The sequence below is a fragment of the Rhodanobacter lycopersici genome, assembly GCF_040812335.1.
GTDB classification, from domain to species: domain Bacteria; phylum Pseudomonadota; class Gammaproteobacteria; order Xanthomonadales; family Rhodanobacteraceae; genus Rhodanobacter_A; species Rhodanobacter_A lycopersici.
In genome coordinates this window covers 1,390,294-1,447,964 of the sequence record NZ_JBFOHK010000001.1, presented here as the reverse complement: position 1 = coordinate 1,447,964, position 57,671 = coordinate 1,390,294, and the positions used below count along the sequence as shown (strand labels likewise).

Below are 57,671 nucleotides of genomic sequence, written 5' to 3'. Positions count from 1 at the left end.
GATGCCTTCGCCCTGGGCGTAGAACAGGCCGCCGCGCAGCTCGCCGTACCAGTTCGGGGTGAAGCTGTAGCGCAGATCCAGGCCGGCGGTGCTGCCGCGCAGCTTGGACTTGCTGTTGCCAGCGATCTGGTCGGCGTACTGGCTCTGGGCGGACAGGCGGCCCAGATACTGGTAGCCCACTTCCACGCCCAGCGAAGTCTCGGGGTTGATCGCGAAGCGGTAACCGCCCTTCACGCCGCCGGCAAACTTGCCGTCGTCATAGGGGCCCTTGCTGACGTTGGCGTAGCCGGCGTCGGCGCTGACATACCAGCCCTGCTGGGTAGCGGAGGGAGTCTGGTCCTGGGCGAAGGCGGCCGGCACGGCCACGAAGCCGGCGGCAGCCACGGTGAGAGCGAGCAAAGTCTTTTTCATGGGGAATTCCTCATTGTTCTGGTCAGTCCATGGCGCCTCGGGGAAAGGCCTTGCCATGGCTCGGCAACCGCTCGTGGGCGGTGCCGGACCATTAGATGGCGACCCGGCTGAAGGAATTCAATACCGACAAGTTCAGAATTAAGTGGAGGTTAATGTCAAGGCGTGTGGCGGATCAGTGGCGTCGGCAGCGCGACAGCTTTGACCGGATCGGCGACAATGCGCGTTTTTCGCCGCCGTCTGCCCGGAGAACGTCCATGACCACCCGTCGCCAACTCGCCAACGCCGTGCGTGCCCTCGCCATGGATGCTGTGCAGAAGGCCAATTCCGGCCATCCGGGCATGCCGATGGGCATGGCGGACATCGCCGAGGTGTTGTGGAACGACTTCCACCGCCACAACCCGGCCAACCCGCACTGGTTCAACCGCGACCGTTTCCTGCTCTCCAACGGCCACGGCTCGATGTTGCAGTACGCGCTGCTGCACCTCACCGGCTACGACCTGCCGATGAGCGAGTTGGAGCGTTTCCGGCAGTTGCACTCCAAGACCCCGGGCCACCCCGAGGCGCACGAGACGGTGGGCGTGGAAACCACCACCGGCCCGCTGGGCCAGGGCATCGCCAACGGCGTGGGCTTCGCATTGGCCGAGAAGGTGCTGGCCGAACGCTTCAACCGCCCCGGCTTCAACGTGGTCGACCACCACACCTGGGTGTTCTGCGGCGACGGCTGCCTCATGGAAGGCATCTCGCAGGAGGCGATCTCGCTGGCCGGCACCTGGAAGCTGGGCAAGCTCACCCTGGTCTACGACGACAACAACATCTCCATCGACGGCGAGGTGCCGGGCTGGTTCACCGACGACACCGCCGCCCGCTTCGAGGCCTGCGGCTGGCACGTGGTGCGCGACGTGGACGGCCACGACGCGGAGAAGGTCAAGGCCGCGCTGGTTGCCGCCAGGGCGGAGACCGGCAAGCCGAGTCTGGTGATGTGCAAGACCATCATCGGCTTCGGCGCGCCGCACAAGGAAGGCACCGAAGCCAGCCACGGCGCGGCACTGGGCAAGGACGAGGTCGCCGCCGCGCGCGACATGCTGGACTGGCGCTACCCCCCGTTCGAGATTCCCGACGAGATCTACGCCGGCTGGGACGCGAAGCAGGCCGGTGCGAAGCACGAGGCGGAGTGGAACGCGTTGTTCGCCGACTACGCCAAGGCGAATCCGGAGCTGGCCGCCGAGCTTGAGCGTCGCCTCGCCGCGAAGCTGCCGGAGAACTGGGCGGCCGCTTCGCAGGCCTGGGTCGACAAGCTGCAGGCCGAAGGCCCGGATGTGGCCAGCCGCAAGGCCTCGCAGATGACGCTGGATGCGTTCGGTCCGCTGCTGCCGGAGCTGATCGGCGGCTCGGCGGACCTCGCCGGCTCCAACCTCACGATCTGGAAGGGTTCGGTCAGCGTCACCGAGACCAGCCCGAACGCCAACTACATCCACTCCGGCGTGCGCGAATTCGGCATGACCGCGATCGGCAGCGGCCTGGCGCTGCACGGCGGCTTCATCCCCTACGACGCCACCTTCCTGGTGTTCTCCGACTACGCGCGCAACGCGGTGCGCATGAGCGCGCTGATCCCCGCGCACTCCATCCACGTCTACACCCACGATTCGATCGGCCTGGGCGAGGACGGTCCCACCCACCAGCCGGTGGAGCACCTGGCCAGCCTGCGCTACATCCCGAACAACCGTGTGTGGCGCCCGTGCGACGCGGTGGAGTCGGCGGTGTCGTGGAAGGCGGCGATCGAACGCAGGGACGGCCCGTCCTGCCTGGTGTTTTCGCGCCAGACGCTCAAGCACCAGCAGCGCAGCGCGCAGCAGGTGGCCGACATCACGCGCGGCGCCTATGTGCTGTCCGACCCGGCCGACACGAAGTTCAAGGCCATCCTGATCGCCACCGGTTCCGAGGTGGAGCTGGCGATGGAGGCCGCGCGCACGCTGGCGCAACAGGGTATGCCGGTGCGCGTGGTGTCGATGCCGTGCACCGAGATCTTCGATGCGCAGCCGCTGGAATACCGCGAAGGCGTGCTGCCAGGCTGGTGCCGGGCGCGCGTGGCGGTGGAAGCCGCCATCACCGACTTCTGGCGCAAGTACGTGGGCCTGGACGGCGAAGTGGTCGGCATGACCACGTTCGGCGCCTCGGCGCCGGCCGAGCAGTTGTTCGAGTACTTCGGCATCACCGTGGCGAACGTGGTCGATGCGGTGAAGCGCGTCGCTGGTTGATTGACGTTTCACCAAACAGGAACGCCGCGGAAACCCCGCGGCGTTCCTGTTTGGTGTAGGAGCGCACCCTGTGCGCGAATGCTCTTGGCTTCGATCAACACCAGAGCCATCGCGCACAGGGTGCGCTCCTACGGTGCGGCCGGTTACGCTGCCAGCAACTCGGCGAGATGCGCCGGATCGCTCGCCAACTCCTGCGCGCCGGCCAGCTCCAGTTCCTCGCGGCTGCCGAAGCCCCACAGGACGCCGATGCCGCGTACGCGGTTGGCCACCGCGCCTTCGATATCGAAATGGCGGTCGCCGATCATCGCGGTCTGCCCGGGCGAGGCGCCGAAATCGGCCAGTGCGGCAGCGATCATCGATGCCTTCTCGCTGTGCGGGCTGGATGGGTCGGGGCCGTACAGGCGCGTGAACGCGTCGCCGAACGGCAGGTGCTCGATGATTGGCCGCGCGTGGCGCTCGGGCTTGCTGGTAACCACGGCCAAGGTGTGTCCGGCCGCCTGCAACCGCTCGATGGTCGCCGCGATGCCGGGATAGATCGCGTGTTCGCGCCAACCCAGCGTGGCGAAGCGCTCGTGGTAGTAATCCACGGCGGCCTCGACGCGCTCGGCGTCATGATCCAGCAATGGCGCGAAGCCATGCCGCAGCGGCGGGCCGATCCAAGGGCGCAGGTCGGTGGGCGCCGGCACGCCCAGCTTGTCGAAGGCGTAGCGGATGCACGCGGTGATGCCCGGTTCGGAATCGATCAGCGTGCCATCGAGGTCGAACAGGCAGAGCGTCACTGACCGGCCCGCGCCTTCAGCGCGGCAACCGCAGGCAGTTCCTTGCCTTCGAGGAACTCCAGGAAGGCGCCACCGCCGGTGGAGATGTAGGAGACGTCGTGCTCGATGCCGTACTTCTCCACCGCGGCCAGGGTGTCGCCGCCGCCGGCGATGGAGAACGCGGGCGAAGCGGCGATCGCACGGGCCAGCGTCTCGGTGCCCTTGCCGAACGCGTCGAACTCGAACACGCCCACTGGACCGTTCCACACCACGGTGCCAGCCTTCGCGATCAATGCGGCATAGCTCTTTGCCGTCTCGGGGCCGATGTCGAGGATCATCTCGCCGTCGCGCACCTGGTCCACCGGCTTCACCGTGGCCGTGGCGTTGGCGGAGAACTCCGGCGCCACCACCACGTCGACCGGCAGCGGCACTTCGGCGCCGCGGCGCTTCGCATCGGCGAGCACCTTCTTCGCGGCGTCGACCAGGTCGGGTTCCACCAGCGAATTGCCCACCGAATGGCCCATGGCTGCGATGAAGGTGTTGGCGATGCCGCCGCCCACGATCAGCTGGTCGACCTTGCCGATCAGGTTCTCCAGCAGGGTGAGCTTGGTGGAGACCTTGGAGCCGGCCACGATGGCCAGCAGCGGGTGCGCGGGGTTCTCCAGCGCCTTGCCCAGAGCATCGAGCTCGGCCGAGAGCAGCGGACCGGCGGCGGCCACCGGGGCAAACCTGATCACGCCGTGGGTGGAGGCCTGGGCGCGGTGCGCGGTGCCGAAGGCGTCCATCACGAAGATGTCGCACAGCGCGGCGTACTTCTTCGACAGCGCCTCGTCGTCCTTGCCTTCGCCGATGTTCATGCGGCAGTTTTCCAGCACCACCACCTCGCCGGGCGCGACATCCACGCCGTCGAGGTAGTCGCGCACCAGGCGCACCGGCTTGCCGAGCTTGTCGCCCAGCCATGTGGCCACCGGCGCCAGCGAGGAGGCCTCGTCGAACTGGCCTTCCTTCGGTCGGCCCAGGTGCGAGAGCACCATCACCTTCGCGCCGGCATCGCGTGCGGCCTTGATCGTCGGCAGGGCGGCGTCGAGGCGCTGGGTGGAGGTGATACGGCCGTGGTCGTCGATCGGCACGTTCAGGTCTTCGCGGATCAGCACGCGCTGGCCGTGCAGGTCGAGATCGCTCATGCGGGTGACGGACACGTGGAAACTCCCGTGGTTCGGAAAGGACTGCCGGGCTGGCAGGAACCCCGTATTGTCCGGCCCGTCCCGGAGGGATGCAAATTACACTGCAGGTTTTCCGTCACCTGGAGTGGGACATGCCTTCCGGTCTCGTGCTGTACGGCTACTGGCGCTCCAGCGCCGCCTACCGCGTGCGCATCGCGCTGGCGCTGAAGGGCCTGGCCTGGGAAAGCCGCCCCGTGCACCTGGTGAAGGACGGCGGCGAGCAGCATGCCGCGGACTACGCCGCGATGAACCCGCAACAGCTGGTGCCCTGCCTGCGCGACGGCGAGCGGGTGCTGACGCAGTCGCTGGCGATCATGGAGTACCTCGATGAAACCCGCCCCGGGCCAGCGCTGTTGCCGGCCGATGCGGGCGGTCGTGCGCGGGTGCGGGCACTGGCGCAACTGGTCGCCTGCGACATCCATCCCCTGGGTAACCTGCGCGTGCTGCAGTACCTGGAGCGCGAGCTTGGGATCGGGGAAGCGCAGCGCGGCGCGTGGTCGCGGCACTGGATCGCCACCGGCTTCGCGGCGATGGAGGCGATGATGGCGGGTAACCCGGCCACCGGCCGCTACTGCCATGGCGATACGCCGGGATTGGCCGATGCCTGCCTGGTGCCGCAGGTGTACAACGCGGTGCGCTGGAAGCTGTCGCTGGATGATTACCCGACGATCCGGCGCATCCATGCGGCGTGTGGGGAGTTGGAGGCATTTCGTAATGCAGCGCCCGAGGTGCAGCCGGACGCGCCAGCGGCGTAACTTGAGCGGCGGCTGCTCCCTCGACTAGCAAAGAGCAACATCGTTGGCTGGATGTCGGGAAAGTGCATTCCTGCACTTTCCCGGCTCGCCAAATCCGGCATTCCGCCGGACTTGGCTCCGCCGATCAATCACTGGCGTGATTGATCGCGAGCGATCCATCATCCGTGGATCGCGTTCTGACAGGCCGCTTGCAGCGGCCTGTCAGAACCCCATGCCGTAGGGGTCGTTGCTGCCGCCCATCAATACGTTGCTGTCCGCGCCGTTGCCGCCACCTTCGGAAAGGCGGATCTTCAGCGCCAGGCCGTCGCGGGAGTCGGCCTTGTTGAGCGCCTCCTCCAGTTCGATGCGGCCTTCCTTGTAGAGCCGGTACAGCGACTGGTCGAAGGTCTGCATGCCGTCCTGCAGGCTGCGGTCCATCGCTTCCTTCACCTCGTGGATCTGGCCGCGGCGGATCATGTCGCGGATCAGCGGGGTGTTCAGCAGCACCTCGACGGCGGGCAGGCGGCGGCCGTCCTTACCCACCACCAGGCGCTGGCTGATCACCGCGCGCAGGTTCAGCGCGAGGTTCATCAGCACGTTCTTGTGCGCCGACTCCGGGAAGAAGTTGAGGATGCGCTCCAGCGTCTGGTCGGCGTTGTTGGAGTGCAGGGTGGCCAGGCACAGGTGGCCGGTCTCGGAGAACGAGATCGCCGCTTCCATGGTGTCGGTGTCGCGGATCTCGCCGATCATGATCACGTCCGGCGCCTCGCGCATCGCGTTCTTCAGCGCCTCGTGGTAGGTGTGCGTGTCCAGCCCCACCTCGCGCTGGTTGACGATCGACCGCTTGTGCCGGTGCAGGTATTCGATCGGATCCTCGATGGTGAGGATGTGGCCGGCCGAATGGGTGTTGCGGTGGTCGATCATCGAGGCCAGCGTGGTCGACTTGCCCGAGCCGGTGGCGCCCACCACCAGGATCAGCCCGCGCGGCTCCATGATCAGGTCGCGGAAGATCGATGGCAGCTGCAGCTGCTCGACGTTGGGGATCTCGCTCTTGATCGCGCGGATCACCATGCCCACTTCGCCGCGCTGCTTGAACACGTTGATGCGGAAGCGCCCGGCCTCCTTCACCGCCAGCGCCATGTTGAGCTCGAGGTCGCGCTCGAACTGCGGCACCTGGCCCTCGTCCATCAGGGAGTAGGCGATCTTCTTCACCATGCCACCCGGCAGTCCGGTGTTGCCGAGCGGGTAGAGCTTGCCCTCGACCTTGATGTTCACCGGGGCGCCGGTGGACAGGAACATGTCCGAGGCGCCCTTGTCGACCATCAGCTTGAGGAAGTAACCGATATCCACGCCAAATCCCCTGGTTGTGCTCGTTGCAATGAGCGATTGTGCACGCCCACAATACGCGTAGAAGCTTAATCAGGAATGCGTGATGGTGCACATCTCCCCTTCGTCGATCCGGCGCCCGGCGCTCCCGCGCAGGCCGGCACGACAGTCCGTACTGGCCGGCCTGCTGGTCGGTGGGCTGCTCCTGGCCGGCTGCGCCAGCGTGCCGCCGCCGAACGATGCGATGAACCTGGCGCAGTCGCAGCTGCAGGCGGCGCGCGACGCCGGCGCGGCCGACTATGACCCGGTGGACCTGGGGTTCGCCCAGGACAAGTTCCAGCAGGCCCAGGGGGCGATGGCCGATCGCAAGTACGACCTGGCGGCCGATCTGGCCGCCGAGTCGCGGGCCGACGCCGAGCTGGCACGGGTCAAGGCCAATCTTGGCGCGGCGCGGGCCCAGATCCAGTCCAAGATGAACGCGAACGCCGAGTTGCGCGAACAGGGGGCGCAGGCCGCCGCCGCGGCCGCCGCCGAGTTCGCCAAGCCGCTGCCGATGCCGGCCACCGCCGGTTCGGCTCCCGCCCCGGCCGGTTCGGGGGCGCTGCCGCCCGCTGCGCCGGTGGAAGACATGCCGGCGCCTTCGGCCTCAGTGCTGTCGGCGCCGCCATCGGGACAGGGCTTCCAGACCGTGCCCACGCAGACCCCGCCGTCGAACGGCCAGGATTCGAACGCAACGCAGGGCTTCCAGCCTGCGGGAGGCCAGCCATGAAGCGTGTTGCCACTCTGCTTGCGGCCGCCGCGATGGCGCTGGGCATCGTCGGCACCGCCCAGGCGAAGCGCGACGACATCGATGTCAGCCGGCTGACCAACAATCTCAACCAGCTCGCCAGCGACCCGGTGTTGGGCAACTACGCCCAGGCCGAGCAGTCGCTGGCCCGCAACGCGATCGCCCAGCTGGCGGAAGCCAGCTCGCACGACCGGCCGCATGCCCTGTACATGGCCGAACGGCGGGTGGATGTAGCCCGGGCGTCCGCCCAACTGCAGGACGCCCAGACCAAGCTGGCCCAGCTCGACCGCGAGCACGACCAGATCCAGCTGGAGAATACCCGCCGCGAGGCTGACACGGCCCGGCGCGAGCTGGAGCGGCAGCGCCTGCAGTACCAGATGGCCCAGGAAGAGGCGCAGCGCCTGCAGGAGCAGGGCGAGGCCTATTCGCAGGCTGCCGAGCAGGCCCAGGCCGAGGCGGCCAAGGCGAAGAAGCTGGCCGAGGCGCAGAGCCGGGTGGCCCGTTCCGCCAAGCGCGAGGCCGAGCTGGCGGCCAAGGCCGCCAAGGCGATGCGCGAGCAGATGCAGCAGCAGGACAGCGGCGGCAAGCCTTGACCTTGACCTTTGCGATCATCCCTGATCGCGAGAGTCACAAATGGGCAGCTATCCATGGCTGCACTTTTCATCAAAAGCCGCCACGGAAGAGGCCGCTTGGGTCCACTTGCAAACACGGCGTCGCGAGAGCGGCGCCGTGCTGTTTTGCGAGCGCGCCACCCTTGGTAATGTCCCTCGGGCTCATCGCTGGCGCGATGTCAGGAATCACTCTTGGCGATTTTTCAGGGCGGACGCAACAAGCTGTTTCGGCAGCTTTTATGCGGATTTCACAACGCCGTGGCGACTCGTCGGGATTCTCGTCGCGAAGGCTTGCGGCACTTTTCGGGGGGGAGTAGGGTCAACCCCATGGAGCCGTTCCGCTCCATGACCGCCGATTCGAGCCATGCACCACTTCCTCGCCAGTTTTCCGCCCGCCACCGGTTCGCCGGCGCGGGCGGGCGAGAGCGTGCGCGTGATCCGGTTCGGCGGACGGGCGCGCTCGTGCGCCCGCATGCTCACTCACGAGGAGGTTGGATCATGTTTGAAAACCAGCAGCGTGATGACGTCGAGGCATTGATGAAGGCTGACGCGGAATTCCGTCGTCTCTATCAGCACCATCGGGAACTCGACAGCAAGGTGCATGACGCCGAGATTGGCGTACTCCCGCTCGACGACATCACCCTCGCCTGCATGAAGAAGGAAAAGCTGCACGCCAAGACGCGCCTGGAGCGCATGTGGGAAGGTCGCCACCAGCTTTCCAGTTGAGCACTTCCTGAACCCCGCGATCACGACGGCCCCGGCAGCTTCCACCCAGGAAGATGGCCGGGGCCGCGACGTTTTCACTCGGTCCGTTTGCGGTGCTCGGCTATCATGGAGCCCTCTCCGGTGACGCTGACGCGTCATCGGCCCGCCACGCAACGGAGCCCCCATGACAGTCCAGCAGAGTGTCCTCGAACTGATCGGACATACCCCGATGCTGCGCGCGCAGCACCTCGACACCGGGCCGTGCGAGCTGTTCCTGAAGCTGGAGAGCGCGAACCCCGGCGGCTCGATCAAGGACCGCATCGGCCTGTCGATGATCGAGGGCGCGGAGAAGGCCGGCAAGATCAAGCCCGGCGCGATCCTGGTCGAGGGCACCGCCGGCAACACCGGCCTCGGCCTCGCGCTGGTGGCGCAGGCCAAGGGTTACCGGCTGATCCTCGTGGTGCCGGACAAGATGAGCCGCGAGAAGATCTTCAACCTCAAGGCGATGGGCGCCGAGGTGGTGCTCACGCGCTCCGACGTGGCCAAGGGCCATCCCGAGTACTACCAGGACATGGCCGAGCGCATCGCGCGCGAGACGCCCGGCGCCTATTTCATCAACCAGTTCGGCAACCCCGACAATCCGCGTGCGCACATCGAGAGCACCGGACCCGAGATCCTCGAGCAGATGGACGGCAGGATCGATGCCGTGGTGGTGGGTTGCGGCTCATCCGGCACCATGACCGGCCTGTCACAGTATTTCGCCAAGGCTTCGCCGCACACCGAGATCGTGCTGGCCGATCCGGTGGGATCCATCCTCGCCCAGTACATCAACGAGGGCACGCTCTCCACCAAGTCGTCGAGCTGGCTGGTGGAAGGCATCGGCGAGGACTTCCTGCCGACCATCAGCGACTTCTCGCGAGTGAAGAAGGCCTATGCGATCTCCGACAAGGAGAGCTTCCTCGCCGCGCGCGAACTGCTGGCAAAGGAAGGCGTGCTGGCGGGTTCCTCCACCGGCACCCTGCTGGCCGCGGCGCTGAAGTACTGCCGCGAGCAGACCGGTCCGAAGCGCGTGGTGACCCTGGTCTGCGACACCGGCAACAAGTACCTGTCCAAGCTCTACAACGACTACTGGATGCTGGACAACGGCTTCCTTGAGCGCGAACAGCATGGCGACCTGCGCGACCTGCTGCTGCGCCCGTTCGCCAAGCGCGACACCGTGGTGATCGGCCCGAACGAATTGCTGATCACCGCCTACACGCGCATGAAGCTGTACGACGTCTCGCAGCTGCCGGTGATGGACGGCAGCAAGCTGGTGGGCATCGTCGACGAGTCGGACGTGCTGCTGCACGTGCATGCCGACGAGACGCGTTTCCGCGATCCGGTGTCGGTGGCGATGATCGCGGACCTGCAGATGCTCGACGTGCGTGCGCCGATCGAATCGCTGCTGCCGGTGTTCGAGCGCGGCCACGTGGCGATCGTGATGGACGGCGAGCAGTTCCTCGGCCTGATCACCCGCATCGATCTGCTGAACTGGCTGCGCCGCAAGGTGAACTGAACGCGCGGTTGTGGTGCTGAAAGCCGGTTGAAACGCACGGGCGGCACAGTCGCCGCCTGCGTCGGCCCGGCCGGCATGCATCAACCAACAAGGAGCTTCCGTCATGTGTGGAATCGTCGCTGCCGCCGCCCAGCGTGACGTGGCTCCCTTGCTGATCGCCGGCCTGAAGGCACTGGAATACCGCGGTTACGATTCGGCCGGCCTGGCCGTGCTGGAAGGCGGCGAAATCCGCCGGGTACGCGCCAAGGGCAAGGTGCGCGAGATGGAGGCGGAGTACCTGGCCGCACCATTCCCGGGCGGCACCGGCATCGCGCACACGCGCTGGGCCACCCATGGCGTACCCAACGAGGCCAACGCGCACCCGCACATCGCCGGCCGCGTCGCCATCGTGCACAACGGCATCATCGAGAACTACGCCAGCCTGCGCGAGGAACTCAAGGCGCGCGGCCACGCGTTCACTTCCGAGACCGACACCGAGGTGATCGCGGCGCTGGTCGATGAGCGCCTTGCCGGCGGCCTCGGCCTGCGCGAGGCGGTGCTGGCCGTGGTGCGCGGCCTCGAAGGCGCCTATGCGATCGCCGTGATCAGCCGCGACGAACCCGGTCGCGTGATCGGCGCCCGCCGGGGTGCGCCGCTGCTGGTGGGCGTGGGCATCGGCGAGCACTTCCTGGGTTCGGATGCGCAGGCGCTGATCCAGGTCACCAACCGGATGATCTACCTCGACGAGGACGATGTCGTGGAGATCACCCGCGAGCGGGTGCAGGTGTTCGGCCTCGACGGCCGTCCGGTCGAGCGCGCGGTGCACGAGAGCGAGCTGTCCGCCGATGCGGTGGAACGCGGCGAATACCGTCACTACATGCAGAAGGAGATCTTCGAGCAGCCGCGTGCGGTGGCCGACACGCTGGAGTCGCGCCTGGGCGCGAACGGCGTGCTGCCGAACATCTTCGGCGTGGGCGGCGACGAGCTGCTGGCGAAGGTGCGCGGTGTGCACGTCATCGCCTGCGGCACCAGCTACCACGCCGGCATGGTGGCGAAATACTGGATCGAGGAATACGCGCGCCTGCCGGTGGCCGTCGAGGTGGCCAGCGAATACCGCTACCGCGAGGCGGTGGTGCCCGAGGGCACGCTGTTCGTGGCCATCTCGCAGTCCGGTGAAACCGCCGACACGCTGGCCGCGATGCGCGAGTCGCGTCGCCGCGGTTACCTCGGCACACTGGCGATCTGCAATGTGCCGGAATCCTCGGTGGTGCGCGAGGCCGACCTCAAGCTGATGACCCGCGCCGGCCCCGAGATCGGGGTGGCCTCCACCAAGGCTTTCACCACCCAGCTGGCCGCGCTGGCGCTGCTGTCCCTGCAGCTGGCGCGGCAGCGCGGGCTGGATGATGCGCGTTACGCGGAACTGTGCGCGCAGCTGCAGGCCCTGCCGCACGCGATCGAGCGGGCGCTGGCGCTGGAACCGCAGATCGTGGAGCTGGCCGCGCATTTCATCCCGCGCCACCACGCGCTGTTCCTGGGTCGCGGCGCGCAGTTCCCGGTGGCGCTGGAAGGCTCGCTCAAGCTCAAGGAAATCTCCTACATCCACGCCGAGGCCTATCCCGCAGGCGAGCTCAAGCACGGCCCGCTGGCGCTGGTGGACGAGGACATGCCGGTGGTGGCGGTGGCGCCGAACGGACCGCTGCTGGACAAGCTGAAGTCCAACCTGCAGGAAGTGCGTGCCCGCGGCGGCGAGCTGATCGTATTCGCAGACAATGCGGCCCCGATGGACGGCAACGCCGCGCGCGGCCACCTGCTGCGCATCGACGCCGGCGGCGACTTTATCGCCCCGGCGGTGTTCACCGTGCCGCTGCAGCTCCTCGCCTACCACGTGGCCGTGCTGCGCGGTACCGACGTGGATCAGCCGCGCAATCTCGCGAAGTCGGTAACGGTGGAGTAAACCGCCCGTATTGTGGAAGCGTGCGCTGCGCGCAATCAAGGAAGCGGTGAAGCCGGCAATTGCCGGCTTCACCTTGAAAAGTGCGGCCCTGGATGGCCGCACGTTTGATCCTCGCGATCAGGGATGATCGCAAAAATCACTCGCTGTGCTGGTACTGCGGCGACATCGGCATCATCAGGGCGTTTTCGTTGTACATCACCCAGATAGATGCGCCCAGCACGATCACGACCAGCACGATGGTGAAGATGAAGGCCAGCATGTTCCAGCCGCCTTCCGAGTGTGTGTCGAGGTGCAGGAAGTAGATGACATGCACGAGGATCTGCACGACGGCCAGGGCCAGCACGATAGTGATGGTCAGCCAGTGGCTGCTGAAAACGTGCCCCATCACCAGCCAGAACGGGATGATGGTCAGGATCGCCGCCAGCACGAAGCCGGTCAGGTAGCCGTGCAGGCTGCCCTGATGCACGTGCGGGGCATCGTCGTGGCCGGATGAAGATGGATGGTTCATCGCAACACTCCCGCCAGATAGACGAAGCTGAAGACGCCGACCCAGACCAGATCCAGGAAGTGCCAGAACATGCTCAGGCACTGCAGGCGCCGGACGTTGGCCTCGGTCAGCCCGAACCTGCCCAGCTGGACCATCAGCACGATCAGCCAGAGGATGCCCACGGACACGTGCAGGCCGTGCGTGCCGACCAGGGTGAAGAACGAGGACAGGAAGGCGCTGCGGCCGGGGCCGGCGCCTTCGGCGATCATGCCGAGGAACTCGTGGATCTCCAGCGTCACGAAGCCGACGGCCAGCAGGCCGGACACGGCCAGCCAGGCCAGCATGGCGCGCTGGTTCTTCCGGGCCATCTCCAGCATCGCGAAACCGAAGGTCACCGACGACACCAGCAGCAGGGCGGTGTTCACCGCCAGGCCGGGCAGGTCGAGCACCTCGGCGGCCGCCGGGCCGCCCGCGGTGCTGGTGCCAAGCACCGCGTAGCAGGCGAACAGCGAGGCGAAGATGAAGCAGTCGCTCATCAGGTAGAGCCAGAACCCGAGCAGGGTCCCGTTGGGCGCATGCGGCTCTTCGTGGCAGAGGAAGCGCGAGGGTGCGGTATCGGCAACCGTGGTGTTCATGCGCTTGCCCCCTTGGCATCAGGTTGCCAGTTGCCGCTGTGCTCGAACGCCCGCACCTCGTCCGCGGGGATGTGGTAGTCGCGGTGGTAATTGAAGGTGTGGACGATGGCGGCGACGATGATGCCCGCGAACGACGCCACGGCCAGCCACCAGATGTACCAGACCAGGCCGAAGCAGCAGGCGAAGGACAGTGCGCCGATGATCGCGCCGGCGGCCGTGTTCTTCGGCATGTGGATGGGGTGGAAGCCTTCCAGCGGGCGCTGGAAGCCGTGCTTCTTCATGTCCGTCCAGGCGTCGCGTGCGTGCACGTTCGGGACGAACGCGTAGTTGTAGTCCGGCGGCGGCGACGAGGTGGACCATTCCAGGGTGCGGCCGTTCCATGGATCGCCGCCCACGGCGTAGGCCTTGCGTCGAACCACGCTGACGTAGATCTGGATGATGAAGGCCAGGATGCCGAGCGCGATCAGGAAAGCGCCGAACGCGGCGACGATGAAATACGGCTGCAACGCCGGGTTGTCGAAGTGGCTCAGCCGGCGGGTCACGCCCATCAGGCCCATGATGTACAGCGGCGTGAACGCCACCCAGAAACCGACCAGCCAGAACCAGAAGCTGGCCTTGCCCCAGAACTCGTCGAGCTTGAAGCCGAACGCCTTGGGGAACCAGTAGTTGACCGCCGCGAACACGCCGAACACCACGCCGCCGATGATCACGTTGTGGAAGTGCGCGATCAGGAACAGGCTGTTGTGCAGCAGGAAATCCGCCGGCGCCACCGACAGCATCACGCCGGTCATGCCGCCGATGGTGAAGGTGAACAGGAAACCCATCGTCCACAGCATCGGCACGGTGAAACGCACGCGTCCGCGGTACATGGTGAACAGCCAGTTGAAGATCTTCACGCCGGTGGGGATCGAGATGATCATCGTGGTCAGCGAGAAGAACGAGTTGACGTCCGCGCCCGAGCCCATCGTGAAGAAGTGGTGCAGCCACACCAGGTACGACAGGATCATGATCGCGACGGTGGCGTACACCATCGACGAATAGCCGAACAGCGGCTTGCCCGAGAAGGTGGGCACGACTTCCGAGTACACGCCGAAGATCGGCAGGATCAGGATGTACACCTCCGGGTGTCCCCACACCCAGATCAGGTTGATGTACATCATCACGTTGCCGCCGAAGCCGGTGGTGAAGAAGTGGGTGCCGAGATAGCGGTCCAGCGAGAGCAGGAACAGCGTGGCGGTGAGCACCGGGAAGGTCGCCAGGATCAGGCCGCTGGTGCACAGCGCGGTCCAGCTGAACACCGGCATCTTCATCATCGACATGCCGGGCGCGCGCATCTTCAGGATGGTGGTCACGAAGTTGACGCCGGTCAGCAGCGTGCCCACGCCGGACAGCTGCAGGCCCCAGATGTAGTAGTCGACGCCGCTGCCCTGCTGCAGTTCCGAGACGGGCGGGTAGCCCAGCCAGCCGGCGGTCGAGAAGTCGCCGACGAACAGCGACACCATGAACAGGATCGCGCCCCAGAACGTGAACCAGAAGCTCAGGTTGTTGAGGAACGGGAACGCCACGTCGCGCGCGCCGATCTGCAGCGGCATGACGTAGTTCATGAGCCCCACGATGTAGGCCATGGCTACGAAGAAGATCATGATCGAGCCGTGCGCCGAGAAGATCTGGTCGTAGTGCTCGGGCGGCAGGTAACCCATCTGGGGACCGAAGGCGTAGGCCTGTTGCGCGCGCATCATGATCGCGTCGGAGAAGCCGCGCAGCAGCATCACCGTGCCGAGGATCATGTACATGATGCCGAGCTTCTTGTGGTCCACGCTGGTGAACCATTCGTGCCACAGGTAGCCCCACAGGCGCTTCCTGGTGATGAGGCCGAGGATGGCCAGCCCACCGATGGCCACCACGATGAGGGTGACGAGGACGATGCGGCCTTCGAGATCGGGTTTCAGGAAGGGCAGTGAATCGAGCGTCAGCCGCCCGAACAGGAAATTCCAGATGGGGGCGCGATGAGGCATGGCTTCGGGCATGGCTTGAATCTCCGCAAGCAGATCAGTGCGCCGCCGCAGCCTGCGCGGGAACCGGTTTTCCGGCATCCATCGGCGAGTCGGCGCCGGCGTGCGCAGGGTGGCCTTGCATGCCTTGCATGGCATCGTCGGCGGTGGCGCTGGCCGACATCATCGGCATCTGGCCCTTGCATTCCTGGCCGGGCCCGGCGCAGCGGTTGAGGATGCGCGTGTACAGGTCGGGTTCGAAGCTGGCGTAGGAGCGCACCGGCGCATCGCGCTCGGGCTGGCGCAGCAGCTCATAGGCCTGGAGGTCGAGCGTGCCGCCTGCGGCGTGTGCCTTGGCGACCCAGTCGTCGAAATCCTGCTGGCTCATGCCCTCGAACGTGAAGCGCATGTCGGTGAAGCCCGCGCCGCTGTAGTTGGCCGAGAAGCCAGGGTATTGCCCGGGCTTGTTGATGACCGCGTGCAGCATCGTCTGCATGCCGGGCATGGTGTAGACCATGCCGGCCAGTTCCGGCACGGAGAACGCATCCATCATGGCATCAGAGGTGAACTTGAACCGGATGGGCACGTTCACCGGTGCGGCCAACTGGTTCACCGTGGCGATGCCGTATTGCGGGTAGAGGAACAGCCATTTCCAGCGCAGCGACACGACATCCACCTCGAGCGGCTTGGTGCCTGCTGCAACGGGTTGCCCCTGGGCCACCCGGTCGAGCGGACGATACGGGTCGAGCTGGTGGGTGCCGATCCAGCTGATGGCGCCGACGGCGATGATGATCAGCAGCGGCGCAGCCCACACCACCAGTTCCAGCTGCGGCGAATGGTCCCACTCGGCATCGTAGTGGGCTTTCTCGTTGGAGGCCCGGTAGCGCCACGCGATGACGCCGATCGCAACCAGTACCGGCACGATGATCAGCGCGATGATCACCGTGGTGACGATCATGACATCGCTCTGCTGGCGGGCAACGTCGCCGGACGGGTCCAGCAACGCGAGGTGGCAACCACCAAGCAGGGCAAGCGGAGACAACAGCAAGCCGCGCAGACGTTTCACTGTCATGGGCATGTGTGCATCGGGCAACGAGGTGTTGCCTACACTACACTCCAAGGGCGGGTCTATACTACTCCCGCAAAGCGCGTTTCCCGACTGATCCGATATGCCCGAGGCTGGTCGAAGCTGCATAGGGAATATCGTGGTGGTCGCGTGAAACCGGCTGCCGCGTTGCGTGATACCACAGCGGGTCTGCCCAGCAACTTCTTGCATGATCGTCGCCAGGGAATTGCCATGCCAACCAGCAACACCCAGTCGATCCCCGGTTTGGCCGTCCATGCGCATGGCGGGAATTCCCATGCAGAGCAGCTGGCGCCGGGAGACCTTGCCGTCGGCGTACTGGTCGGGCGCGTCAGCCAGTCCTTCGACTTTTTCGTGTTCGGCATCGGCTGCGTGCTGGCGTTCCCCCAGGTGTTCTTTCCCTTCGCCAGCCAGATCGACGGGGTCTTCTACTCCTTCGCGATCTTCGCGCTGGCCTTCATCGCGCGGCCGCTGGGCTCCATGTTCTTCCTGGTGCTGCAACGTCATGTCGGCCTCCCCGCCAAGCTGACCATCGCGCTGTTCCTGCTCGGCATGGCGACCGCCGGCACGGCGTTCCTGCCCGGGTATGCGACATTGGGATGGGCCGCCATCCTGGCACTGGCGGTACTGCGCTTCGGGCAGGGTTTTGCGCTCGGGGGCAGCTGGAATGGCCTGGCTTCGCTGATGGCGCTCAAGGCGCCGAAGGAACGGCGCGGCTGGTACGCCATGCTGCCCCAGTTGAGCGACCCGATCGGGTTCATCATCGCGGCGGCGTTGTTCGCTTATATCTGGTCGAGCCTCTCGCACCAGGAATTCGTCGAATGGGGGTGGCGCTATCCCTTCTTCGCGGCATTCGCCATCAACGTAGTGGCGCTGTTTGCCCGGTTGCGCATGGTGGTCGCGCCTCGTTATGCGGAGCAGCTCAAGGAGCGTGATCTCGAGCCGTCGTCGATGCGCGAGCTGGTGCGTTCGCAGGGCAACAACATCGCGCTGGGTGCCTTCGCACCGCTGGCAAGCTACGCGATGTTCCACCTGGTGACCATCTTCGCGTTGTCATGGGCGCTGCTTTTCACACGGCAATCGGTGGGCAGCTTCCTCGTGGTGCAGATCGTCGGTGCTTTCGTGGCCTTGCCCTGCATGCTGCTGTCCGGCGTGGTGGCGAACCACTTCGGCCGCCGTACCACCCTGGCGGCGGGCGGCGTGCTGATCGCGATCTACAGCGGGTGGACCGCGCTGCTGCTCTCGGGCGGCGCCGTGAACAGTTTTCTTTTCATCATCTTCGGCTATGCCCTGCTCGGGTTCACGCACGCGCAGGCGGCCGGCGCGGTGAGCTCGAACTTCCGGCCGGAGTTCCGCTTCTGCGGCGCCATGATCACCTCGGACCTGGGCTGGCTGATCGGCGCGGGCTTCGCGCCGCTGGTGGCGCTGGCGCTCGCCAGGTATGCAGGCGTACCGTACGTGGGCCTGTACCTGCTTTCGGGAGCGATCGGCACGCTTGCCGCCTTGTGGATCAGCCGGCGTTCCGGCGGCCTTCCCAACGACTGACGTGTTCGCCCATGGCGGCCAACGACCAGGCCCGCATCATGCGGGCCTGGTCGTTTCTGCTGCGGATGCGCGGGCTCCCGCAACATGCTGGCAGTCGTTCCGCTTCCGTCATTCCATGCTTGGTGCGATCATGCGCGGCCATGCCAGACACAGACATTTCGCCGGACGAGAATGAGCGCAACGTGCGTGGCCCGCTGGCGCTGAGCCTGCTGGCCCTGCTGGGACTGGCGCTGTTTGCCGGCTTCGTGGCGCTGGGTACCTGGCAGGTGCATCGACTGGCGTGGAAGACGGCGCTGATCGCGCATGTCGACGAGCGCGTGCATGCGTCGCCGGTGCCGGCCCCGGCGCAGGCGGACTGGGCGGACGTCACCGCGGCCAACGCCGAGTATCGCCATGTGCGGCTCTCCGGCACCTGGCTCAGCAATCGCCAGGCACGGGTATGGACGGCGACCGATGCCGGCAGCGGCTACTGGATACTCACGCCGCTGCGCCGCGACGACGGCAGCATCGTGCTGGTGAACCGCGGCTTCGCGCCGGATGGCTGGTGCGATCTCAGGGGACATTGTCCGGCCGCGCCGGGCGGCCAAGTCACGGTGACCGGCCTGCTGCGCATCAGCGAACCGTCCGCTCTGTTCCGCCACAACGATCCTGCCACCGACACCTGGTACACGCGCGACGTGGCGGCGATCGCCAAGGCGCGTGGCCTGCAGGATGTCGCGCCGTACTTCGTGGATGCCGATGCGATACCGGGCGCGGCGGCATCCGCCTGGCCGCGCGGCGGCATGACGGTGATCCAGTTTCCGAACCACCACCTCAACTACCTGATCACCTGGTACGTGCTGGCGCTGATGGTGTTGGGCGCGGCGGGCTATGTGGCGCGGGACGAGTACCGGCTGCGCAGGTGGCGACGCCGGAAGCCATGAACAACGCCAGCCGTTGCTGGCTGGCGTCACAATGGCCGAGGCCTCGTGCGCCGTTGTTCAGGCGCGACCGTACACGTCGTCGTAGCGCACGATGTCGTCTTCGCCAAGGTAGCTGCCGGACTGCACCTCGATCAGTTCCAGCGCCACCTTGCCGGGATTGCGCAGGCGGTGCTTGCTGCCCAGCGGGATGTAGGTGCTCTGGTTCTCGCCGAGCAGGAACACCTTGTCGTCGCAGGTGACCTCGGCGGTGCCGGAGACCACGATCCAGTGCTCGGCGCGGTGGTGGTGCTTCTGCAGGCTCAAGGCCGCGCCAGGCTTCACCACGATGCGCTTCACCTGGAAGCGCTCGCCGGCTTCCAGCGAGTCGTAGCTGCCCCAGGGGCGGTGCACCACGCGGTGGAAGGAGTGCTCGCTGCGGTCGGCAGCCTTGAGCTGCTCCACGACCTTCTTCACGTCCTGCGCCGCGTCGCGGTGGGCGACCAGGGTGGCGTCGGGCGTGGTCACCACCACCAGGTCGTCCACTCCCACGGTGGCGATGAGATGGCGATCGTGCGAGCGCAGCAGCGAGTTGCGCGTGTCGACGGCGAGCGTGTCGCCCTCGCGCAGGTTGCCCTCGGCATCGCGCTCGCCGGCCAGCCACAGCGCCGACCAGGAGCCGATGTCGCTCCAGCCGCAGCTCACCGGGATCACCGCGGCACGCGTGGTCTTTTCCATCACCGCGTAGTCGATGGAGTCTTCCGGCACCTTGGCGAAGAGCTCCCGGTCCACGCGCACGAAGTCGAGATCGGCATGGGCTGCGGCATGTGCGGCGCTCACGGCTGCCAGCATCGCTGGCGCGTGCATGCCCAGCTCTTCCAGGTAACGGTCGGCGCGGAACAGGAACATGCCGGAGTTCCAGTCGTAGCCGCCGTCGGCGAGATAAGTCTCGGCGGTGGCGAGGTCGGGCTTCTCCACGAAGCGCTCGACGCGGAACGCGCCCTCGCCGATCGGCGCGCCGCGGCGGATGTAGCCGAAGCCGGTCTCGGCACGGTCCGGACGGATGCCGAAGGTGACCAGCCAACCCTGCCGCGCGGCCGGCAGCGCGCACTCGACGGCGGCGGCGAAGGCGGCGGTATCGCCGATCAGATGGTCCGCAGGCAGTACCAGCAGCAATGCCTCGGGATCGCGCTTCAGCGCTTCCAGCGCACCCAGCGCGATTGCCGGCGCGGTATTGCGTGCCAGCGGCTCCAGCACCACGGCGCCGCCTTCGACACCGGCCTCACGCAGCTGCTCGGCAGCGAGGAAGCGGTGGTCTTCGCTGGCCACCACGATGGGCGCGGCCACCTCGGGGAGTGCATGCGTGCGTGCCACGGTCTGCTGGAACAGCGTGCCGTGTCCGGCGAGCGAGAGGAACTGCTTGGGCAGATTCTTGCGCGAGACGGGCCACAGGCGGGTACCGCTGCCGCCGCTGAGGATCAGGGGAATGAGCATGGTTCAGTGTGCCTGGCGGGTGAGCGCATCGAGCACGCCGTGCAAGCCGGCCTGCCAATCAGGCAGAGCATAGCCGAAGCGTTGCTGGAAGCCGCTGTTGTCCAGTACCGACCAGGCGGGACGTCTGGCCGGCGTGGGATAGTCGGCGGTGGTGATGGCGGCCACGTGCGGCTTGCGCGCCAGCAGACCGCATGCCTGCGCCTCGTCGAAGATCGTGCTGGCGAAACCCTGCCAGCTTGTGCGGCCGCTGGCGACCAGATGATGGGTACCCTGCAGCGCACGATGCTGCATGACGTCGGCGGCTTGCCAGGCATCCAGCGCGGCCAGTGTGCCGGCCACGATCAGCGCGGTGCTGGTGGGGGCACCGATCTGGTCGGCCACCACGCGCAACTCGTCGCGCTCGGCGCCCACGCGCAGCATGGTGCGCAGGAAGTTGTGGCCGTGCGGCGCGTACACCCAGCCGGTACGGAAGATGAAATGGGCGGCGCCGCTGTCGCGCAATGCCTGTTCGCCGGCCAGTTTGCTGCGGCCGTAGGCGCCCAGCGGGGCAGTGGGTGCATCGACGGGGTAGGGTGCGTTGGCCGCGCCATCGAACACGTAGTCGGTGGAGTAGTGGATCAACAGCGCGCCGTGTGCAGCGGCCCAGTGGCCCAGTACACCCACCGCCTCGGCGTTGACGCGGGTGGCCAACGGCTCTTCCTGCTCGGCGCGATCCACCGCCGTGTAGGCCGCGGTGTTGACGATGACGTCGGGGCGCAAGCGATCGAGCAAGGCAGGCAAAGCGCCCGGCACGGCGAGGTCGGCAGCCTCGACGGCGGTACCGTCGAAGCGTTGGCCATCGCGGCTGGCGGTGATCAATTCGCCGCGTGCAGCCAGGCCACCGTCCTCGATGAAGCTGCGCCCGAGCTGACCGTTGGCGCCCAGCAGCAGCACCCTCATGCTTCGTACACCGGCAGACGCCCGGCGGGCACATCGGCCAGCAGCGGGGTCTTGCCGTCCTTGTCCGACAGCAGCGGTTCGGCGACGGGCCAGTCGATGCCAAGCGCGGCATCGTTCCAGCGGATGCCGGCGTCGGCCCTGGGGTCGTACAGCGCGGTGCACTGGTAGGCGAAGGTGGCGAATTCGGAGACCACGCAGAAGCCGTGCGCGAAACCTTCCGGGACCCAGAAATGGCGATGGTTCTCCGCGGTGAGCATCACTCCCGCCCACTGGCCGAACGTGGGCGAGCCGCGACGGATGTCCACCGCCACGTCGTACACCTCGCCTTCCAGCACGCTGACCAGCTTGCCTTGCGGATTCGGCCACTGGTAGTGCAGGCCGCGCAGCACGCCACGCGCCGAGCGCGACACGTTGGATTGCACGAAGCGGCGGTCGATGCCGGCCTCGCGATACTTCGCCTCGTTGTAGCTTTCGTAGAAGAAGCCGCGGGCATCGCCGAACACCTGCGGTTCGATCACCACGGCGCCCGGCAGGCGCGTCTCGATCACCTTCATCGCGCCAGTCCCTGCCGGACCAGCTGCTGCAGGTACTGGCCGTAGCCGGTCTTGGCCAAGGGTGCAGCCAACTCCTGCAGCTGCCCGGCACTGATCCAGCCATTGAGGTAGGCGATTTCCTCGGGGCAGCACACCTTGAGGCCCTGGCGGTTCTCGATCGTCTCGATGTAGTTGCCCGCTTCCATCAGCGACTCGTGCGTGCCGGTGTCCAGCCAGGCGAAGCCGCGGCCGAGCTGTTCCAGGTGCAGCGAGCCGTCATCGAGGTAGCAGCGGTTGAGGTCGGTGATCTCCAGCTCGCCGCGCGGCGAAGGCTGCAGCGAGGCGGCGTAGTCGCATACGCGCGCGTCGTAGAAATACAGGCCGGTGACGGCGTAGTGCGACTTCGGCTGTGCGGGTTTTTCCTCGAGCCCGACCACTTTGCCTGTGGCATCGAACTCAGCCACGCCGTAACGCTCGGGGTCCTTCACCCAGTAGCCGAACACGGTGGCGCCGCGCTCGCGTGCCGCGGCACGTTTCAGGCGTTCGGTAAAGCCGTGGCCGTAGAAGATGTTGTCGCCCAACACCAGGCAGCTGGGCTGCTTGTCGATGAAGTCTCGACCGATGGTGAAGGCCTGCGCCAGGCCGTCGGGCGAGGGCTGCACCGCGTAGCGGATGTCGATGCCCCATTGCGAGCCGTCACCGAGCAGGCGCTGGAACATCGCCTGTTCGTGCGGGGTGTTGATCACCAGCACTTCGCGGATGCCGGCCAGCATCAGTGTGGCCAGCGGGTAGTAGACCATCGGCTTGTCGTACACCGGCAGCAGCTGCTTGCTCACCGCGCGGGTGATCGGGTGCAGCCGGGTGCCGGAACCGCCGGCGAGGATGATGCCCTTGGTGGTCATGCGCCCAGCCTCTCCATGCGGTAGCTGCCGTCGAGCACGCGCTGCACCCACGGCTGGTTGGCGAGGTACCAGTCCACCGTGGCCGCAATGCCGCTCTCGAAGGTCTGCGAGGGTTTCCAGCCCAGCTCGCGCTGCAGCTTGGACGAGTCGATCGCGTAGCGGCGATCGTGGCCGGGGCGATCCTTCACGTAGGTGATCAGCGACTCGCGGGCACGGCCGTCGGCCAGCGGCCGGCGCTGGTCGAGCAGGGCACAGATCGTCTTCACGACGGTGATGTTGGTGCGCTCGGCATTGCCGCCCACGTTGTAGGTTTCACCCACCCGGCCGGCCTCCAGCACGCGGCGGATGGCCGAGCAGTGGTCGCCCACGTACAGCCAGTCGCGGATGTTGAGGCCGTCGCCGTAGACCGGCAGCGGCTCGCCGGCCAGCGCCTTGGCGGTGACCAGCGGAATGAGCTTTTCGGGGAACTGGTACGGCCCGTAGTTGTTCGAGCAGTTGGTGGTGAGCGTGGGCAGGCCGTAGGTGTGGTGGAAGGCGCGCACGAGGTGGTCGGAGGCGGCCTTGGACGCGGAGTACGGCGAGTTCGGCGCGTACGGCGTGGTCTCGGTGAAGCTGCCCGTCTCGCCCAGCGAGCCGTACACCTCGTCGGTGGACACATGCAGGAAACGGAATGCCCCGCGCGACTTGTCTTCCAGGCCGCGCCAGTAGTCGCGGGCACATTCCAGCAGGCCCAGCGTGCCCACCACGTTGGTCTGCACGAACTCGGCGGGGCCGTCGATCGAGCGATCCACGTGCGACTCGGCGGCGAAGTTCACGATCGCATCGGGCTTGTGCTCGGCCAGCAGCTTGGCCACCAGTTCGCGGTCGCCGATGCTGCCTTGCACAAATACGTGATGCTTATTGCCTTCCAACGAAGCCAGGGTGTCCAGGTTGCCCGCGTAGGTGAGCTTGTCCAGGTTGATCACGCGCAGGCCGTCGGCTATCGCCTGCAGCACAAAGTTCGCGCCGATAAAGCCGGCGCCGCCGGTGACTAGAAGGGTTTCCATGAGGCACGTGATCCGTGGAGCGGCAAAGTCTCATTCTTGCATGGGCTACCCGCCGCTCAAATACGCAGGCGTGTGGCCGAAGGGCCTGGATGCTGGGATGGTTAAGGCAAACGCTGGTCGCACAGGTACAATGCACAATCCTTTCACGCGGCAACCGGTTACCGGCAGCTGCCGCCCAGCACGGTTGCCTGTCATGCCCCCAAAGACGCCTACCGCTAGCCTCGGACTCGGAACGCGTGCGATCCACGCCGGCCAGCATCCTGATCCCTCGACCGGCGCGATCATGACGCCGATCTACGCCACGTCCACCTACGTGCAGGAGAGCCCTGGCAAGCACAAGGGATACGAATATTCGCGTACGCAAAATCCTACGCGAATGGCCTACGAGCGCTGCGTGGCGGATCTGGAAGGCGGCGTGGCCGGTTTCGCGTTCGCCTCAGGCTTGGCAGCTGCGGCTACCACGCTGGATCTGCTGGACTCCGGCAGCCACGTGATCGCGATGGACGACCTCTATGGTGGCAGCTACCGCTTGTTCGAGCGTGTGCGCCGGCGTTCGGCCGGACTGGATTTCAGCTTCATCGATCTGAACGACATGGCGGCGCTGAAAGCGGTGCTGAAGCCCAACACCCGCATGATCTGGGCCGAGACGCCAACCAATCCGATGCTGAAGCTGGTCGACCTGGCCAAGGTGGCCGCGTTCGCGAAGAAGCATGGCCTGATCCTGGTGGTGGACAACACCTTCTGCTCGCCGATGGTGCAGCGTCCGCTGGAATTCGGCGCGGATCTCGTGCTGCACTCGGCCACCAAGTACCTCAACGGCCACTCCGACATGGTCGGTGGCATCGTGGTTGCCAACGGCAAGGGACTGGCCGAGAAGATGGGCTTCCTGCAGAACTCGGTGGGTGCGGTGGCCGGTCCGTTCGACGCCTTCCTCGCGATGCGCGGCCTGAAGACCCTGCACCTGCGCATGCGCCAGCATTGCGCCAGCGCGCTGGAACTGGCCGGCTGGCTGGAAAAGCATCCGAAGGTGGAGCGGGTGATCTATCCGGGCCTGAAGAGCCATCCACAACATGCGCTTGCCAAGCGCCAGATGCAGGGCTTCGGCGGCATCGTCACCATCGAGGTGAAGGGCGGCTTGAAGAAGGCGCGCCGCATGCTGGAGCGCTGCGAGCTGTTCGCGCTGGCCGAGTCGCTGGGCGGCGTGGAAAGCCTGATCGAGCACCCGGCCATCATGACCCACGCCTCGGTGCCGCCGGCCAATCGCAAGCGGCTGGGTATCAGTGACGGGCTGGTACGACTCAGTGTGGGTGTGGAGGACATCCACGATCTGCGTGACGAACTGACGGCGGCGCTGGCTTGATCGCAGCCCGCCCTGAACCAAGGGAATGAGGTTACCGAATTGGATTTTCCTACCGTCTCCATGTCACGCCAATCCGCATCCGGACCGTTCAGCGCACTCGTTGCGCACCGCTCGCTGACGCTGGAGCTGGCCAAGCGCGATGTGCTGGGTCGTTACCGCGGCGCCAGTTTCGGCTTGCTGTGGTCGTTGATCAGCCCGTTCCTGATGCTGATGGTCTATTCGTTCGCCTTCGGCTTCGTGATGAAGTCGCGCTGGTCGCAAACGGGCGGCGGTCATGCGCATTATTCGATCATCCTGTTCGTCGGCCTGATCGTGCATGGCTTCTTCGCCGAATGCCTCTATCGATCCCCGCTTCTGATCACCGGCAACGCCAATTTCGTCAAGCGGGTGATTTTCCCGCTGGAGATCCTGCCGTGGCCGATGGTGATGTCGGCACTGTTTCATACCTTCATGAATTTTCTGGTGTTCCTGGCATTGCATCTGATACTCGACCATACGATGACGTGGACGGTCGCCCTGTTGCCAGTAGTGATGTTGCCGTTGGTGCTGCTGACCCTGGGCGTGTCCTGGCTGCTGGCGGCACTCGGGGTCTATCTGCGCGACATCAGCCAGATTACCGGCGTGCTGGCGACCGCCATGCTGTTTCTGTCCACGGCGATGTTCCCGATCACGGCGTTGCCGCCGCAATATCGCTGGCTGCTGATCATGAATCCGTTGAGCTTCATCATCGATCAGGCGCGCGAAGTGGCCCTGTGGGGACACTATCCGGACTGGCTCGGGTTGGGCATTTACACCGTGTGCGCCTTGATCGTGCTTCATTTGGGTTATACGGCATTTCGTCTGACGCGACGGGGGTTTGCCGATGTCATCTGAGGTTGCCATCCGCGTCGAGCGACTGAGCAAATCGTTTCCCGTCTACGACAAGCCGATGCACCGGCTTTACCAGATGTTTTCCCCGCGCTCGGCCAAGCAGCGCTGGTACCGGGAGTTCCGGGCGCTCAGGGACATCGACCTCACGATCGGCAAGGGCGAGACTCTGGGTATCGTGGGGCGCAACGGCTCGGGCAAATCCACCCTGCTGCAGATCATCTGCGGCACGCTGGAGCCATCCGCCGGCAGCGTGCAGGTCAATGGACGCATTGCCGCCTTGCTGGAGCTGGGAGCCGGGTTCAATCCCGAATTTACCGGGCGCGAGAACGTGCTGCTGTATGGCACCGTGCTCGGGCTCACGCGGCAGCAGGTCGAGCAGCGTTTCGACGAGATCGCCGCGTTCGCGGACATCGGCGACTTCATGGATCAGCCGGTCAAGTGCTATTCGAGCGGCATGTACGTGCGTCTGGCGTTTGCTGTAGCGATCAACGTGACGCCGGATATCCTGGTGGTGGACGAGGCTCTGTCGGTGGGTGACGAGGCGTTCCAGCGCAAGTGCTTTGCGCGCATCAACCGCATCCGCGACGAGGGCGCAACGGTGCTGTTCGTGTCCCATTCGGCGGGCATCGTCACGCAGTTGTGCGATCGCGCCGTGCTGCTGGATCGCGGCGAACTGCTTTCGAGCGGGTCGCCCAAGTTCGTGGTGTCGCGTTACCACAAGATGCTGTACGTGCCGGTGGATCGTGCCGACGCCGTGCGCGAAGCGATCCGTGCCGAGCGTGAAGACGTGCAGCAGCCCGCCGAGATGCCGGATATGTCCGAGGCCGATCGCCAGGACGTCCACCTGGTGGCCTCGGTGGCGATCGAGCGAAGCTCTCCGGGCGCGGTCGCGGATTCCGATGCGCGAGGCTGGTTCGACGAAGGCCTCGTGCCGAAAAGCACGATGCGCTACGACACCCGTGGCGCACGGATTGCGATGCCGCACATCGAGACGCCGCAGGGACGCAAGGTCAACGTGCTGCATGCCGGCGACGATTACGTCTACGTGTACCGCGTGGAGTTTTCGGAAACGGCGGCCTCGGTGCGCTGCGGCATGCTGATCAAGACCCTGACCGGACTGGAACTGGGCGGCGGCGCCACCAGTTTGCCGCAGGACTCGATCCCGCTGGTGGAGGCCGGCCAGGCCGTCGAGGCGCGCTTTCGTTTCCGCTGCCTGCTGGACGCTGGCACCTATTTTCTCAATGCCGGGGTACTGGCGCGGGTCGCCGAGGAGGAGACCTACGTCGATCGCCTGATCGATGCGGCGATGTTCCGCGTAATGCCGCAGCCCGAGCGTCTTGCGACCGGATTTGTCGATTTTTGCATGACGTCGGAGGCGGCCGTGGTGGATTTCTGCAAGGTGCAGGCATGACCAGGGAACAACATGGCCGTCGACGGGCCCTGCTGGTCATCGGCATGCATCGCAGCGGCACCTCTGCGCTGACGCGGCTGATCAACCTGCATGGGGTCGCGCTGGGCCCGGATTTGCTGGAGGCCGCCTTCGACAACGAGGCCGGCTTCTGGGAGAACCGCAAAGTGGTGGAGTTCCACGAGTGCGTGCTGGCTGCGCTCGGTTCGAGCTGGGACGATCCTCGCGAGCTGCGTGCAGGCTGGCTCGAACAGATGCAGGCAACCGGCCTGTGCGACGAGTTGGCGGCACTGATCGTCGCCGAGTTCGGCGACGCGCCGATCTGGGCCGTGAAGGACCCCCGCCTGTGCCGACTGCTGCCGATGTGGTTGAAGGCGCTGGCGCGACTGGATATCGAGCCGAAGCTGATCTTCGCGATGCGCCATCCGGGCGAAGTGGTGGGTTCGCTGATGCGGCGCAACGACTTGTCCGCGGCGGCAGCTGCGCTGATCTGGTTGCGGCACCTCGTCGAGCCGGAGCAGGCATCGCGGGATACGGACCGCTGCATCACCGATTACAGTGCCGTGCTGGGCGACTGGCGTGCCTGCATGGCCCGGATCGCGGACGATCTCGGGGTGGTCTGGCCGGTGCCTTCATCCGACTGCGCGGATGAGGCCGACGCCAGTTTGCGGCATGATCTGCGGCACCAGCATTCGACGACGACGGAAACCCTGCTCCCTACTGTCTGGCGCGAATCCTTGCTGGATGTCTATGCGAACGGCTTGGCCGTGATGGAGCGGAAGGGCAGCTGGACCGGCTTCGAGGCGGGTCTGGACGCACTGATGGCACACTTCGAGTTCGCGCGGCCGTTGATGGCGGAGCTGCAGCCAAGATCTAACTTCGATCGACTGGCCGAAGCCGAGCGAGGCGTGGTGGCCTACCGGGCTGAAGCAGCGCGTCTGTTCGATGAATGCAGCGCGGCCCACAGGGAGGTGGCAACCGTCAAGGTGGAGATTGAACAGGCGAATCAGGAATTGATCGAGGTCCGCGGCGAGCTCGCCAAGCGCAATGCCCGTATTCGTGTACTGGAGCAGGTGCGCGACGAACTGGACGTGATCAAGGCCAGCCGTTCCTGGCGTTGGACGCGGCCGCTGCGCGTTGCCTTGCGCGTATTGCGCGGCGGCGGCCGCCTGGGCGATGCCGACCGCGAACAGCTGCGGCGACAGTTGAAGCGCGTGCGCGCACCGCAATTGGGATTGGCATCGAGTGAGCCTGCATCCCTCGCTGCACTGCCGGCGCGACCCACCGCATGGCTGGCGCCGCCACCGGACGATCGTCGCGACGTGTTCGTGTGGGCCGTGATCGACTGGCATTTCCGCATTCAGCGACCACAGCACCTGTCGCGTGAACTCGCTCGTGCGGGCCATCGCGTGTTCTACGTCTCCAACGACTTCATCGACCACGACGAACCTGGTTTTGCGGTCGAGTCGCTCGATGGCACTGGAAGGCTGTTCCGCATCCGGCTGCATCTGAAGGGATGCCCGGCGATTTACCACGCGGTGCCCACGCCCGACGTGCAGCAACAACTGCGCGCCGGGGTCGGCCAACTGCTGGCGTGGACGCGCAGCCGTGCGTGCCTGTCGCTGGTGCAGCACCCATACTGGCTGGAGACGGCCCGCATCCTGCCGAACAGGCGGCTCGCCTACGACTGCATGGACCATCACGGTGGCTTCGCCGACAACAGCCCCGACATGCTGGGGCGCGAGAACGAGTTGATGCGCACGGCCGACCTGCTGGTGGTCACCTCGGATTGGCTGTACGAAGAAGCGGGCAAGTACAACCCGCGTTGCCTGATGGTGCGCAATGCCTGCCAGTACGATCATTTCGCCACGCGGCCCGCGCGAGTCTTCCGCGACAAGCGGGGGCGCAAGGTGATCGGCTATTACGGCGCGATCGCCGAATGGTTCGATCTCGACTTGCTGGAGAAAGTGGCGCAGCGCCACGCCGATTGTCTGGTGCTGATGGTGGGTGCCGACACCGCTGGCGCGCAGCAGCGGCTGCGGCACCTGACCAACGTGGAGTTCACCGGCGAGGTGCCCTACGCGGAACTGCCGTACTACCTGCATGGCTTCGACGTGTGCCTGCTGCCGTTCCAGGTGATCCCGCTGACGCTGGCCACCAACCCGGTGAAGGTCTACGAGTATCTGAGCGCAGGCAAGGAAGTGGTATCGATCGCGCTGCCGGAGATCCGCCAGTTCGGCGATCTGGTACGCACGGGCGACGGCCATGCCGCGTTCCTCGCGGCGGTGGACGAAGCCTTGCGGGTTACGCCCGATCCGGACGCGATCGTACGGCGCCAGCGTTTCGCCGCCGGGCAGACCTGGGCGCACCGCGTGCACGACCTGATGCAGGGCGTCGGCGCCCTGCCCGAACCGAGGGTCAGCGTGGTCGTGGTCACCTACAACAACATCGACCTCACCAGGACCTGCCTGTACAGCCTGGAGCGCTACAGCGACTACGCCAATCTAGAAGTGATCGTGGTTGACAATGCCTCGGCCGACGATACTCCCGCGTACCTGACCGAGTGGGCCGCTGCCGGCAAGGACCGGCATCTCATCCTCAACCCGGACAATCGCGGCTTCGCCGCTGCCAACAACCAGGGCCTCGCCGCCGCCAGCGGCGATTATCTGGTGTTGCTCAACAACGACACCCACGTGACCCCGGGCTGGATCGCCACCCTCGTTGCGCATCTGCGCCAATCCAGGACGCTCGGCATGATCGGCCCGGTGACCAACAATATCGGCAACGAGGCGCGCATCGACATCAGCTACGACGACATGGACGGCATGCTGCACGCGGCGGCCGATTACACCACACGCCATGCCGGCCAGCTGACGCCGCTGCGCACCGCCGCGTTCTTCTGCGTGATGATGCCGCGTGCCGTCTACGAGAAGGTGGGGTCGCTGGACGAGGCCTTCGGCATCGGTTTCTTCGAGGACGACGACTACTGTCGTCGCGTGGAACAGGCCGGCTGGACCATCGCCTGCGCCGACGACGTGTTCGTGCACCACAATCTCTCCGCCTCGTTCAACAAGCTCAAACAGGAAAGGCGCCAGGCGCTGTTCGAGCAGAACAAGGCGATCTACGAAGCGAAGTGGGGTGCCTGGTCGCCGCACAAGTATCGAGGGCAAGGCGCGTGAGTACGCAAGACCAGCCCGGCGTGTCGCCGGTCGCGATCAAGGCGACGATGCCATATCGTACGCTCGTCTATGGTCTGGAAAGTCGTCGCGACAACTTCCTGCTGTTGCGCTTCATTGCTGCGAGCATGGTCATCTACGGACATGGCTTGGCGATTACGGGTGGCAAGGGATAACCGGGGCTGTTCACTCACATGGGCTGGGCATTTGGACATTGCCGGTCGGGTTCCGCATGTACCTGTGGGTAGCGCTGGTTGGTATGCGTGGTTTCGGGCATTCCGTGGATGAAGTCGCGTGCTTTGGCACGTAGGAATGCCACCTTGAAGAAGTGGCTGAATAACGCCGCCCGGGGCCGTGCTGACCGCACTTCCGGTGATTCTTGGGACGCAGTTCCTGTTGTCATGACCGAATTTCGATGTCGTCGTAGGGCTGCGCCATCCAGCATGCCTTGATGCGTGTTCGCTCTTGCTAGTGGCGGTATGCGCGCCTGGGAGAAACGACGGCCAAGCCGTTCATTGAACACAAGAACCTGGAGAGCCATGAAAGAAGCCAAACACATCCTCTGCATCGTCGGTACGCGCCCCGAGGGCATCAAGATGGCGCCGCTGATCCAGGCGCTGAAGCGCGAGCCGTGGGCGCGGGTGACGGTGCTGGCCACGGCGCAGCATCGCGCCCTGCTGGATCAGGTGCTGGCACTGTTCGGCATCGTGCCGGACGTGGACCTGGACATCATGCGGCCGAACCAGGCATTGCCCGAGCTCACCGCGCGGCTGATCACGGCGCTGGACGAGAAGTTCGGCGAGCTCGCACCTGACGTGGTGCTGGCGCAGGGTGACACCACGACGGTGATGACGGCGGCGCTGGTGGCGTTCTATCGGCGCATCCCGTTCGGGCATGTGGAGGCGGGACTGCGTACGCACGACCTGGACAACCCGTTCCCGGAGGAGATGAACCGGCTGGTGGCGGGGCACCTGGCGCGCTGGCATTTCGTGCCGACCGAGCGTTCGCGGCAAAACCTGCTGCGCGAAGGGATCGCCGACGCGGCGATTCATGTGACCGGCAACACGGTGATCGATGCGTTGCTGGAAGTCGCGGCGGCCGACTGGCCGCTGGACATCCAGCTGGATGCGGGCAAGCGGCTGGTGCTGGTTACCGCGCACAGGCGCGAAAACTTCGGCGAGCCGTTCCGTGCGGTGTGCTGCGCGATCCGGCAATTGGTGGACCGTTACCCGGATATCGAGGTGCTCTACCCGGTGCATCCGAATCCGAACGTGCGCGCGACGGCGCACGAGCTGCTCGGTGACCATCCCCGCATCCGCCTCTGCCCTCCGCTCGACTATGCGCCGTTCGTGGAGGCGCAGAAGCGCGCGCATCTGATCCTCACCGACTCGGGCGGCGTGCAGGAAGAGGCGCCCGCGCTTGGCAAGCCGGTGCTGGTGTTGCGCACGGAGACCGAGCGTCCGGAGGCCGTGGACGAGGGTGTGGTGCGGCTGGTTGGTACCGACGAGGCGCACATCGTGGCCGAGGCCTCGCGCCTGCTCGACAGCGAGGCGGCCTACCGCGAGATGGCGCGCGGTGTTTCGCCCTACGGCGACGGAATGGCAGCACGGCGCATCGTCGATGTATTGCGCGATGCCTTGTGCGCGGACACGGGCGGCTCCTGACGGCTCCCCGGACGCGAAATCTGCGGTGCACGGCAGGCTGCGACCACTTGCATTCCGCTCTCCTGTAAGCTCTGCGAAAGTTTTGGCGCGGGGGCGCAGATGACATCTCGATGGCGTGGGGCTCGCGCGGAGCGGGCGCGGGGAATTGTTGCCGTTGCGGCGCCGGCCGTCGTCATGGCGCTGGCGAGCGCTGCCCTGGTGTGGTGGCTGGATCCTACGTTGCGCTGGACCTTCGACGCGGCGTTGTTGTGGCGCAACGCATTGCCGGTTTTCCTGGTCATGCTGCTGATCTACGGCCTCAGCGGCCGTGCGCTGCTGGCGCTCGCGCTGGGCGGCGGCATCGCACGTCTCGTGTTTGAGGTGAATGCGATCAAGGAGCTCAATTTGAACGAGCCCTTGATGCCTGGCGATCTGGTGCTCTGGCATCAGGTACTGCACAACATGGGTTTCTTCGCACATTACACCGGTCACCGTCTCGTGCTGCTGTTGCTGGCGCTGCTGGTGGCCATCGCGGTGCTGTGGGCGATCTGGCGACTGGAAGGGCGTTGGCGGCGGCCGCACTGGGCGACTCGTGCGGCATGGGTAGTGCTGGCGCTGCTTGTCCTCGGCACCCTGTACCGTGGCATCGGCCCCTGGCGCGAGGCCTATGCGGACGAAGCAATGCCCGGTTTCCAGCTGTGGGATCCGATCGACAGTGTGCAGCACGTGGGCTTCATGGCCGGTCTGGTGCGGATGTCGCAGGAGGCGCGCTCGACGGTACCGCAGGCCGACGGGTCGCTCGTGCACGACTTCGCCGTGCGCCACGCCGCGGACCTGAAGGCGCGCATGACGCGCCAGCCGCCGGCCGAATTGCCGGACATCGTGGTTGTACAGAGTGAAGCGTTTTTCGACCCGGGTGTCCTGAAAGGCATCGACTACGGCGAATTCGTGCCGAACTTCGAGCGGCTGGCGGCGACTGGCATCACCGGCAGCCTGACCACGCCGACATATGGCGGCGGCACCATCCGGACGGAGTTCGAGACGTTGACCGGCTACCCCATGCAGGCGTTTCCGTCCGTCGTGTATCCGTACTACGGGCTGGTCAGCGCGTGGATGCCGAGCGTGCCGCGAAGGTTGGCGGCGCTCGGCTACTCGACCACGTTGTACCACCCGTTTAGCGGCGGTTTCTGGAACCGTCGGCAGACGATGCCGGAACTCGGGTTTCAGCATGCCTATTATCGGCAGTCCTTCGCCGGCGCCGAGCGCGCCGGCGAGTACATTTCCGATCGGGCCTTGTTCGATTACGTGCTGGCCCATCTCGACGACACCGGATCCGGTCCGCACTACGCGATGGTGATCACGATGGAGAATCATGGCCCGTGGGATTTCGACGCGGGCACGCTGGCCAATGTGCTGAATGGCCTTCCGTTGCCGCGCGGCATGTCGGCGGCAGGCACCCGGGAGATGACGTATTACCTCTCCCATCTGGTCAATGGTGATCAGGCGCTGGGCGATTTTGCGCGGCGACTGCTGGCGCGCCCTCGCTGGACCGTGCTGATGTTCTACGGCGATCACCTGCCGGCGCTGCCGCACGCGTTTGAGGATCTGGGCTTCGACGACGGCGGCGTGAACCTCCAGGAGCACACCCGTTACATGCTGGTGTCCAACCGTTCTCTACCGGCGCAGCAGCTTGATCTCAGTTCCTATGAGTTGCCGGGCCTGCTGTTCGACACCATCGGACTGCCCGAGGACGGCTATCTCGCGCTCGCATCAGCCATTCGGGAGGCTTGGGTACAGGATCACTACCAGCATGGTGCCGAGTATGGTCAGGTGCAGTTCAACGCCGCGGAACTGGAAGTGCACTGCCGGCACAAGTTGGATGCGACGGGAAGATGTCATGAGGGCCGAGCGGCTACGGCGCTTGGTGCGGGAAATTGATACCTGCACGGCGCGACACGCACCATGGCGTCATGCGATGATGTTATTTGCCTGCATCAAGGCGCGCTTGGTGGTGGAGAGGGCGGATGGAAGTATCGTTTGTGCTGGACGAGGAAAAAGCCGACCTGCGAATTGAACCAGTACAGGCGGTCGATGCCCAAGTAAGCACTGTTGTTGCAGGAACCGCACTTGAAGGCGGCATCGGGAATCTTGTGCGCCGGGCAGGCGCACACGCATGGCAATTCATCCACGGGTCGCCGGTGGATGTTGTTGCGCAGCGGAACGGACAGGTGCCGTCGGCGGATCGCTGGACCGAGTTCGCCCATTTTCCGCAACGCGAGCGCGGTCTGGTGCTGCGGGCGGGGGAGCGACTGCATCTTCCTATTGTGCATGCCGCAGCCGAGCCGATCCTGTGGATGCGTTGCTTGCGAGCGTTGCCGCGAATCAGCGATGACGGACTCGATGTGGAAGTATGGTGCGGATGCGACGATGATGCGGCGCGCATGCTGTTGTCGCAGCGGCTGGAGAATGCCCATGCGATGGCCAGCCTGCGCGAAGTGACGATTAACCTTCCGGTACCGGTGGGATGCGCGCTGCGCATCGAGATCCGTTGTGAGCCAGGTCCGCACGGCGATCCTTCAGCGGACTGGCTGGGTCTGCTGGGCCTGGTGGTCTGCGCGCGAGGCGAATTCGACCTGCTACGTGCGCGCAACCAGCATGCGTGGCGGTTGCAGAACGAGATCGCGCATTTCAGTCGCGTCTACTCGGACGACTTCTACCGCGATCGGCACACGGAGCGTCGTGCCAGTGGCGGCGGAAGTCCGCCACCGCGCGCCTTGCCGCCGCGCCCCGTCGACCGGGTCACCGTGACGGATATGCGCGCGGCCTTGCACGCGCATCTGCACGGTGTGATGCCGCGTATCGGTGAAAATGCGTTTGCCTATGCCAACAGGATGCTGGCCATGGCCATTCCGGCACGGCCCCCCAATTTTCCAGCGCGGCTGCGTGCTTTGTCCGCGCAGCATCCGGGACGCCCCTTGCGCATGCTTGCCCTATGCGCGGGCGAAGCGGCGATCGAAGGTGGCATTCTGGAGACGGCCGGTGTGCCGGTGGAGCTGTGCATCGTCGACGTCAACGCCAGCCTGCTCGATCAGGCGACGCAGCGCATGCCGCCGACGGTGACCGTGGATCGAGTGCTAGGCGATGCCAACGACATCGGCCCGCAACTGGGCCAGTTCGATGTGGTGAACATCACCTCGGGACTGCACCACCTGGTGGAACTGGAGCGGGTGCTGGCCGCGATCGCCGAAATCCTTTCACCCGGCGGCGAGTTCTGGCTGATCGGCGAGCAGGTGGGACGCAACGGCAACCGGCTGTGGCCTGAGGCTTTGGCACTGGCGGACAGGATCTTCACCGACTGGCCCGAGGCCAAGCGTCGGAACCACAACACCGGCAAGGTGGATGCGGCCATCCCGGATGTCGATTTTTCGGCCGGTTGCTTCGAGGGCATCCGCAGCCAGGACATCATCGGCCAGCTCGAACGCCACTTTCTGCCGGTCGACTGCTATCTGCGCAATGCCTTTCTGTGGCGCCTGGTGGACGTAGCGTATGCCGCCAACTTCGATCTCGACGATGAGGCGGACCGGAAGCTGCTGGAGCGTGCCGTGGTGGAAGAAGCCATGCATTGGGCGCAAGGCGGCCGAGGTACAGAGATGCATGCGGTGTACCGCAGCAAGTGGGCGGGTGTTCTCGAGCTGGTGACAGACAGCCGTGCAAGGGGCTCGTATCGCGACTAAGTTATCGCGTGACGCGTTATGAAGCATATGAAGACAGTGGAGTCGTGTTCGAGAATATCGGCGCTTGACGGAATGGCGCCATCGGACAGTAGGAATTTCATGAAGTCCATCCCATTGGCCGAAGTTCTGCGCTATGGCATTGCTGGCCTGATCAATACGGCACTTGGCTACGCTATTTTCCTAGGTGTTTTGGCCTGGACCAGGCTGTCGCCGCAGCAGGCCAATGCCATCGGCTATGGCGTTGGATTGAGTATGGCTTTCCTCCTGAATCGATATTTTGTATTTGCACATGCGAAATTGAGCTTCGAGGCGGCGCTGCGATTTGTGGTTTGTTTCATGATTGCCTTCGCGCTAAATCAGCTGGTACTCACGCTATTGCTGCGTGCGTGGCATATGCGTTCGGAAATTGCGCAACTGTTTGCCATGGCAACCTACATCATCATGTTTTACATGTTGAACAAGCATGTGGTGTGGGGAACTGGTTCGCGTAAAGATAGTGACTGATAGGCACGGGTGCTGAAACGCAGCGAGGCGGGGCAAGATTTGCAGCATTCGACGCGTGATCCGGCGCGCGTGTTCAACGAGATGACGCATAGTCCAAGCTTTGACAGGGTGGCATGGGATGGACAAGGGAAACACAGGCTCGACCAGTGCCGAAACGATCGTCCGCTTCGACGACGAGGCCGGTTGGCCACGTCATGCGCGGGTGCGTCTTACGCCGGAGAGTCTCGCGGCTGTATTGGCGCTGCTGATGGTGGCCATATCGTATTACCTATTGCTGGGCCTCAAGGTTTATGGGTACGACGAGGTTCATTACTACCCGAGCTTCACATTCAAGCTCAGCGAGGAGGGGCGCTGGATCAATTTCCTGCTGCATGACTTTCTGCGGCATATTCCGCTGCAGGTCCATGCAGCTTTATACGTGTCGCTCGCATGGCTGCTGTTGTTTCGGTTCGCGCGGAATCTCTCCTGCGACAGGCTCTATGCGACATTGGTGGCATCGGTCCTGCTCGTCAGTCCACCCTTTGTCTACCAGAGCCTATGGCCAGCCACGCTGTTGCCTTCGCTGATTGGCTTGCTTGGGATGGCATGGTTGGTAGACAAAGGTGTCTCCCATCGGGTGATATATCTGGTCAGCGGTATTCTGTTGTTCGGCGGCATGCAGAATTTCTATTTCTTGATGCCGCTGCTCTTTGTCGGTCAGATCGAGCAAGAACCATTTCCGTCGCGCGGATTTCTGCTGCGCATCTGGAGCCACGCGCTGTATTGGGTGGCCGGATCGGTCTTGGGATTTCTGGTGGCGCTACTCGCAGTCTATCTGCTGATTGGTCAGGTAGGAATTATGCCGGCACCTTGGAGGAGAACCATGCCCGTGCACGATCTTCATGATCTTGCGCGGAATGTTGGTTATGCGTTCGGATGCCTGAAACAGGAAATCCATACCCTTGCTGCACTGATGACGAGCAGGAATGTCGTATACGTGCTCGGCTTCGTCGTATTGGCTGCAGTTCGGATACGATACTGGCGTTCAGAATTGGGGCGCGCCATCGTTCTCGTCGCGGTCGGGGTGAGTTTCTTTGCCTTTTCCATCCCGTTGGCCCCCGTGATCCAGACGCGTAGCCTGGTGGCCATGTCGGTTGCGCTTATTCTCTTGGCGCTGGTGCCCGTTGATTCTCGCCGTGCTGCCCGGTGGGTCAGCATGACTCTGTTGATCTGGACTGGCTGGAACATGACCACTCATGCCTATGCCTTCATGGCTGAGCAGAAAGAACAGACTGAATTTGTCTTGAGCAAGATCGAGAATGTGTTGCCGCATGATCCGACTAGTTATAGTGCGGTCGCTATTTTCGGAAAAATGGATACGCATTCAGCAGATGCCGACATCGTAAATAGCCCTCCCCGCATGAGGGCTGTCGTTCTGGCCACGGGTGTTCCGGATTTTTGGGATTGCCAGACGAGCAGTCCAGTTTGCGACACACTCAGTACTAAACGCGATGTTTCATCGAAGTCGGCTGGCGAGGGTATTGAATATGATGGAACCTATGGCAATGTGGCAGTCATTTCGGTCGGTCCTTGATGAGTGCTTTCACGCATATGCGTGGACAACGTATTGTGCACCGAAAGGAATCCACTTCATGAGTGGTTCAAGTGGCCGCATAAAAGCAAGCGCATGCGGGAAAAAAACAATATAGCGAGCGCGAACTGTGGCGAAGTTGGCACCATAAGCCAGATTGATGAGCTCGCTTTTGGGGAGAAGGATTGCATCCTCGTCGAATGGGCAGTCTTTGACTGCTTTGACTGTCAGGGGGTTGAGAATATTATGTTCAAAAATGAAAGCCTTTCCGCCTGGTTTTAAAGCGCGTTTGATTTGATCCATCCAGTGGGCCCTTTTGTCTGGCTGGATGTGATGAAAGACACATGCGACCAATATAATATCGAAACTGTGATCCGCATAGGGAAGCGTCATGTCAGTAATGCTTTCGAACGCCGCGTCACGAGAATGGGACTCTTTGGCGATCCGAATGCTTTCACCCGAGGGGTCAGTGCCGTGGATTCGTGCGGCCGGAAATGCATTTCGCAGATGCGGAATAGAATTGCCGATGCCGCAGCCGAAGTCCAGTATGTCCAAAGGAGTATCTGTCGTCTGTGGTCCAAGCGCTGCAGCGATATATTTGGCTTTGTACGCAGAAAAATATGCGGGATCTTCACCGCTGGCATGAATGCTCGCGCGGTGAAGATCAGTATATTTCCCCGCGTACTGGTCGAACTCGGGTTTGACGTTGCGATTCATGCCTAGTACCTCATTTTGGCTTGCCTAAACGTTCGCTGATGATATACAGCGGCCTGTCTTTGCCCTGCATATAGGTGCGGCCGATGTACTCACCCAGGATGCCGGTGCAGATAAGTTGTACTCCGCCGAGAAAGAGCACGGCGATGATGGTCGCCGCCCATCCCTGAACCCATGTGTGACCAAATAATCGCACGCACAGCGCCCAGATGATTCCCGCGCAGGCCAATCCGGCGCAAAGGGTGCCGGCAAGCATGGCGATCCTCAGTGGCCTTACAGAGAATGAAATGATCCCATCCGAAGCGAATCGAAGCATTTTGCGCAGGGGGTATTTCGTAGTGCCTGCAAAACGTTCGGATCTGCGGTAAGGCAACGCGATTTGCCGAAAGCCGACCCAGCTGACGAGTCCACGGACAAAGCGATCGCGTTCCGTGAGCGTGCGTAGAACATTCACTACGCTGCGATCCATCAGGCGGAAGTCACCTGTATCGAGCGGAATTGGGGTATCCGAAAGGTAATTGAGAAGGCGGTAGAACAGGTGCGCTGTCCATAGTTTGAATGGGGACTCACCGGGGCGGTCGGACCGCACGCCGTAGACTACTTGATGGCCATCACGCCACAGGGTCAGCATTTCGGGAATCACTTCCGGCGGATCCTGGAGATCGGCGTCGATTAGGATCACGGCGTTACCGCTGGCCTCATCAATTCCGGCGGTCACGGCCAATTGATGGCCGAAGTTCCTCGAGAATGAAAGAACCAGGGTACGCTGGTCGTTGGCTGCGATCTCACGGAGGTGCTGTAGCGTGTTATCGCGGCTCCCATCGTCGACGAAAACAAACTCAAACTCACAATCAACCTGCGAATTTGCAAGCGCAGCCAGTCTTCGATAAGTCTCATCGATGACTTCTTCCTCATTGAAACAAGGAACGACAAGCGAGATGAGTTGCTTTTCCATAGGTGCCGATCTGTGAGGCTGCGTGGACAGAAGAGGAAGAACCAGGGGTGATGAGCCGAATTTGTTGCCGGTCTCGGTCTCTTCAAATGGTTGTCGCGACAAGGCTACGAAAGAGGGCAGGCACAACATTGTACATGTCTGTGAAATCCCCTACACCAGCCGGGCTAGGCTCTCCTCGCGTAGATTGTCCGATAGCTGTAGACCATTCCACTGATCCGGTTGGCATGATCCGAGTTTGACTTTGGCGTAGGGTATGATGCACGCCGGACTCGACGAAGCGGAGTGCGCATGAGGATTCTGGTTTGCGGCGGCGCAGGTTACATAGGCTCACACATGGTGGGCTATCTAACTGCGTTAGAGCACGAGGTGGTAGTGTATGACAACCTGTCCACCGGTCATCGGGCGGCGGTCGGAATGGTTCCAATGGTAGTGGGCGACCTGCTCGATCCGGCATCTCTCGCCGCGCTGTTCATGGCTCATCGTTTTGATGCAGTAATGCATTTCTGTGCTCGCTCGCTGGTTGGAGAGTCGGTGGACGACCCGTACACTTACTACCAGAATAATGTTGTAGGCACCTTGAATTTGTTGCGTGCGATGCATACGGCGGGCATAGACAAGTTGGTATTCTCATCGACCGCTGCTGTATATGGTGCCCCGCAGACAGGCGTGATAGACGAGACATGTCCTGTCGAGCCAATCAATCCCTACGGTGCCAGTAAACTGATGGTTGAGCGTATGCTGGCTGATGCGGCCAAAGCCTACGGATTGCGATCGGTTACATTACGCTATTTCAATGCGGCAGGGGCGGATCCTTCTGGCGAGATCGGCGAGTCGCACGAGCCGGAGACTCACCTCATTCCGAACGTGTTGCGAGCTGCACTGTGCAGTGATAGCGTGTTGAAAGTTTTTGGGGGTGATTACGCAACACGCGATGGCACCTGTGTGCGCGACTACGTGCATGTCAGCGATTTGGCCTCGGCTCATATGAAGGCGATCGAATTCATGGCCGGCCATGATGGGGCACATCTGTTCAACCTTGGTAACGGGAAGGGGTTTACCGTACTTGAAGTGATCGGCGCGGCGCGGCGTGTGACGGGTGTGAACATCGCTTTTGAGCTTGCGCCGAGGCGCATGGGCGATCCGCCGGTGCTGGTTGCTTCAAGTGCAAAGGCGCACGATTTGCTTTGCTGGACTCCGGCCTTCACTGAGGTTGACGCAATTATCGAGAGTGCATGGCGTTGGCATAAGCAGATGCGTTATTGACAATATTCGGATTAACTGTTGCAACATGGCATGGAAGATCTCAGGCACCTCGTCCGTCACTTTTCGGGTGCATGAGTTGTATCCTTTGACGCGATGCCATCAATATAGAGGTGTCGCAAAATCTTGCATATCTATTTTGTGGGAATACCAAGCGCATATCGTGCCATTTGACTGATATCATTTCGAAGCCACCTTGGTCAGGGTAGAGCGTTTGCAAGGTTTTCCATGTGTTTGTTGGACTAAGGAATCGAACTGTGGCTGTTATTTTAAGTTGGTGAGCGTCAGTGGTTATCGACTAGTGTGAAAAAAACATTTTCCGAATTGATTGTGCCACCGGTATCAATGCTACAGCTCAGCGGTCCCAATGAAGCGATCTCAATGAGATCGCGGTGGTGCTCGTATTTTTAACGGATTATTGATGATGATCATCACTCTTTTGGACAACCTTCAGTAGCCAGCAATGCGCATCCTGCTGATCGCCTATGACTACCCGCCGCTCGCTTCCCCGCAAGCCATTCGCTGGCATTACCTGACCCGCGAACTGGCCCGGCTGGGTGTCGATGTACATGTACTGGCGCCGCAGCTGCCCATCTCAGGCATTTCGATGCAAGTGCCCGAGGGCGTCATCGTCCATCGCTGCGGGGCGGGTGGTCTGGCGGGCTGGCTGGTGCGGCGGCAACGTGCGCGCCCCCCGGACGCCGCGCCACCATCTGCTGATGTGCAGGGGACCTTCGGGGCGGCACCGGCACGCGGCGCGAACTTGAACTGGAAAGGGCGCCTGCATCAGCGACTGGATCGGCTGATCGGCCTGTGGTGCTATCCGGACAGTCGCGGACAATGGCTCGCGCCGGCCTGTGCGGCATTGCCGGACTTGCTGGCAGAAATTCAGCCGGACGTCGTGATCAGCTCGCACGAGCCTGCGGTGAGCCTGGAGATTGGTCTGCAGGCGGCGGGCAAGGTCAGTACGTGGTTGGCGGACCTGGGCGACCCGGTGCTGGCACCGTACACGCCGCGACACTGGCGACGGCGTGCCGGCCGCCTCGAGGCGCGGGTCTGCGCGACGGCCGCGGCGATCAGCGTGACGACGAGTGGCACACGCGATCAGTTGATCGCCCGCCACGGCATGGCACCGGACAAGGTTTTTGTCCTCAGCCAGGGCTACGACGACCGTCAACGCCGCAATCCCTGGACACCCCGGCTGCAGAGTCTGGAAACCGGCGGAGACGCGCACCTGCTGTACACCGGGCGCTTCTACCCGTTCCGCGATCCGATGGCGTTGCTGGAAGCGGTGCTCGCGCAGCCGCGGGTGCGGCTGACCGTGGCGGCGCCCGAGGTCAAGCCGGAATGCCTGGCGATCGCGGCCCGCAGTGCGGGGCGCATCGTCTTCCTCGGTGAACAGTCGCACGATCGGGTGCTCGCCTTGCAGGCCGAGTGCGATGTGCTGGTGAACATCGGCAATGCGCTGGAGGCACAGACACCGGGAAAGCTGTACGAATATCTGGGCAGCGGCAAACCGATCCTGCATTGTCATGCGGTCGACGACGATCCGGCCAACGTACTGATCCGGGCATGGGGACGCGGCTGGGTATGTCGCAACGATCGCGCCAGCTTGCAGGCGTTTCTGGGAACGCTGGTGGATTCGCCGCAACAGCGTTGCGCGGAGCTGTCACGCGACGACAGTGGCATCGCGCAATACGGCTGGTCGGTACTGGCAGAACAATTGCTTCGGGAATGTCGGCAGAGCATGTGCAGGGGAATGCGGTGACAACACGGTTGCAACCGATGAAGATGTTGGGCAGGGAGTGGTTAGCACGCGCATTCGCGTGGATCATTGCCTGCGTGGCGTTGTTCAACACGCTTTTTTTCGTGCTGCGAACCGCCAACCCGGTCATACGATCCGATGACTGGTATTCCCTCGATGTGTTCGTGCGCAAGGCTATGGAGGGCAGTCTGGGATTTGCCGACTTCTTCACCCGGCGCTACGTGGACGATCACGCGCAGCCGTTGTTGAAGCTGGTGCAATTGATCGAGTGGCGCTGGTTTGATCTCGACTATTCCATCGGAGCCATCGTGGGCGTGATCGCTGCGGCCGTTTGTGCGCTGATCCTGTATCGCGTCGTCACGACAGCGGACGAGGGGAATCCGGTTGACGCGCACCGCTTCGTCGCCTGGGTCACCTTGACGGCTGTGCTGCTTTCCCTGAATAGCGCCGACATCTGGGCGTGGCCGTTGGTGGCTCTGGGTTATGTCACGCTGGTGCCGGTGTTGCTGTTCATGTGGGTGGTCTGGCATGCATGGCGGAGTCACCGCTACCTACTGTTGGTTGCCGGCACCCTCGTGTTGTGCGTGGTGGCCGACGATGTGGCGCTGATCACCGTGGTTTCCACGGTGGTGGCGTTGCTGTTTCTGGCATGGCGCGGTCCCGCGCAGCCGCGGCACTCGATCGGAAAAATGATCGCGGTAATGGTCGTCTGCACGGTGCTGGTGCGCGTCGCCTATGCCTTCGCTCCCCTGTTGGACGGCACACCGGCTGCCTCGCTGGCAACACGATTGGCGGCGTTGTACGGAGACCTGCGCAAGGGCGATGGCTGGCAGTGGGTGAGCGTCCCGTTTTCGCTGTCGGTGGCCTCGACCAACCCCTTCGAGCAGCTGCCGGCACAGGCGTGGGATATTGTCCAGATGCTCCTTGCAACATGCCTGCTGGTGGCGCATGGCGCGTTCTGGTGGCGAGCCTTGCACGGCAGGCACAACCTGCCGACGTTCATGGCGATGTGCCTGATGTTGTTTGCCTATGGCTTGCTGGCAGGCATCATCCTGGTTCGGGTGTCCCTCTTCGGTAGCAGTTATCTGGGCGAGGATCGCTACGTTGAGTTTTACCAGTTCAATCTGGTCGCCTTGTTGCTGATGTGGGCCGGGACGCGAATGCTTGCACCCTCGACCCCGGCATGGCGGCGTTGGGTGACGTTGCGCATTCCCATGCTGGGTTGTACGGCTTTGCTGTTGTTGCAGATCCCGCTGACGCACGCGGCATGGCAGCAACGGCGTTACGGGCTTCCCTACTATGCCCGGATGGCCACGCAGGTGGCCCAACTTGCAGGCGACGCGACGCAGACGAAGGATTGCCTGCCCGAACTGGTGGTGTGCCACTGGCCCTTGGCGCGTCGCCGCGCGGTCTTGCTGTTGTTGAGCCAGCACCGTCTCAACGTGCTTTCTCCAAAGGTGCAGGCGAGGCATGTTTTCCTGCCGCGCGTCAACGGTCCACTGGAATCGCCAGCATCCGCTGCCGCTTCGGAGGTGGTGCCGTGACGACGACCCAGATACGGCAGGGGGAACGATTTGCTCTTGCCGCCGTCGCACTGTTCGGCGTGGTTGCCTGCCTGCTGGGGTTTCTTGCGGAAGCGCACGTCGGCTTCAATCTGTGGGATGAAGGCTTTCTCTGGTACGGCGTGCAGCGTGTGCTGCATGGCGAGGTGCCCGTTCGGGATTTCATGTCCTACGACCCCGGGCGGTATTACTGGGTGGCAGGCTTGCTATGGCTGTTTCATGTGCATGGGATCATTGCCGTGCGGGCCGCTACGGCGGCGTTTGCGGCTGTGGGCGTGATTGGCGCAGGGTTGCTTGTTTTGCGTGGATCGACTGGTCGGATCGTTGCGCGCGTGGCCCTTTGCGTATTCGCGATGGTGTTGTGCCTGTTATGGATGCTGCCGTGGTGGAAAGGCTACGACGCGGCGATGTCTGTCATCCTGACAGCCAGCCTCGCAAGAGTGTTGGCCTACCCGTCGGCACGTCGGCTCCTTGTCCACGGTATCGTGGTCGGTTTGGCTGCCGTGCTGGGGCGCAATCATGGTCTCTACGGAGTGATCGCTTGCTTGCTGGCGACCCCGGTGCTGATGCTCTGCGCAGACAAACCCGTCTGGCATCGCTGTATTCGGGCATGGCTGGCTGGCGTTGTGCTGGGCTTTGCGCCAATTCTGCTGGGTTTGATCCTCAATCATCGTTTTGCGGTCATGTTCTGGGACAGCATCCGCTTCATGCTGTTCGAGTACAAAGGTACCAACTTGCCATTGCCTGTGCCGTGGCCGTGGACGGTTGCGGTTGCTCAGCAACCATTGTCGGCGCTGATCAGGCCGTGGCTGGTGGGATGCTTCTTCGTGGCATTGCCGCTGTTCTGCGTGTCGGGGGCCGCGCTGGTTCTACGGCGGACGCGGCACGACCGGATCATCGCGAATCCGGTTTTCGCGGCGAGCGTGCTGACGGCCGTCCCCTATCTCAACGTGGCCTTTTCTCGGGCCGATGTTGGGCATCTGGCTCAGGCGATACTCCCGTGCCTGGTTGGCTTTCTTGTCTTGCCTTGGCCGAAACAGGCCCGGGTGGTTGTGCAGTGGCTGGGTTGTTCCGTTCTCGCTTTCGCCACGCTATGGGTCGTGCTGCCTCTGCACGCGGGTTATGTAATGCGGACCCAGCCCGGTTGGGTGTCAGTCGATGTGCGGGGCGATCGTCTATGGATGAGCGCCGATACGGCTGTCACGGTGAAAGATATCGATGAATTGGCGAGCCGTTATGTCCACGCAGGCGGTACGATTCTGTCTGTGCCGGTGTGGCCGGGTGCTTATGCGTTGCTTGGCGTCAGATCTCCAGTCTATGAGACCTATCCGCTGCTGCCGCGCAATGATGCATTCCAGGACCAGGAGATTGCCCGTTTGCGGCAGGCGGTACCGCAACTGGTTCTTGCCAATGACGTCGCGGTGGATGGGCGCGATGACCTGCGCTACGCCAATACGCATCCGCGCATCTGGCGATACATCAGTACGCACTACCATCGGATTGGCTCCCCTGTCGGTGAACCGCAACTCGAGGTTTACCTTCCCGATGCGGAGAAGTGACATCGCATCACGATAGATGTCGCGATGCGATGGGTGCCGATTACCTACGACGATGTCGCAGCAGTAGAGGCAGTAGGCAGGCCAGTCCGACAAGGACGATCAGCGGTGTGAGCAGGCGCACCGCAATGGCCGTCGTATCCGCGTCGGTGACGGAAGCGCCCAGCCAGAGCATGATGCCGCGGCTACCCAGTTCCGACACGCCAAGGCCGCCCGGCGTCATACTGGCGACGATGGCGAGCATGACGCCGCCCAGCAGAAGGGTTGCCTGACCGAAACCCAGGTGCACATGCATGGATAAGGCAGCGATCCACCACAGGCCGGTGTAGAGCAGCCAGATGAGGATCGTCAGCAAGCTCGCGAAAACAATGCGCCGTACATGGTGCAGTGCTTCGGTGTAAGGCTGCAGACGCTTCGGCAGGCGCCGGACGTGAATGGACAGCAGGCTGAGGAAAAGGCCGCCAAGCAACGGAAGCAGCAACGCCAACGGGGCAAGCCAATTCCACGCAAAGTGCATCGCCAGGCCGCACAGCCCGATGCCGAACATGCCGCCGAGATCCAGTACGCGCTCGACGAAGAACCCAGAAACGCCTAGTCGCCAGGCGCTGCCGTGATGATCCGGGATCATCCGTATCTTGACGATTTCACCCAACTGGAAGGGCGTCAGCGACGCCAGTCCGGCTGCCGCGCCGTTGGCGCAGAACGAATGCCAGAAGCGGCGACGGTCCGGCTGGATCCCCAGCACGATCAACCAGCGCCAGCCGCGCAGTGCAAAGATGGCCAGCAGTATGGACAGTCCGCCACCGAGCAGGATGCCAGGGTCCATGTGTCGGATCGCGCGCGCCACGATGTGCCAGTCGAACAGCTTGACCGTTGCGTTCACGCAAATGATCAGAATCAGCAGGACCAGCAGGTATCTAAGGTGGCGGAGTTTCATGGTTCCAGACACATCCACGCATGGCATACGCTAGTCAGTCGATAGCGTCCGATGCCTGCGGTCGCCAGCTTGAGCGGAAGCATGGATCAGGGCTCAGGGCTCAGGAGACTGGCCGAGGATGTCCTGGGCCACCTGCATGACGTGATCCTGATGGTCCTCCAGACCAACCCACAGCGGCAGCCGGACGAGGCGATCACTGGTGGCATCCGTGTGGTGGAGCACGCCATGGGTGCGTCCATACCGCTGACCTGCTGGCGAACTGTGGAGCGGGATGTAGTGGAAGACCACGCCGATGCCGGAGGCTTTCATCGCCTCGATGAAACGGGTTCGCCCGGCAAGATCGCCCAGCAGCAGGTAATACATATGCGCGTTGTGAATGCAATCGACGGGAACGGTCGGGCGACGCAGCAGGCCGCCGGATTCCAGTGGCGCAGCCCAGTCGTGGTAGCGGTCCCAGATGGCCAGGCGCCGTGCCGTGATGGCGTCCGCCGCTTCGAACTGCGCGGCCAGGAATGCCGCGATCAGTTCGCTGGGTAGATAGGACGAACCGATATCCACCCACGTGTATTTGTCCACCTGTCCGCGGAAAAATTTGCTGCGATTGGTGCCCTTTTCGCGGATGATTTCCGCACGCTCGACCAGGGCTGGATCATTCACCAGCAGCGCACCGCCTTCGCCCGAGATCACGTTCTTGGTTTCGTGAAAGCTCAGTGCGGCCAGATTGCCAATGCTGCCCAGTGCCCGTCCCTTGTAGGTGGAGAAGATGCCTTGCGCGGCGTCTTCGATCACCTTCAGGCCATGCTTGGCGGCGATCGCCATGATGGTGTCCATTTCACACGCCACGCCAGCGTAGTGCACCACGCAGATGGCTCGAGTGCCTGGGGTGATGGCCTGCTCGATCAGTGACTCATCGATGTTCAGCGTGTCGGGTCGAATGTCCACGAACACCGGAATGGCTCCGCGCAGCACGAAGGCGTTGGCGGTCGAAACGAACGTAAACGAGGGCATGATCACTTCGTCGCCCGGCTGCAGGTCGAGCAGGATCGCAGCCATCTCCAGCGCCGCGGTGCAGGAGTGCGTAAGCAGGGCCTTGCGCGTCCCCGTACGCTGTTCTAGCCAGGCGTGGCAGCTTCGGGTAAACGCGCCGTCACCGGACAGATGACCGTTGGCATGAGCCTTGGCGATGTTGTCCAACTCGCGGCCGACAAGATAAGGGCGATTGAACGGGATGGTCATGCGTGTCCTGGATGAAAGCGGTGAAGCTCATGGTTGTAAGGATTCAGATGCTTTCTGGGTGCATCTCTGAGTGATGGCGAGCCGATATTCAAATCAGATGCGTGTTGCCCGGTAAATGCTGTTTGCGAGTCGCAAGCGTTCGGGATCGGCGTTAAACATGCAATTGATGTGGTACGTATCGAAGACTTTCGCGAGCTTGAAACCCTCGCGAGCCCATACGTGCTGGACCGTCAGGTTCGATACCTGGGTGGAGACTCGGAGCGTTCGGAAGCCCCTCGCTTTGAAGTATGCCTGGTTGTAACGAATAAGGTCCGTGTAGACGCCACCCTGGCCAAAGTCGGGGTGCACGCTACCCAATACGAAGTCGCAAGTGTCGTGTGCTTCGTCATATGCGCTGCAGGATATCCCGACGACGCGTTCATCGGCCTTGGTCACCCATATAATTTTATTCTGGTCAGACAGATGTCCAAGCGCCCATTCTTCGTAGCCGGCAAGGATGCTGCTCTTGCTCAATGCCGGATTGGAATTGTAGTGATTGGTGTAATGGTTGAAGGTGCTACGTATCAGTGCAGATATGCTTCTCGTGTCACTTTGGCTGGCCTCGACGATCGTCAATTGTGGATTGCGCAATGGGCGTGGTTCGCACTTATCAAGATCACAGTGGTAGTGAACCAGCGTGTCGGCGTGGATAGGGTACAGCCCGAATCGATGCAGGTCGTGAATCTGATAGGAGTGCTGCGCCGGTAGTCGGATGATGGCTAGATCGGTCTGGCTTTCGATGAGTTCCTAGGCCAGTGCACTGCAGTCCACTTCACCCTCAGCAGTTCCCCTGAGGGTCTTCAATCCGAAACGGCTCGACTCGAGCGGAGCAAACGTCAGCATGTTTCATCCTTATTGGCGATTTTCGTGCTATCTGAAAAATTCAGGAGCTTGTCAACGACATAATAAGGACGCTTCTTGATGTCATGAAAGATGCGTCCCACATATATGCCAACGATGCCAAGGCTGAATATGGTCATGCCGCCCACGAGCCATATCGACGCCATGATGCTGGTGTAGCCGGCGACGGCGACGTCGCCGTGCGCGTAGCGAAAGATGCTGATGGCGACAAAGACAAATGACAGCATCGAAAAAAGCAGGCCCGATTTGGCCACCAGGCGTAGCGGTTTTTCCGAGTAGGAAAGGATGATGTCCATCGCCAGCCGCAGGAGCTTGCCGAGGCTGTATGAACTTTCGCCGTGCTTACGTTCACCATGATCGACGCTGATGCGTGCCGTTCGGAAGCCTGTCCAGTTCACCATCAGCGGGAAGAAGCGCTTGCGCTCCGGCATTGCATTGATGGCTTGAATTACACGTGAGCTGAATATCCCGAAGTTTGCCGTGCGGTAGTCATGCGATGTTTCGGTGAGATAGCTCAGGGTGGCAAAAAAGGCGCGAGAGGACAGCCGCTTGAAGAAACCATCTTTGCGATCCTCGCGGACGGCAAATACGGCATCATTGCCTTCCAGTGCTTTTGCGTAGAGATCCGGGATTGCCGATGGTGGGTCTTGCAGGTCGCAGTCAAGAACGACGACCCAATCACCTCGGCTGTGTTCCAGGCCAGCTGCAATCGCGCAATGCTGTCCAAAATTTCGGGTCAGCCGGATGCCACGGATGCGCTCATCGTTTGCCGCCAATGTCTCGATATGCCGCCAGGAGTCATCCGGACTGCCGTCGCAAACCAGGATGATTTCGTAGGGCGCCGCTAGCTGCAGTAGCGCGACTGAGATATCGGAACACAGCGTGTGCAGGCATTCGGCGCATCCATAGACAGGCGAGATCACGGAGATACGGGGCGAGTTGGTTGTCATAGGCATGCGCTTTGAGTTACTGGCTATGTCATGGAATTCCGTGCGTATTGCGACAGCGTTTCAGCCATCCTGGACAGTTGCGTCATGTCACCCATCAAGTCTGACGGCTGCAATCAGCCGGGTCCCGCCGATGGGAAAGCGCAGGCCCATCGCGATCAGCCAGTGCTCCAGTCGAAGCACACCATACAGCGCGGTGTTGATGGCGGCCGGCAGCTTGAATTCGCCGGTCATCTCGTGTTCGCCACCGGCATGCCGCTGGCGCCATCGGGAGGTGGCGAGGATGGGTAACAGAAGGCTGACGAAGGAGGTCGAGAAGACGATGCGAAAGCCGGCGGATCGCAGCTTGTTTGCCAACTCGTGTCGGCGGTAGCGACGTACGTGGCAGGCATGGACGTCCTGAATACTCCACAGGCCAGGGTGTTGGGGCACGGTGAACAGCGCGCCGCCACCGGGCTTCAGCGCACGATGGATTTCACGCAGTACGCGTTCATCGTCGGCAATGTGCTCGATGACATCGAAGGCGCCGACCAGATCGAATTCGTCGACGAATGGAATTTGCTGTGCGTCCATCTGGAACAGGTCCGCTCTCGGCACGCGCCGTGCGGCAAAGGAGAGACCTTCCAGAAAAATTTCACTGCCGCTCATCCGCAGCTGAGGAAAATGCTGTGCCACCCCACGCAGCACGTAGCCGGTGCCGCAGCCGATCTCCAGCATGTTTTGCGCCTGCGGGAAATGCCTGCGCAGGACGTGGATGATCAGTTTGTTTCTGGCGCGGAACCAGAAATGGCCGTCTTCCAGCGCCGCCAACTCGGCGAAGTGCTCGGCCTTGAAGCCGGGCGATTCGCGGGCAAGGTCGGGGGCATAGCATGGCCTGCCGTTGATGACGGTCACCACTGCACCACATGAAGGACATGGCGTGCCATGCAGTGGCGCGTCGAACGCGTGATGGCAGTGTTGGCATTGCCTCATCGGTGCGCCTTTCGCGGATGTTGCTCGTGATTGGTCGGGGCATGTCAGCATATTCTGAACAAGAATGCCTCAAAAGAAACACCGGGACTGCTCAGCCGAGCGCTTGTTCCAGCTCCGGAATGAGCTTGAACAGATCCCCCACCAGCCCGAAGTCCGCCACCTCGAAGATTGGCGCCTCGCCATCCTTGTTGATGGCGACGATGGTGCCGGCGTCCTTGATGCCGGTGAGGTGCTGGATGGCGCCGGAGATGCCGATGGCCATGTACAACTCGGGGGCGATGATCTTGCCAGTCTGGCCCACCTGCAGGTCGCTGGGCACGTAGCCGGCGTCCACTGCGGCGCGTGAAGCGCCCACCGCGGCGCCGAGCTTGTCGGCGAGCTTGAAGATGATGTCGAAGTTTTCCTTCGAGCCTACGCCGCGGCCACCGGAAACCACCTTGCTGGCGCTCTGCAGGTCCGGACGATCGCTCTTGCCCGATTGGAGGCCGATGTAACGGGTGTGGCTGGGCAATGCCACATCGAAGTCAAGCGTTTCGACCGGCGCGTTGTTCGCGCCAGTCGCGGCGGCTGGCCAAGACGCGGTGCGGATGGTGGCGACCACGGTATGCGAAGGCTCGGCTTCGACGGTGACGATGGCGTTGCCGGCGTATATCGGGCGCTTGAAGCTGTGGCTGCCTTCCATGCTCATCACGTCGCTGACCTGGGCCACGCCGAGCAGGGCGGCGACACGTGGTGTCACGTCCTTGCCAAAAGTGGTGGAAGGAGCGAATACGTGGCTGTAACCGGTGGCGGCCTTGGCGATCTGTGGCGCCAGCACGGCGGCCAGTGGATGCGCGTTCTCGGCGCGTTCCACGGTGAGCACGCGGCTTACACCGTCGATCTTCGCGGCTTCGGCGGCGAGGGCAGCGACGCTGTCGGCCAGTACCAGCACGTCGATGCCTTCGGGCTTCACCGCGGCTGCGGCGCTCACGGCACGGGCGGTGGCGGAGTTCAGCTTACCGTCCAGATGTTCGGCGATGACGAGGATCTTGCTCATGGCATGGTTCCTTGTGTCTTGCTTTGCGGTAGGAGCGGCTTCAGCCGCGATACGCGCGATTGTTCGCGGCTGAAGCCGCTCCTACGGGTGATGTGGGGGTTACAGCAAACCCTTCTGCTTCAGCGCCGCGACCAGCTCGGCCGCGTCCTTCACCATCACGCCCTTGCTGCGCTTGGCCGGCGCGGCGTAGTGAGTGGTCTTGAGGTGGTCGCCGCTGTCGACGCCCAGCGAGGCGAGCTCGACCACGTCGATGGGCTTGCTCTTGGCCTTCATGATGTCCGGCAGCTTGATGAAGCGCGGCTCGTTGAGGCGCAGGTCGCTGGTGACCACGGCGGGCAGTTCCACTTCGATGGTTTCGAGGCCGGCATCCACCTCGCGCGTCACCGTGGCCTTGCCATCGGCGATCTCCACCTTGCTGGCGAAGGTGGCCTGCGGGCGGTCCCACAGCGCGGCGAGCATTTGACCGGTTTGGTTGGCGTCATCGTCAATGGCCTGCTTGCCCAGCAGTACCAGGCCCGGCTGTTCCTTCTCGACCAGCTTCAGGAAGGCGCGCGCGGCGGTGAGCGGCTGTACGGCATCGGCGGTGGTGACATGGATGGCGCGGTTGGCGCCCATCGCCAGGCCGTTGCGCAGGTGCGCGGTGAGGTCGGCGGGGCCGATGCCGACCACCACCACTTCCTCGGCGAGGCCCTTCTCGCGCAAACGCAGGGCTTCTTCCAGCGCGATGTCGTCGAACGGGTTGGCGGAAAGCTTCACGCCATCGGTCACCACGCCGGTGCCGTCGGGTTTGACCTGGATGCGCACGTTGTAATCCACCACGCGCTTGTAGCCGACCAGAATCTTCATCTGTGCTTCCTCAGCTGACGGCACCCGGCGGGGTGCCCGAAGTTCATGCAAACCCCGATTCTAACCCGACTCGGCATTCCGTGCGGATGCGTATGGTCAATGGGTTGACGGAGTCAGCGCAGGTTGTCGCCGGTATTTGCCGGTAGTGGCAGAACCCGGTGCAACGCGGCACGTGCGGCCTCGAACGAGAAGTGCTCGCGCACGTTGTCCAGTCCACGCTCCGAAAGGTGCTGCCACAGCGTTTCGTCATCGTGCAGCCGCAACACGGCGGTAGCGAAACCCTCGGCATCGTCAGCGAGCAGGATCTCGTCACCGTCGTGTAGTTGCATGCCTTCGGCGGCGATGCCGGTGGCGACCACTGGCAAACCGTGACTCATCGCCATGTTCACCTTGCCCTTCACGCCGGCGCCGTAGCGCAGCGGGGCAAGCGCAATGCGGCAGCTCTCCATCCACGGCGTGAGATCGGCCACGCGGCCGTGGATCTGCACACCAGGCGTGACCAGTGACAGCCGCGCGGCTTCGGGTATCTCGCCGATCAGGTGCAGCGCGATGTCCGGCCGTTGCGCGTGGATGCGCGGAAAGATCTCGCTGACCAGCCAGCGCACCGCATCCTCGTTCGGCGGATGGTTGAAGCCACCCACGAAGACCAGTCCGCTGCGTGCGGTAAAGCCGGCTCCGCGGCCATACACCTCATGCACGTTGGAAAGCAGCTCGATCCGGGCCTGCGGCAACTCGCGGGCGAGCAGGGCATGTTCGACCGGGCTCACGACAAGAGTGATGTCGCAGGCCTGGATCAGTGCCAGCTCCCGATGGCGCGACAACTCGGCCTGGCGAGCCAGTGTGTTGTTGCCGGTGTGCTCCGCGGCGCGTTGTTCGCGCAGGAAGTGCAGGTCCACGGTATCGAACAATACCGTGGCCTGCGGTGCCAGTCGGCGCACGAGGTCGAGGTTGGGAGCCGCTACATAGTGGCGACAAAGCATCACGGCATCCAGCGTGGCGCCTTCGCGTCGCAACCATGTGACCAGCGAGGGCGACCACGGCTTGCACAGTGCGTGTGCACCGACACGTCCCAACTGCACGATCTCGTCGTGCGTGGCGGCGCGGTTATCCGCCATGAAGCTGACGCGCCAGCCCAGTTCGCGCAGCAGCTGCATGATGTTGAGCAGGCGCAGCGAACCGGAGTCCCGTGCGGCATCCGGTGTCAGCGCATCGACGATCAGGATGTGTGGCCACCGCTCATGGTGAATTGCGGTTTCCACCGGCGTGCGCGGCGCCGGCTGTCGCTGCAGTGCTGCCTGCCACTTGTCCGCGAAGGTGGCGCGGTTGGCGATCTGGCATTGCTTCACGCCGGCGAACGGATCCAGTCCGGAGCTGATCCCTTCGCAGTGCACCACCAGGCTTTCCGGCTGGTAGATCACGCGTCGGCCAGCGGCACGCGCTGCGAAGGCCAAGTCCATGTCTTCGCAATAGGCGGGCGCGTAGCGCCGATCGAAGCCGCCGACATCGTGGAACAACGTGGCTTCGATCATCAGTGCCGCGCCGGAGACGTAATCGGCATCGCGGCGATACAGAAAGCGTGGATCGTCGCGCTGCTCGAAGCGACCATAGTTCCACGCGCTGCCATCGGCATAGACGAGGCCCCCGGCCTCCTGCAGGCGGCCGTCGGGGTAGGCCAGCCGGCTGCCTGCGATGCCGCATCCCGGCTCCTCCGCGAAGCAGTCGAGCAGACGGTCCAGCCAGCCCGGCGTGACCTGGGTATCGTTGTTGAGGAACAGCAGGTATTCGCCGCGGGCTGCCGCAGCGCCGGCGTTGCAGCTGCCGATGAAGCCGAGATTGCGCTCGTTGCGCAGCAGGCGCAGGCCGTCGATCTGTGCAAGCGTGACGGCGCTATGGTCGGGCGAGGCATCGTCCACCACGATCACCTCGAACGGCGCGGTGGCGCCATGGCGCGCGATCGAGCGCAGGCAGGCGACGGTATACGCCAGCTTGCCGTGGATCGGCACGATCACCGAGACGCGCGGCATCTCGCTGCAGGGCACGGCGAATGGCGCAAACGGCGCGTCCAGCGCTTCGAGCTGCCATGTCGCGTCCTGCTCCGGGCGCTGCTGGAATTCCTGCGCTATGCGCGCCAGGGTGCCGCGCAGGCCACGTTGCGCCATGCTGCCACCCACGCGCTGGAGCAGGTAGCGCAGTCGCTTGAGTCGCCACGAAATCGTGCTGGTCAGGGTCGCGTCCTTGTCGAAGTCTGGTGGTGCGTCATCGGGTGTCGTGGATCTTGCAGGCGGTTTGCGGAATCACAGGTTCTGGTAATTCGGCCCCGAGCCGCCTTCCGGCGTCACCCAGGTGATGATCTCGTACGGGTCCTTGATGTCGCAGGTCTTGCAGTGCACGCAGTTGGCGGCGTTGATCTGCAGGCGCTTGCCACCTTCGTCTTCCACCATCTCGTACACATTGGCGGGGCAGAAGCGGGTGCAGGGATTGCCGTATTCCTTGGTGCACTGGTCGACGCAGATGCCGGTGTCGGCCACGTGCAAATGGATGGGCTGGTCCTCGTCGTGCTCGGTGGCGGCGAAGTAGACGCCGGCGAGACGGTCGCGCGGGGGCAGTTCGCGCGGCTGCACATAGTCGCGCTTCGGTTCCTCGCATTCGCCCAGCTTGTGCAGGCTGGACCAGTCGGACTTGTTCTTCAGCGTCCAGGGCGAGCGGCCGCCGGTGACGGTTTCCCACGCTGCGTTGAGCAGGCCGAACCACAGGCCCTTCTTGAAGGCGGGCTTGATGTTGCGCACCTTCTTCAGCTCGGCCATCGCCTCGGAGCCGCGCAGCTTCGTGTCGAAGCCGGCGGCATCCAGACCGGTTTCGGCGAGGTGTTCGGCGGCGAGCATGCCGCTGCGGATCGCCTGGTGCGTGCCCTTCACCTTGGGCACGTTGAGCAGGCCGGCGGTGTCGCCGATCAGCAGTGCACCGGGCATCTCGCACTTCGGCAGCGATTGCCAGCCGCCGGTGACGATGGCACGCGCACCGGCCGAGAGGATGTTGCCGCCTTCCAGCAAGTCCTTCACGTGCGGATGGTTTTTCCACTGCTGGAAGGCCTCCCACGGCTGGTAGTCCGGGTCGCTGTAGTCGAGGCCGCTGACGTAGCCCAGCGCGATGCGGTCCTTGTCCAGGTGGTAGAGAAAGCTGCCGCCGTAGGTGTGGCTGTCGGCGGGCCAGCCGAAGCTGTGCACGATCTTGCCGGGCACGACGCGGCCAGCGGGCACCTGCCACAGTTCCTTGATGCCGATGGAGTAGCCCTGCGGGTCGCTGTCCCGGTCCAGCTTGAAGCGCTTGATCAGCTGCTTGGTGAGGCTGCCGCGCGCGCCCTCGGCGAGCACGGTGACCTTGGCCTTGATATCGATGCCCTGGGTGTAGCCGGGCTTGTGCGAGCCGTCCTTCGCCACGCCCATGTCGCCTATGCGCACGCCGGTGACCGAGCCGTCCTCGTCATGGATGGTGTCGGCGGCGGCGAAGCCGGGGAACACGTCCACGCCCAGCGCCTCGGCCTGCGGCGCCAGCCAGGCGCACATGGCGCCCAGCGAGACGATGAAGTTGCCGTGGTTCTTCATGCCCGGCGGCACCGGCAGCTTGCGGCCGCCGGTCTTGCTGAGCAGCCAGAACTCGTCCTCGCCGGCGGGTACGCAGATCGGCGGCGGGGTGTCGCGCCAGCCGGGCAGCAGGGCGTCCAGCGGCTGTGGCTCGATCACCGCGCCGGAAAGGATCTGCGCGCCGATGGTGGAGGCCTTCTCGATCACGCACACCGTGGTGTCGGGCTGCAGCTGCTTCAGCCGGATCGCGAACGACAGCCCGGCCGGGCCGGCGCCGACCACGACGACGTCGTATTCCATGGTTTCGCGTTCGCTCATGGCGGACTCCGGCAGGCTGATGCGGACGGTCGCGGCCTTGGCCGGCGCGACGCGTCGAATGCGCTATTGTCCGGTTTCGCGCCTTGCGCGGCAAACCCGCTGGCCCGGGCTTGCGCAGGCTTCACGGGCGATGGCGATAATCCGCCCACGCCTCGAAGAGTGCGGCCAGGGATGGTCGCTTCTTGATCTTCGCGTTCATGGATGAGCGCACATCTAAGGAATGCCGATGAGTTCGCTGCCGCCGATCACCGACCTGGACCTGCGCCGTGCCACCGTGTGCCAGCTGCTGCACTGGATGGCTACCGGGCGCACCAATCCCCAGGCGCTGGCCGAGGCCTGCGAGGAGGCGATCGAGCGCATCAATCCGCAACTGAATGCCTACGTGGGCCTGAGCCCCGGCCTGCTGCAGGAGCAGGCGCGCACCGCCGAGCATCGCCGCCGCGACGGCGTGATCGGCCGGCTCGACGGCATTCCGGTGGCGATCAAGGACAACCTCGACATCGCCGGCTGGCCCACCCGCGCCGGCCTGCCCGGGCGCGAAAAGCCGGCGACGGGCGACGCGCACGTGGTGGCGCGGCTGCGTGCCTCGGGCGCGGTGCTGGTCGGCAAGACCAATATGGATGAGGGCGCGCTGGGTGCGGCCACCGACAATCCGCATTTCGGCCCCACCCACAATCCCTGGAAGCAGGGCTACACCGCGGGCGGCTCTTCCGGCGGTTCCGCCGCGGTGGTGGCCGCGGGCCTGGCGGCGGCGGCGGTGGGCTCGGACAGCCTGGGCTCGATCCGCATCCCCGCCAGCTATTGCGGCGTGTACGCGCTCAAGCCCACCCATGGCGAGATCTCCGCGCGTGGCCTGGTGCCGGCGGCGCGGCGGCTGGATGCGGTGGGGCTGCTCGCGCGCAGCGTGGCCGATCTCACCGTGCTGCTGCAGGTGCTGGCCGGCTACGACGCCGACGATGCGCGTTCGC

The 57,671-nt window shown here is 63.9% G+C and carries 48 protein-coding genes (2 of these 48 only partly in view); 24 read left to right on the top strand and 24 right to left on the bottom strand.

Going from position 1 to position 57,671, the window contains the following annotated elements; translation table 11 throughout:
- Nucleotides 1–411 carry the 5' portion of a porin family protein gene (locus tag ABQJ54_RS06625; protein WP_367853459.1) on the bottom strand. It extends 195 nt beyond the left edge of the window, so 411 of the gene's 606 nt are visible here — the first part of the coding sequence; its start codon is at nt 409–411; its stop codon lies beyond the left edge, outside the window.
- Between the two features lie 254 nt (nt 412–665).
- Here ABQJ54_RS06625 and tkt point away from each other — a divergent pair, with 254 nt between their 5' ends.
- Nucleotides 666–2,666: a transketolase gene (gene tkt, locus ABQJ54_RS06620; protein WP_367853458.1), complete on the top strand. Its 2,001-nt coding sequence runs from the start codon at nt 666–668 to the stop codon at nt 2,664–2,666.
- Nucleotides 2,667–2,809: 143 nt separating this feature from the next.
- On the opposite strand, the gene ABQJ54_RS06615 is transcribed toward tkt, so the two are convergent.
- Together ABQJ54_RS06615 and ABQJ54_RS06610 are read right to left on the bottom strand one after the other, a co-directional pair.
- Nucleotides 2,810–3,445 (bottom strand): HAD hydrolase-like protein, encoded by a 636-nt coding sequence (locus ABQJ54_RS06615; RefSeq protein WP_367853457.1) that lies wholly within the window; start codon nt 3,443–3,445, stop codon nt 2,810–2,812.
- Nucleotides 3,442–4,623 (bottom strand): phosphoglycerate kinase, encoded by a 1,182-nt coding sequence (locus ABQJ54_RS06610; RefSeq protein ID WP_367853456.1) that lies wholly within the window; start codon nt 4,621–4,623, stop codon nt 3,442–3,444. The genes ABQJ54_RS06615 and ABQJ54_RS06610 overlap by 4 nt, the downstream gene beginning before the upstream one ends.
- A gap of 116 nt (nt 4,624–4,739) precedes the next feature.
- Here ABQJ54_RS06610 and maiA point away from each other — a divergent pair, with 116 nt between their 5' ends.
- Nucleotides 4,740–5,402 (top strand): maleylacetoacetate isomerase, encoded by a 663-nt coding sequence (maiA, locus tag ABQJ54_RS06605; protein WP_367853455.1) that lies wholly within the window; start codon nt 4,740–4,742, stop codon nt 5,400–5,402.
- Nucleotides 5,403–5,603: 201 nt separating this feature from the next.
- Here maiA and ABQJ54_RS06600 read toward each other — a convergent pair whose 3' ends face one another.
- Nucleotides 5,604–6,731: a PilT/PilU family type 4a pilus ATPase gene (locus ABQJ54_RS06600; protein ID WP_367853454.1), complete on the bottom strand. Its 1,128-nt coding sequence runs from the start codon at nt 6,729–6,731 to the stop codon at nt 5,604–5,606.
- Between the two features lie 82 nt (nt 6,732–6,813).
- Here ABQJ54_RS06600 and ABQJ54_RS06595 point away from each other — a divergent pair, with 82 nt between their 5' ends.
- The 5 genes from ABQJ54_RS06595 (at nt 6,814) to glmS (ending at nt 12,298) form a co-directional block, all read left to right on the top strand.
- Nucleotides 6,814–7,476 (top strand): DUF4398 domain-containing protein, encoded by a 663-nt coding sequence (locus tag ABQJ54_RS06595; protein ID WP_367853453.1) that lies wholly within the window; start codon nt 6,814–6,816, stop codon nt 7,474–7,476.
- Nucleotides 7,473–8,087 (top strand): hypothetical protein, encoded by a 615-nt coding sequence (locus ABQJ54_RS06590; protein WP_367853452.1) that lies wholly within the window; start codon nt 7,473–7,475, stop codon nt 8,085–8,087. The genes ABQJ54_RS06595 and ABQJ54_RS06590 overlap by 4 nt, the downstream gene beginning before the upstream one ends.
- Nucleotides 8,088–8,603: 516 nt before the next feature.
- Complete coding sequence (locus tag ABQJ54_RS06585; protein WP_367853577.1) at nt 8,604–8,831, top strand: HP1242/YdcH family protein; 228 nt, start codon at nt 8,604–8,606, stop codon at nt 8,829–8,831.
- Between the two features lie 163 nt (nt 8,832–8,994).
- Nucleotides 8,995–10,365, top strand: a complete 1,371-nt coding sequence (locus ABQJ54_RS06580) for a pyridoxal-phosphate dependent enzyme (protein ID WP_367853451.1) — start codon at nt 8,995–8,997, stop codon at nt 10,363–10,365.
- Nucleotides 10,366–10,468: 103 nt separating this feature from the next.
- Complete coding sequence (gene glmS, locus ABQJ54_RS06575) at nt 10,469–12,298, top strand: glutamine--fructose-6-phosphate transaminase (isomerizing) (protein WP_367853450.1); 1,830 nt, start codon at nt 10,469–10,471, stop codon at nt 12,296–12,298.
- Between the two features lie 136 nt (nt 12,299–12,434).
- On the opposite strand, the gene cyoD is transcribed toward glmS, so the two are convergent.
- From cyoD to cyoA, 4 genes are read right to left on the bottom strand one after another with little or no spacing between them, the layout of a single operon-like run.
- On the bottom strand, nt 12,435–12,806 hold the full coding sequence (gene cyoD, locus ABQJ54_RS06570; RefSeq protein ID WP_367853449.1) for a cytochrome o ubiquinol oxidase subunit IV: 372 nt from the start codon (nt 12,804–12,806) through the stop codon (nt 12,435–12,437).
- Complete coding sequence (cyoC, locus tag ABQJ54_RS06565) at nt 12,803–13,420, bottom strand: cytochrome o ubiquinol oxidase subunit III (RefSeq protein WP_367853448.1); 618 nt, start codon at nt 13,418–13,420, stop codon at nt 12,803–12,805. Before cyoC ends, cyoD begins: the two co-directional genes overlap by 4 nt.
- Entirely contained in the window at nt 13,417–15,447 is a 2,031-nt protein-coding gene (gene cyoB / locus ABQJ54_RS06560; RefSeq protein ID WP_367853447.1) for a cytochrome o ubiquinol oxidase subunit I, read from the bottom strand. The genes cyoC and cyoB overlap by 4 nt, the downstream gene beginning before the upstream one ends.
- A 22-nt stretch (nt 15,448–15,469) precedes the next feature.
- Entirely contained in the window at nt 15,470–16,453 is a 984-nt protein-coding gene (gene cyoA / locus ABQJ54_RS06555) for a ubiquinol oxidase subunit II (protein ID WP_367853446.1), read from the bottom strand.
- Here cyoA and ABQJ54_RS06550 point away from each other — a divergent pair.
- Together ABQJ54_RS06550 and ABQJ54_RS06545 are read left to right on the top strand one after the other, a co-directional pair.
- A complete protein-coding gene (locus ABQJ54_RS06550) occupies nt 16,421–18,040 on the top strand; it encodes an MFS transporter (RefSeq protein ID WP_367853445.1) in 1,620 nt (539 codons plus the stop codon). The two genes, cyoA and ABQJ54_RS06550, sit on opposite strands and share 33 nt — an antisense overlap.
- A 140-nt stretch (nt 18,041–18,180) precedes the next feature.
- Nucleotides 18,181–18,963 carry an SURF1 family protein gene (locus tag ABQJ54_RS06545; RefSeq protein ID WP_367853444.1) on the top strand — a complete coding sequence of 261 codons (783 nt, stop codon included), beginning with the start codon at nt 18,181–18,183 and terminating at the stop codon, nt 18,961–18,963.
- Nucleotides 18,964–19,020: 57 nt separating this feature from the next.
- Here the strand turns inward: ABQJ54_RS06545 and ABQJ54_RS06540 are convergent, their stop codons facing one another.
- Genes ABQJ54_RS06540 through rfbB form a run of 5 tightly spaced genes read right to left on the bottom strand, consistent with a single transcriptional unit; the run spans nt 19,021 to nt 23,853 of the window.
- Nucleotides 19,021–20,433 carry a mannose-1-phosphate guanylyltransferase/mannose-6-phosphate isomerase gene (locus tag ABQJ54_RS06540; protein ID WP_367853443.1) on the bottom strand — a complete coding sequence of 471 codons (1,413 nt, stop codon included), beginning with the start codon at nt 20,431–20,433 and terminating at the stop codon, nt 19,021–19,023.
- A gap of 3 nt (nt 20,434–20,436) precedes the next feature.
- Nucleotides 20,437–21,372 carry a dTDP-4-dehydrorhamnose reductase gene (gene rfbD / locus ABQJ54_RS06535; protein ID WP_367853442.1) on the bottom strand — a complete coding sequence of 312 codons (936 nt, stop codon included), beginning with the start codon at nt 21,370–21,372 and terminating at the stop codon, nt 20,437–20,439.
- Entirely contained in the window at nt 21,369–21,926 is a 558-nt protein-coding gene (rfbC, locus tag ABQJ54_RS06530) for a dTDP-4-dehydrorhamnose 3,5-epimerase (protein WP_367853441.1), read from the bottom strand. Before rfbC ends, rfbD begins: the two co-directional genes overlap by 4 nt.
- Complete coding sequence (rfbA, locus tag ABQJ54_RS06525; RefSeq protein ID WP_367853440.1) at nt 21,923–22,807, bottom strand: glucose-1-phosphate thymidylyltransferase RfbA; 885 nt, start codon at nt 22,805–22,807, stop codon at nt 21,923–21,925. Before rfbA ends, rfbC begins: the two co-directional genes overlap by 4 nt.
- Nucleotides 22,804–23,853, bottom strand: a complete 1,050-nt coding sequence (gene rfbB / locus ABQJ54_RS06520) for a dTDP-glucose 4,6-dehydratase (protein ID WP_367853439.1) — start codon at nt 23,851–23,853, stop codon at nt 22,804–22,806. Before rfbB ends, rfbA begins: the two co-directional genes overlap by 4 nt.
- Nucleotides 23,854–24,046: 193 nt before the next feature.
- Here rfbB and ABQJ54_RS06515 point away from each other — a divergent pair, with 193 nt between their 5' ends.
- The 10 genes from ABQJ54_RS06515 to ABQJ54_RS06470 all read left to right on the top strand — a co-directional run bounded on the left by ABQJ54_RS06515 (nt 24,047) and on the right by ABQJ54_RS06470 (nt 38,121).
- Nucleotides 24,047–25,213 carry a trans-sulfuration enzyme family protein gene (locus ABQJ54_RS06515; protein WP_367853438.1) on the top strand — a complete coding sequence of 389 codons (1,167 nt, stop codon included), beginning with the start codon at nt 24,047–24,049 and terminating at the stop codon, nt 25,211–25,213.
- A gap of 60 nt (nt 25,214–25,273) precedes the next feature.
- Entirely contained in the window at nt 25,274–26,086 is an 813-nt protein-coding gene (locus ABQJ54_RS06510) for an ABC transporter permease (RefSeq protein ID WP_367853576.1), read from the top strand.
- On the top strand, nt 26,076–27,494 hold the full coding sequence (locus tag ABQJ54_RS06505; protein WP_367853437.1) for an ABC transporter ATP-binding protein: 1,419 nt from the start codon (nt 26,076–26,078) through the stop codon (nt 27,492–27,494). The genes ABQJ54_RS06510 and ABQJ54_RS06505 overlap by 11 nt, the downstream gene beginning before the upstream one ends.
- Nucleotides 27,491–30,670 carry a glycosyltransferase gene (locus tag ABQJ54_RS06500; RefSeq protein ID WP_367853436.1) on the top strand — a complete coding sequence of 1,060 codons (3,180 nt, stop codon included), beginning with the start codon at nt 27,491–27,493 and terminating at the stop codon, nt 30,668–30,670. The genes ABQJ54_RS06505 and ABQJ54_RS06500 overlap by 4 nt, the downstream gene beginning before the upstream one ends.
- Nucleotides 30,667–30,843 (top strand): hypothetical protein, encoded by a 177-nt coding sequence (locus ABQJ54_RS06495; RefSeq protein WP_367853435.1) that lies wholly within the window; start codon nt 30,667–30,669, stop codon nt 30,841–30,843. The genes ABQJ54_RS06500 and ABQJ54_RS06495 overlap by 4 nt, the downstream gene beginning before the upstream one ends.
- Before the next feature lie 363 nt (nt 30,844–31,206).
- Nucleotides 31,207–32,331, top strand: coding sequence for a non-hydrolyzing UDP-N-acetylglucosamine 2-epimerase (gene wecB / locus ABQJ54_RS06490; protein ID WP_367853434.1), 1,125 nt, complete (start codon nt 31,207–31,209; stop codon nt 32,329–32,331).
- Nucleotides 32,332–32,505: 174 nt separating this feature from the next.
- A complete protein-coding gene (locus ABQJ54_RS06485) occupies nt 32,506–34,248 on the top strand; it encodes an LTA synthase family protein (protein ID WP_367853433.1) in 1,743 nt (580 codons plus the stop codon).
- Nucleotides 34,249–34,334: 86 nt separating this feature from the next.
- Nucleotides 34,335–36,044, top strand: coding sequence for a class I SAM-dependent methyltransferase (locus ABQJ54_RS06480; protein ID WP_367853432.1), 1,710 nt, complete (start codon nt 34,335–34,337; stop codon nt 36,042–36,044).
- Nucleotides 36,045–36,143: 99 nt separating this feature from the next.
- Entirely contained in the window at nt 36,144–36,548 is a 405-nt protein-coding gene (locus tag ABQJ54_RS06475) for a GtrA family protein (RefSeq protein ID WP_367853431.1), read from the top strand.
- A 118-nt stretch (nt 36,549–36,666) separates the two neighbouring features.
- On the top strand, nt 36,667–38,121 hold the full coding sequence (locus tag ABQJ54_RS06470) for a hypothetical protein (RefSeq protein ID WP_367853430.1): 1,455 nt from the start codon (nt 36,667–36,669) through the stop codon (nt 38,119–38,121).
- Between the two features lie 9 nt (nt 38,122–38,130).
- Here ABQJ54_RS06470 and ABQJ54_RS06465 read toward each other — a convergent pair whose 3' ends face one another.
- Both ABQJ54_RS06465 and ABQJ54_RS06460 read right to left on the bottom strand, forming a co-directional pair.
- Nucleotides 38,131–38,835: a class I SAM-dependent methyltransferase gene (locus ABQJ54_RS06465; RefSeq protein ID WP_367853429.1), complete on the bottom strand. Its 705-nt coding sequence runs from the start codon at nt 38,833–38,835 to the stop codon at nt 38,131–38,133.
- 10 nt (nt 38,836–38,845) lie between these two features.
- Entirely contained in the window at nt 38,846–39,787 is a 942-nt protein-coding gene (locus tag ABQJ54_RS06460) for a glycosyltransferase family 2 protein (RefSeq protein WP_367853428.1), read from the bottom strand.
- Between the two features lie 288 nt (nt 39,788–40,075).
- Between ABQJ54_RS06460 and galE the strand changes: the two genes are divergently transcribed.
- The 4 genes from galE (at nt 40,076) to ABQJ54_RS06440 (ending at nt 45,933) form a co-directional block, all read left to right on the top strand.
- Nucleotides 40,076–41,050, top strand: coding sequence for a UDP-glucose 4-epimerase GalE (gene galE / locus ABQJ54_RS06455; protein ID WP_367853427.1), 975 nt, complete (start codon nt 40,076–40,078; stop codon nt 41,048–41,050).
- A 460-nt stretch (nt 41,051–41,510) separates the two neighbouring features.
- On the top strand, nt 41,511–42,815 hold the full coding sequence (locus tag ABQJ54_RS06450) for a glycosyltransferase (RefSeq protein WP_367853426.1): 1,305 nt from the start codon (nt 41,511–41,513) through the stop codon (nt 42,813–42,815).
- Between the two features lie 17 nt (nt 42,816–42,832).
- Nucleotides 42,833–44,356 carry a hypothetical protein gene (locus ABQJ54_RS06445; RefSeq protein WP_367853425.1) on the top strand — a complete coding sequence of 508 codons (1,524 nt, stop codon included), beginning with the start codon at nt 42,833–42,835 and terminating at the stop codon, nt 44,354–44,356.
- Nucleotides 44,353–45,933 carry a hypothetical protein gene (locus ABQJ54_RS06440; protein WP_367853424.1) on the top strand — a complete coding sequence of 527 codons (1,581 nt, stop codon included), beginning with the start codon at nt 44,353–44,355 and terminating at the stop codon, nt 45,931–45,933. The genes ABQJ54_RS06445 and ABQJ54_RS06440 overlap by 4 nt, the downstream gene beginning before the upstream one ends.
- Before the next feature lie 40 nt (nt 45,934–45,973).
- On the opposite strand, the gene ABQJ54_RS06435 is transcribed toward ABQJ54_RS06440, so the two are convergent.
- From ABQJ54_RS06435 to ABQJ54_RS06395, 9 genes are all read right to left on the bottom strand, one after another.
- Entirely contained in the window at nt 45,974–46,867 is an 894-nt protein-coding gene (locus ABQJ54_RS06435) for a lysylphosphatidylglycerol synthase transmembrane domain-containing protein (protein WP_367853423.1), read from the bottom strand.
- 93 nt (nt 46,868–46,960) lie between these two features.
- A complete protein-coding gene (rffA, locus tag ABQJ54_RS06430; protein ID WP_367853422.1) occupies nt 46,961–48,103 on the bottom strand; it encodes a dTDP-4-amino-4,6-dideoxygalactose transaminase in 1,143 nt (380 codons plus the stop codon).
- A 93-nt stretch (nt 48,104–48,196) separates the two neighbouring features.
- Nucleotides 48,197–48,718, bottom strand: a complete 522-nt coding sequence (locus ABQJ54_RS06425; RefSeq protein WP_367853421.1) for a GNAT family N-acetyltransferase — start codon at nt 48,716–48,718, stop codon at nt 48,197–48,199.
- 260 nt (nt 48,719–48,978) lie between these two features.
- Nucleotides 48,979–49,953, bottom strand: a complete 975-nt coding sequence (locus tag ABQJ54_RS06420; RefSeq protein ID WP_367853420.1) for a glycosyltransferase family 2 protein — start codon at nt 49,951–49,953, stop codon at nt 48,979–48,981.
- An 87-nt stretch (nt 49,954–50,040) separates the two neighbouring features.
- Nucleotides 50,041–50,844, bottom strand: coding sequence for a class I SAM-dependent methyltransferase (locus tag ABQJ54_RS06415; RefSeq protein WP_367853419.1), 804 nt, complete (start codon nt 50,842–50,844; stop codon nt 50,041–50,043).
- 169 nt (nt 50,845–51,013) lie between these two features.
- Nucleotides 51,014–51,958 (bottom strand): electron transfer flavoprotein subunit alpha/FixB family protein, encoded by a 945-nt coding sequence (locus ABQJ54_RS06410; protein ID WP_367853418.1) that lies wholly within the window; start codon nt 51,956–51,958, stop codon nt 51,014–51,016.
- 99 nt (nt 51,959–52,057) lie between these two features.
- Nucleotides 52,058–52,804 (bottom strand): electron transfer flavoprotein subunit beta/FixA family protein, encoded by a 747-nt coding sequence (locus ABQJ54_RS06405; RefSeq protein ID WP_367853417.1) that lies wholly within the window; start codon nt 52,802–52,804, stop codon nt 52,058–52,060.
- Nucleotides 52,805–52,917: 113 nt separating this feature from the next.
- Nucleotides 52,918–55,017: a glycosyltransferase gene (locus tag ABQJ54_RS06400; protein ID WP_437343326.1), complete on the bottom strand. Its 2,100-nt coding sequence runs from the start codon at nt 55,015–55,017 to the stop codon at nt 52,918–52,920.
- Nucleotides 55,018–55,098: 81 nt separating this feature from the next.
- Entirely contained in the window at nt 55,099–56,703 is a 1,605-nt protein-coding gene (locus tag ABQJ54_RS06395; RefSeq protein WP_367853415.1) for an electron transfer flavoprotein-ubiquinone oxidoreductase, read from the bottom strand.
- Between the two features lie 226 nt (nt 56,704–56,929).
- On the opposite strand from ABQJ54_RS06395, the gene ABQJ54_RS06390 reads away from it, so the two are divergent.
- Nucleotides 56,930–57,671, top strand: the 5' portion of a protein-coding gene (locus ABQJ54_RS06390; RefSeq protein ID WP_367853414.1) for an amidase. The gene runs 656 nt beyond the window's last position; only the first 742 of its 1,398 coding nucleotides appear in the window; its start codon is at nt 56,930–56,932; its stop codon lies off the right edge, out of view.

Excerpts from the sequence above, each read along its gene's own strand:
- ABQJ54_RS06470 (WP_367853430.1), top strand. The coding sequence starts at position 36,667 with ATGGACAAGGGAAACACAGGCTCGACCAGTGCCGAAACGATCGTCCGC.
- rfbA (WP_367853440.1), bottom strand. The coding sequence starts at position 22,807 with ATGACCACCAAGGGCATCATCCTCGCCGGCGGTTCCGGCACCCGGCTG.
- rfbB (WP_367853439.1), bottom strand. The coding sequence starts at position 23,853 with ATGGAAACCCTTCTAGTCACCGGCGGCGCCGGCTTTATCGGCGCGAAC.
- rffA (WP_367853422.1), bottom strand. The coding sequence starts at position 48,103 with ATGACCATCCCGTTCAATCGCCCTTATCTTGTCGGCCGCGAGTTGGAC.
- ABQJ54_RS06475 (WP_367853431.1), top strand. The coding sequence starts at position 36,144 with ATGAAGTCCATCCCATTGGCCGAAGTTCTGCGCTATGGCATTGCTGGC.
- maiA (WP_367853455.1), top strand. The coding sequence starts at position 4,740 with ATGCCTTCCGGTCTCGTGCTGTACGGCTACTGGCGCTCCAGCGCCGCC.
- ABQJ54_RS06410 (WP_367853418.1), bottom strand. The coding sequence starts at position 51,958 with ATGAGCAAGATCCTCGTCATCGCCGAACATCTGGACGGTAAGCTGAAC.
- ABQJ54_RS06465 (WP_367853429.1), bottom strand. The coding sequence starts at position 38,835 with ATGAATCGCAACGTCAAACCCGAGTTCGACCAGTACGCGGGGAAATAT.
- ABQJ54_RS06540 (WP_367853443.1), bottom strand. The coding sequence starts at position 20,433 with ATGCTCATTCCCCTGATCCTCAGCGGCGGCAGCGGTACCCGCCTGTGG.
- ABQJ54_RS06450 (WP_367853426.1), top strand. The coding sequence starts at position 41,511 with ATGCGCATCCTGCTGATCGCCTATGACTACCCGCCGCTCGCTTCCCCG.
- ABQJ54_RS06480 (WP_367853432.1), top strand. The coding sequence starts at position 34,335 with ATGGAAGTATCGTTTGTGCTGGACGAGGAAAAAGCCGACCTGCGAATT.
- ABQJ54_RS06595 (WP_367853453.1), top strand. The coding sequence starts at position 6,814 with ATGGTGCACATCTCCCCTTCGTCGATCCGGCGCCCGGCGCTCCCGCGC.
- ABQJ54_RS06435 (WP_367853423.1), bottom strand. The coding sequence starts at position 46,867 with ATGAAACTCCGCCACCTTAGATACCTGCTGGTCCTGCTGATTCTGATC.
- cyoC (WP_367853448.1), bottom strand. The coding sequence starts at position 13,420 with ATGAACACCACGGTTGCCGATACCGCACCCTCGCGCTTCCTCTGCCAC.
- cyoB (WP_367853447.1), bottom strand. The coding sequence starts at position 15,447 with ATGCCCGAAGCCATGCCTCATCGCGCCCCCATCTGGAATTTCCTGTTC.
- ABQJ54_RS06500 (WP_367853436.1), top strand. The coding sequence starts at position 27,491 with ATGACCAGGGAACAACATGGCCGTCGACGGGCCCTGCTGGTCATCGGC.
- rfbD (WP_367853442.1), bottom strand. The coding sequence starts at position 21,372 with ATGAGGGTGCTGCTGCTGGGCGCCAACGGTCAGCTCGGGCGCAGCTTC.
- tkt (WP_367853458.1), top strand. The coding sequence starts at position 666 with ATGACCACCCGTCGCCAACTCGCCAACGCCGTGCGTGCCCTCGCCATG.
- ABQJ54_RS06420 (WP_367853420.1), bottom strand. The coding sequence starts at position 49,953 with ATGACAACCAACTCGCCCCGTATCTCCGTGATCTCGCCTGTCTATGGA.
- ABQJ54_RS06445 (WP_367853425.1), top strand. The coding sequence starts at position 42,833 with ATGAAGATGTTGGGCAGGGAGTGGTTAGCACGCGCATTCGCGTGGATC.
- wecB (WP_367853434.1), top strand. The coding sequence starts at position 31,207 with ATGAAAGAAGCCAAACACATCCTCTGCATCGTCGGTACGCGCCCCGAG.
- ABQJ54_RS06580 (WP_367853451.1), top strand. The coding sequence starts at position 8,995 with ATGACAGTCCAGCAGAGTGTCCTCGAACTGATCGGACATACCCCGATG.
- ABQJ54_RS06505 (WP_367853437.1), top strand. The coding sequence starts at position 26,076 with ATGTCATCTGAGGTTGCCATCCGCGTCGAGCGACTGAGCAAATCGTTT.
- ABQJ54_RS06395 (WP_367853415.1), bottom strand. The coding sequence starts at position 56,703 with ATGAGCGAACGCGAAACCATGGAATACGACGTCGTCGTGGTCGGCGCC.
- galE (WP_367853427.1), top strand. The coding sequence starts at position 40,076 with ATGAGGATTCTGGTTTGCGGCGGCGCAGGTTACATAGGCTCACACATG.
- ABQJ54_RS06460 (WP_367853428.1), bottom strand. The coding sequence starts at position 39,787 with ATGGAAAAGCAACTCATCTCGCTTGTCGTTCCTTGTTTCAATGAGGAA.
- ABQJ54_RS06515 (WP_367853438.1), top strand. The coding sequence starts at position 24,047 with ATGCCCCCAAAGACGCCTACCGCTAGCCTCGGACTCGGAACGCGTGCG.
- ABQJ54_RS06545 (WP_367853444.1), top strand. The coding sequence starts at position 18,181 with ATGCCAGACACAGACATTTCGCCGGACGAGAATGAGCGCAACGTGCGT.
- ABQJ54_RS06590 (WP_367853452.1), top strand. The coding sequence starts at position 7,473 with ATGAAGCGTGTTGCCACTCTGCTTGCGGCCGCCGCGATGGCGCTGGGC.
- ABQJ54_RS06510 (WP_367853576.1), top strand. The coding sequence starts at position 25,274 with ATGTCACGCCAATCCGCATCCGGACCGTTCAGCGCACTCGTTGCGCAC.
- ABQJ54_RS06405 (WP_367853417.1), bottom strand. The coding sequence starts at position 52,804 with ATGAAGATTCTGGTCGGCTACAAGCGCGTGGTGGATTACAACGTGCGC.
- ABQJ54_RS06485 (WP_367853433.1), top strand. The coding sequence starts at position 32,506 with ATGGCGCTGGCGAGCGCTGCCCTGGTGTGGTGGCTGGATCCTACGTTG.
- ABQJ54_RS06585 (WP_367853577.1), top strand. The coding sequence starts at position 8,604 with ATGTTTGAAAACCAGCAGCGTGATGACGTCGAGGCATTGATGAAGGCT.
- glmS (WP_367853450.1), top strand. The coding sequence starts at position 10,469 with ATGTGTGGAATCGTCGCTGCCGCCGCCCAGCGTGACGTGGCTCCCTTG.
- rfbC (WP_367853441.1), bottom strand. The coding sequence starts at position 21,926 with ATGAAGGTGATCGAGACGCGCCTGCCGGGCGCCGTGGTGATCGAACCG.
- cyoD (WP_367853449.1), bottom strand. The coding sequence starts at position 12,806 with ATGAACCATCCATCTTCATCCGGCCACGACGATGCCCCGCACGTGCAT.